The 57,671-nt window shown below is 45.4% G+C and carries 25 protein-coding genes (1 of these 25 cut by a window edge); 19 read left to right on the forward strand and 6 right to left on the reverse strand.

Annotated elements, in window-relative coordinates; genetic code table 11:
* Nucleotides 1-411 precede the first annotated feature (411 nt).
* A complete protein-coding gene (locus tag H7T88_RS00805) occupies nucleotides 412-1,374 on the forward strand; it encodes a helix-turn-helix transcriptional regulator (protein WP_221786471.1) in 963 nt (320 codons plus the stop codon).
* A gap of 107 nt (nucleotides 1,375-1,481) precedes the next feature.
* Nucleotides 1,482-2,108, forward strand: coding sequence for a type 1 glutamine amidotransferase family protein (locus H7T88_RS00810; RefSeq protein ID WP_221786472.1), 627 nt, complete (start codon nucleotides 1,482-1,484; stop codon nucleotides 2,106-2,108).
* Nucleotides 2,109-2,288: 180 nt separating this feature from the next.
* Here H7T88_RS00810 and H7T88_RS00815 read toward each other — a convergent pair whose 3' ends face one another.
* Nucleotides 2,289-5,930, reverse strand: a complete 3,642-nt coding sequence (locus tag H7T88_RS00815) for an S-layer homology domain-containing protein (RefSeq protein WP_221786473.1) — start codon at nucleotides 5,928-5,930, stop codon at nucleotides 2,289-2,291.
* Nucleotides 5,931-6,398: 468 nt separating this feature from the next.
* Here H7T88_RS00815 and H7T88_RS00820 point away from each other — a divergent pair, with 468 nt between their 5' ends.
* Complete coding sequence (locus H7T88_RS00820) at nucleotides 6,399-14,378, forward strand: immunoglobulin-like domain-containing protein (RefSeq protein WP_221786474.1); 7,980 nt, start codon at nucleotides 6,399-6,401, stop codon at nucleotides 14,376-14,378.
* Between the two features lie 156 nt (nucleotides 14,379-14,534).
* On the opposite strand, the gene H7T88_RS00825 is transcribed toward H7T88_RS00820, so the two are convergent.
* Nucleotides 14,535-15,065, reverse strand: a complete 531-nt coding sequence (locus H7T88_RS00825) for a hypothetical protein (protein WP_221786475.1) — start codon at nucleotides 15,063-15,065, stop codon at nucleotides 14,535-14,537.
* A gap of 206 nt (nucleotides 15,066-15,271) precedes the next feature.
* Here H7T88_RS00825 and H7T88_RS00830 point away from each other — a divergent pair, with 206 nt between their 5' ends.
* Nucleotides 15,272-15,940 carry a Type 1 glutamine amidotransferase-like domain-containing protein gene (locus tag H7T88_RS00830; RefSeq protein WP_221786476.1) on the forward strand — a complete coding sequence of 223 codons (669 nt, stop codon included), beginning with the start codon at nucleotides 15,272-15,274 and terminating at the stop codon, nucleotides 15,938-15,940.
* Between the two features lie 27 nt (nucleotides 15,941-15,967).
* Here H7T88_RS00830 and H7T88_RS00835 read toward each other — a convergent pair whose 3' ends face one another.
* Nucleotides 15,968-16,906 (reverse strand): FAD:protein FMN transferase, encoded by a 939-nt coding sequence (locus tag H7T88_RS00835; RefSeq protein WP_221786477.1) that lies wholly within the window; start codon nucleotides 16,904-16,906, stop codon nucleotides 15,968-15,970.
* Between the two features lie 12 nt (nucleotides 16,907-16,918).
* Nucleotides 16,919-17,848 carry a LysR family transcriptional regulator gene (locus H7T88_RS00840; protein ID WP_221786478.1) on the reverse strand — a complete coding sequence of 310 codons (930 nt, stop codon included), beginning with the start codon at nucleotides 17,846-17,848 and terminating at the stop codon, nucleotides 16,919-16,921.
* 181 nt (nucleotides 17,849-18,029) lie between these two features.
* Here H7T88_RS00840 and crdA point away from each other — a divergent pair, with 181 nt between their 5' ends.
* From crdA to H7T88_RS00865, 5 genes are all read left to right on the forward strand, one after another.
* Complete coding sequence (crdA, locus tag H7T88_RS00845) at nucleotides 18,030-18,644, forward strand: NADH:(hydroxy)cinnamate reductase subunit CrdA (RefSeq protein ID WP_221786479.1); 615 nt, start codon at nucleotides 18,030-18,032, stop codon at nucleotides 18,642-18,644.
* A 13-nt stretch (nucleotides 18,645-18,657) separates the two neighbouring features.
* The gene (gene crdB / locus H7T88_RS00850; RefSeq protein WP_221786480.1) at nucleotides 18,658-21,108 is read left to right on the forward strand and encodes an NADH:(hydroxy)cinnamate reductase subunit CrdB; all 2,451 of its coding nucleotides are present in this window, start codon (nucleotides 18,658-18,660) and stop codon (nucleotides 21,106-21,108) included.
* A gap of 170 nt (nucleotides 21,109-21,278) precedes the next feature.
* Nucleotides 21,279-22,796 carry a spore germination protein gene (locus H7T88_RS00855; RefSeq protein WP_221786481.1) on the forward strand — a complete coding sequence of 506 codons (1,518 nt, stop codon included), beginning with the start codon at nucleotides 21,279-21,281 and terminating at the stop codon, nucleotides 22,794-22,796.
* Entirely contained in the window at nucleotides 22,793-23,971 is a 1,179-nt protein-coding gene (locus H7T88_RS00860) for a Ger(x)C family spore germination protein (protein WP_221786482.1), read from the forward strand. Before H7T88_RS00855 ends, H7T88_RS00860 begins: the two co-directional genes overlap by 4 nt.
* 16 nt (nucleotides 23,972-23,987) lie before the next feature.
* Complete coding sequence (locus H7T88_RS00865) at nucleotides 23,988-25,085, forward strand: GerAB/ArcD/ProY family transporter (RefSeq protein ID WP_221786483.1); 1,098 nt, start codon at nucleotides 23,988-23,990, stop codon at nucleotides 25,083-25,085.
* 94 nt (nucleotides 25,086-25,179) lie between these two features.
* Here H7T88_RS00865 and H7T88_RS00870 read toward each other — a convergent pair whose 3' ends face one another.
* Both H7T88_RS00870 and H7T88_RS00875 read right to left on the reverse strand, forming a co-directional pair.
* On the reverse strand, nucleotides 25,180-26,445 hold the full coding sequence (locus H7T88_RS00870) for an MFS transporter (protein ID WP_154886693.1): 1,266 nt from the start codon (nucleotides 26,443-26,445) through the stop codon (nucleotides 25,180-25,182).
* Complete coding sequence (locus H7T88_RS00875; RefSeq protein ID WP_221786484.1) at nucleotides 26,445-27,095, reverse strand: TetR/AcrR family transcriptional regulator; 651 nt, start codon at nucleotides 27,093-27,095, stop codon at nucleotides 26,445-26,447. Before H7T88_RS00875 ends, H7T88_RS00870 begins: the two co-directional genes overlap by 1 nt.
* A gap of 247 nt (nucleotides 27,096-27,342) precedes the next feature.
* Here H7T88_RS00875 and fabD point away from each other — a divergent pair, with 247 nt between their 5' ends.
* From fabD to H7T88_RS00925, 10 genes are all read left to right on the forward strand, one after another.
* Nucleotides 27,343-28,551, forward strand: coding sequence for an ACP S-malonyltransferase (fabD, locus tag H7T88_RS00880; RefSeq protein ID WP_221786485.1), 1,209 nt, complete (start codon nucleotides 27,343-27,345; stop codon nucleotides 28,549-28,551).
* On the forward strand, nucleotides 28,544-31,132 hold the full coding sequence (locus H7T88_RS00885) for an AMP-binding protein (protein WP_221786486.1): 2,589 nt from the start codon (nucleotides 28,544-28,546) through the stop codon (nucleotides 31,130-31,132). The genes fabD and H7T88_RS00885 overlap by 8 nt, the downstream gene beginning before the upstream one ends.
* Before the next feature lie 14 nt (nucleotides 31,133-31,146).
* The gene (locus tag H7T88_RS00890; protein ID WP_221786487.1) at nucleotides 31,147-42,678 is read left to right on the forward strand and encodes a non-ribosomal peptide synthetase; all 11,532 of its coding nucleotides are present in this window, start codon (nucleotides 31,147-31,149) and stop codon (nucleotides 42,676-42,678) included.
* Between the two features lie 22 nt (nucleotides 42,679-42,700).
* Nucleotides 42,701-49,681, forward strand: a complete 6,981-nt coding sequence (locus H7T88_RS00895) for a non-ribosomal peptide synthetase (RefSeq protein ID WP_221786488.1) — start codon at nucleotides 42,701-42,703, stop codon at nucleotides 49,679-49,681.
* A gap of 88 nt (nucleotides 49,682-49,769) precedes the next feature.
* Nucleotides 49,770-51,029 (forward strand): macrolide family glycosyltransferase, encoded by a 1,260-nt coding sequence (locus H7T88_RS00900; RefSeq protein WP_221786489.1) that lies wholly within the window; start codon nucleotides 49,770-49,772, stop codon nucleotides 51,027-51,029.
* Nucleotides 51,030-51,062: 33 nt separating this feature from the next.
* Nucleotides 51,063-52,307, forward strand: a complete 1,245-nt coding sequence (locus H7T88_RS00905) for a macrolide family glycosyltransferase (RefSeq protein WP_221786490.1) — start codon at nucleotides 51,063-51,065, stop codon at nucleotides 52,305-52,307.
* A gap of 165 nt (nucleotides 52,308-52,472) precedes the next feature.
* Entirely contained in the window at nucleotides 52,473-54,827 is a 2,355-nt protein-coding gene (locus H7T88_RS00910) for an S-layer homology domain-containing protein (RefSeq protein ID WP_221786491.1), read from the forward strand.
* A gap of 338 nt (nucleotides 54,828-55,165) precedes the next feature.
* Nucleotides 55,166-55,975, forward strand: a complete 810-nt coding sequence (locus H7T88_RS00915; RefSeq protein ID WP_154983068.1) for an alpha/beta hydrolase — start codon at nucleotides 55,166-55,168, stop codon at nucleotides 55,973-55,975.
* A 48-nt stretch (nucleotides 55,976-56,023) separates the two neighbouring features.
* Entirely contained in the window at nucleotides 56,024-56,542 is a 519-nt protein-coding gene (locus tag H7T88_RS00920; RefSeq protein WP_154983069.1) for a MarR family winged helix-turn-helix transcriptional regulator, read from the forward strand.
* Between the two features lie 174 nt (nucleotides 56,543-56,716).
* Nucleotides 56,717-57,671 carry the 5' portion of an FAD-binding oxidoreductase gene (locus H7T88_RS00925; protein WP_221786492.1) on the forward strand. The gene runs 401 nt beyond the window's last position, so 955 of the gene's 1,356 nt are visible here — the first part of the coding sequence; the start codon lies at nucleotides 56,717-56,719; its stop codon lies beyond the right edge, outside the window.

The following is a 57,671-nucleotide window of genomic DNA, read 5'->3' on the forward strand; positions in this document are numbered from 1 at the left end:
GCCGTTGCCACATCTTATATGTAAAATAAACAGCGAAATAAAAGCAACCCTATGGACTCTCGCAGTTATGCGCCCCTAAACTGTATAACAAGGTAATCGGTAAGGGATAGCGCGTGGTTTTCGGAACCTGCTGGCCGGATAACACGCTTATTTTACGGGGGTAGTCTAGCGTTGACTGAACGTAGGACAGTGCGGAGACAATTGCTCCACTGGGAGCGATGAGGTCAGAGGCTGTGATCCCCTCAGGTTTCATAAGAGAGTTATAGAAAACGGCAGAGATGCCGTTTTTTTGTTGGAATCAATTGTCTCTGGTGTCACAGAAGGAAAATTGGTTTCTCTGTGGCTGATAACGAATGTAGGCAATTGACACATGTAGAATTCCTAATATGATGATATGGGGGAGGGGATGTTATGCCAAAAAAAGATAATATGTTAGCCATCCTATGGATGTTGAATTCGGGAGAGAAATGGACTGCAAAGCAAATATCTGAAAAGTTAGAAGTGAATATAAGAACCGTTTATCGGTACATTGATGCACTGTGTTCTAGTGGAGTGCCGATCATATCCGACGCAGGTCATCATGGTGGATATAGTCTGCTGAATCATTTTATCAGAGCGCCTCTGCTATTTGATATGGAAGAAAAAAAGACACTTCTTCATGCTGCTGTTTTTGCAAAAGAAGCCGGATATCCATTGAGTGAGACATTAGAGAATGCGACAGCCAAGTTGAAAATGTATTCGAATGAGCAACAGGAGAGCACACTAAATCATCAATTAACTGGATTTGAAGTGATAAACCGTATGGTCAGCCCTTCGAGTCAGCTCGTATTAGCGGATTTAGAGCATGCTGTAGAACAGGGAATATCTGTAGAGATAGATTACCGTACAAACCATGAAGAGAAGCCAAAGAACAGGATGATAGATCCCTATGGGATCGTTTACTGGAACAATAAATGGTATACAGTTGCATTTTGCCACCGAAGAAATGAAATACGAAGTTTCCGGGTAGATCGGATTTTAATGATCAAGCGTACTCAACTAATCTTTACACGTCCTGAGGCTTTTTCTAGCCGTGACTTTTTTATGAAAAACCTGTTACCTGATCTTGTGGGGAAGGAAGGGTTAATTTCTTTAAGGATCGAAGGCAGGCCGGAAGCGTTAGACGAACTAAGCATGCATTGGTTTTTCGGTCATCATCTGCAAGAGCGAACATCTAATCAAGCCATCTTTTTATTTGAGGAAAAATCCATTCATAATTCTGTCCCTTATTTTCTTCTATCCTATGGTAAATCCATTCGAATCATCGAACCCCAGAGTGTGAAAGACAGACTTGTGGCTATTGCAGCAGAGTTAATGGAATATTATCAACAATAATAGCTTCACTGACAGCGGATGTCAGTGAAGCTATTTTATAATGAGATAGTCAGTGATTATTGATGGATTGTAGTCCTTGATAGATAAGAAAAGGGGAGAAATTCAAAATGAAAAACACATTATATCTTTATGTTTTTGACAGCATGTCCGATTGGGAGATAGGTTATTTAACTGCTGAGCTAAACTCAGGAAGATACTTTAGAAAGGGACTGGCTCCAGTACAAATCGTTACTGTTGGGCTCGAAAAGACTCAAGTAATTACAATGGGTGGGTTGAAAATAACACCTGATATTACAGTGGATGAGTGCAACATTACAAGCGTAGATGCATTGATTTTACCTGGGGGAAACACATGGACAGAGGATATTCACAGGCCCATATTAAAATTTGCCGAGATGTGTTTACAGGAAGGGATCGTAGTTGGAGCGATTTGCGGAGCTTCCATAGGACTTGCTCAAGCAGGCATGTTAGATTCCCGCTCGCATACAAGCAATGATCTGGCGTATCTTAAAATGATTTGTCCGTCTTACACAGGCGAAGAATATTACAAATTGGACGTTGCTGTTACGGATGGAAAACTGATCACCGCTTCCGGAGTAGCTCCACTTGAATTTTCTGTTCATGTTTTAGGAGCGCTAGATGTATTTTCTCCAGAAACATTAGATGCATGGTATCGTCTTAATAAAACTCATGAACCTCAATATTTCTACGCGTTAATGAATTCAATCCAATGACCGCTCCGTTCAAGAGAAACGCCATCACTTCAATGTGATGGCGTTTTTTGATGGAATGCTCCGTAAGTCTGTCTTCTTATCGGAAGTGAAAGAAAAGACGTTTTCTAAAATGGTCCTCTACAACGGAGGACTTTAGGTATGTTGCTTAGCCAGAAGGAGCGTATCATCCTGTACACGCTTTCAATTATGCGAGTGTTCGATGAACCTTACAAAGAGAGTAGCTGCTTCGGAGCGGGTAGCAGTGGCTTTAGGAGCAAAGAGATTGTCCGAATTGCCTAATACAATACCGTTGCTCCGCATCACCTTAACGGCCTCCAATGCCCATGAGCTGATCTCACTCTCGTCCGTGAAGGACTTAGACTGGCTTTCAGGTATTTGATAGCCCTTGTACTGCATGTAGTTGTAAAGGATCACTAACATCTGCTCGCGAGTCATCGGAGAATTAGGGTCAAACAGATTGGCGTTTAAACCGTTGACTATGCCTTTTTCTGCCGCCCACTCGACTGCCGCCGTGTACCATTGTCCGTCCGTCACGTCGCTATAGCGGGAACTCGCAGAGTCGGTTTGTTTTACGTTCTCCAGATTGGCTAGTATCTGCACGAACATTGCACGTGTCATTCCGGTGCTAGGTGAGAACGATGTAGAAGTCGTGCCGTTGAAAAGGTTGTATGTGTAAGCGGAATTTACGTAACTGTAGAACCAGTCATCCATGCTGGTATCCCTAAAAGGATTACCTGATTGCACGAGGAAGCCCAGTGAGGTGGCATCATTGAATGCAAGCACCGTAGCCTCACGAATGTTTAGCGACAAGCCGTTGTTTAAATCGACTCTTGCTCCGTCCGGACCTATCACTATCGTGCCGTCGCCACGTATTTTCGAGCCTTCATGGACATGCATTTGATTGTCATTTGGCAGGTTCACGTTGGCTACTTTGCCACCCACAGTGACCGTACCGTCGTTCTCGATTGTCGATCCACCAGAAATGGTCACTGTGCCTTTGCTGCTGGGTAGCGTCACTTGGGCGATCTTGTCCGCCGGAATAGTCACCTTACCGTTAGAGTCTATCGTTGTACCCTCTGGTACCGTGATCTCGATCTCGCCTTTGGTTGAAATCTTGCCGCCACCGGGCAGGGTGGTAATTCCATTTTTGTCCGTGACAGCGGGTTTATCCTTCGGTGTAGTCAGGGTGTAGTTCGAATTTGATGTTCCGTTATCTGTCCCGGTGCCCGTACTGTCGGAGTTGCTTGTGTTACCAATGTTGCTTGTATTACCGGTGTTGCCCGTACTGCCAGTATTACCGGAAGTTCCACCAGAACTAGGCACGGTAGGAGTTGTCGCCGCTGTTGGCATGGCCGTCACACTGATCTCTGCTCCATCGCCCTTCGCGTTCAACGCGATGATCTTGAAGCTGTAGCTTTGGCCGTTTGTCAGGTTATTGAAGGTATATTTGGTCTCCGCCGCATCCAATGTGACTGGCGGTACGTTGCCATACCATACCTTATAGCCTAATATCGCGCTACCACCGTTGTCAGCAGGAGCAGACCAGCTCAAGGTGACCCGTCCGTCACCTACTGTCGCCTTGAGTCCACTCGGCGCACCGGGCGCGGCCGGTTTTCTTTGTGCGAACATCCAATCAAAGACATCTGTGTAGTCATTGTTCCAGGCCGGCAAGTTAGAGGATTGTGCCGTGGGAGCTATACTCCAAGTTCCCATCGTTATCTCGTTGTAGAGAACCGCCGCTTCAACTTCATGCGCTATATAATCAGCGAGAACAGGTGTGTTGGCAGGATTAGGTCTCAGATTAGGCTGATCAAATTGATTGTAAGGCCACGTAAGTACCTCATTACTCTCAAAGCGTGAAGCCCTTGCGTTAATCATTTTCGGCATATTGGTATTGATGAAATTATTGAGGTTAGTCTGGTAGCCACCAACATTATGAGCATTCAAAAACATCCAATAGGCCAAGTTATTGTGTGCGTCATTGGAGTTAGCGTTCGGTGAACCGCTTACCGGGGCCATCGGTGCGGCAGCAGCGAAGAAGCCGGGATAGCTGTTCACTAAGTTGTTCGTATACTGCCCGCCCCAGGAGAAGCCTGCTGCATAAATACGGTTAGGATCTACTTCGCCGCTAGCGATCAAGGCGTCAATGACCTTTTTAACATTCTGTGTGGAGGGAACAGAAACGCCATTATAGGAAATATTCAGGATGTGGCTGGCGTATTTTTCGGGATTCTGTGCCATTTTTTTCATTAGAGCGACGGAGCCGTTGGCAGATTTCATGGCCGCTTTTTGGTCTGCCGCAGCGTTTGTGCCGCCGCGTGACATGCCGTGGGTGTACACATATAGCGGCAATCCTTTCATCACGTTACCGTCTTCATCCTTATGAAGGTAGAGCGAGCGATTGACCGAATTATCCGTGAAGGTTGTGAACTTATCAAGGATGGCATTCACAACTTTTTCTTGCTCAAAAACCACGTTGTGAAGTGCATTCCCCTCTGTCAGCACGATCTCACCCTTTGGGCTGAGGGTGTAAACCTGCTTTGTTGAGTTACTGCTGCCGTCCAGTGTTGTATTACCGCCGCTTTCTGAATAAAACTCAGACTCAACGACGATGTAACGCCCGCTCGCCAGTCCGTCCTGATAATCTGGTGAATTGCTAACCGGCCCCACATAGCCCCGTACCTTCGGTTCATCATTAGCATATACCCTTGTGATCTTGCGTGGTCCTTCTAAGGTAACCGCTTCACCATTCAGGGTGGTGTTCCTAACCGATAAGGCGAACAAGTCCGGATTAAGCGCGGAGCCTAACGCCGCCTTTCCCTCGCCTAAATCAATGATAACAGCCGTTGTGTACTCGCCACTGGCAAAGTTGTCATTCCATACGATAAAGGGAAGTACCCCTGCGTCCGGATCGTTCTTGAATGTCACATGAATGGTATGGTTAGCCTCAATATTCGAAAAGGTATAAGAGCCAGAAGATAGAGTCACAATCTCGCCATCTACCGTTACCGTATCCACAACTTTACCGGAATCGGGGGTAAACGTTATTTCTTTGTTAGAGCCCCGATCTACTCTCAGCACATCGCCGGGTGGGTTCGACATAATTGAGCCGCCCGGTCCGGCAGTGGCGGTAATGGATAATCTGGTGTCTAATTCATTAGCTGGGATGAGCTGCAGGCTGTCTATAAACGAATCAGAGCTGGTATAAGCCGCGTCGGGCACTCCAAAAGAGGAAACGACTTCATAGCGGTCACCGCCGTTTTCCGTTGAGTTATTGATGTAGACCTCAAAGGTAAGCTTTCCCTCCTGTAAGGTCAAGTTTCTTTTGGGTATTCTCATCTCCACGATATATCCAGTTTCCGTAATCTGGGTCCATGCAGCTCTGCCAGGAGCGGCCTGCCCCGAAAACACACCCGTCGCGCTGACACGCCATTGATTAGAGCCACTGGTTCCAGTACCAACATAAAACTCCAGGCTGTCGTACCGGTGATCTCCGCCAGCTCCCTGATATAGATTACTGTCATTCACAACTACGCGGGCATACAGGTAGTCGTGATCCCAGAGGATTCTGGCTGTGCCCGTGGCATGGGGTCTTGGGTCGGTGGGCACCGTGCTTTTGTTGATGTGATGTTCCATGGTTTGGCTCCAGAGTGGGTCGTTTGACCCGAGTTCGGGAGTGCCAAAAATGGCGGCCTTTGTTTCATTTGTTACTGCTGAGCTTTCAATGTTGTCACTGTCGGCAGCGTAGCTCGTAGGCATTAGCGAGGCCACCATTACCAAGCAACAAAGGAACGCGAGCATTTTTCTAAATCGTTTTGGCATAGATGCAATCCTCCTTATTTTTTGATCCGGTGCGCTCATGGTTTACTCGCATCCGTATTTGGAAGCGTTATCAAGTTTACAAGCGCCCAACTATATATATTATGTTTATCTAGAGTTAAATCCTTTATTTTCAATGTAGAGTATATATTGGAATAAAAACGATTGATTCGAGGAATAGGGACAATGCTTCAATCCACATCAAATTTCAAATTGAAATAAAAAAGTCCACGTTATTAACATGATAGTACATTGAATTGAAATATCGGAACACGTAATATGAAAAAATGTAAGCGTATTCATTTTGGGGTGGTTCTCTAGTTTCTTGAGTGAAGGGGTCTTGGTTTGAAAGCGAGCTATGGTTTTGTGTGCTTCTGAATATTCAATGAGGGGAAGAATGCTATGCGAAAGCGAATGACAAACATCACTTTGGTTTTACTGTTGACCTTCAGTAGCTGTTTTAGTTTTGGTATGTCATTTAACAATCAGGCTTCAGCTGACCCAATTACACCAACGATGTTGGCGCATTATCCATTGCTCGAGGATGTATTGGATACATCAGGTAATGGCAAGCATGGAGCGGCTGTAGGCAATATCACGTATGCCGATGGTCTTACTCTGCCTGGAGGGACCGATAGTACTACGAACTACGTGCAACTTCCTACGGGTTTGTTTGATCATCAAGAAAATTTAACGATTTCTGTATGGATCAAGAGTAACACTGGACGTGGTAACTATGCAGCATTATTTTACGGTACGCCAGCGGCTGAAAATAAGTTGCCAACGAATTACTGGCTGTTTAATCCATCCAATCCAAGTGGTGATTTTAAGTCGGTAGTTACAGATTCCAACAATGTTGACCAGCCTTGGACGACGGAGGTAGGCGTATCAGGCCCTTCTACTTCACAGTATGAAGGTCAATGGGTTCACTATACAACGGTCATCACAGAAGACTCTATTACAGGTTACATTAACGGAGTAAGTATAGGCACCGTCTCCAAAGAGAAAACAACAGCAAGCTTTGGTACGGATTTGCAAGCTTACATCGGTCGCTCCAATTATTTAGGGGATGCTACTTTTGCGGGTAGCTTTCAAGATTTGAGAATTTACGGAGAGGCATTAAGTAGTGATGATATCGCTGGAGTATATCAACAATCACTCGATGAAAAGCAAGTTCAACAAAGCAAAAAAGAGCTGACGTTAGGTGACCTATCTGCCGTTACCGAATCTCTTGAACTTCCTTCTGTCAATAAATATGGCGCATCGATAGTATGGACTTCCAGTGATGAAAGTGCAATTAGCCCAACGGGGAAAGTGTTTTTACTAGAAATGGAGCAACAAGTGACGTTAACGGCAACCATTTCTTTAGGTGGGAGCCAAGCAACGAAGGAGTTTATCGTCACCTTGTTACCTAAGGACGCCTCTATTGAACAAGTTACTGTTAAAGGTGTATCGCTCAATGAATCTGCACTTCGTTTATCAGTAGGGGACAGCGAGACACTCGTGGCTACAATTTCACCTGCAAATGCAACCAATAAAAAAGTTACCTGGACATCGAGTGATTCCAGTGTAGCGAATGTCGATTCGGCGGGTAACGTTACAGCGGTTAGTGAAGGGACAGCCACCATTACGGTACAAACGAAAGATGGAGATTTTACAGCTGTATCCGCTATTAACGTTCAAGCCAAGTCGCAAAATGATGATCTGATTCTTCATTACAACATGAAAACCACTGCAGAAGTAGATGGTCAACTCGTACTGAAGGATGTCGCCAACAAACAAGTTACATTTGATGGAATATTTAAAAATGTAAATAATGGACAATTCATTTCTAACCGTGAGGTTGGTTTTATTTCCTTCAATGGCGGAAGCTCTACATCGAATAGTGGATATGTTGAGGTTCCTAAGGGCTCAAATGGAAGGGATCTATTGCAAGGTCTGAATGAGATTACCGTATCTTCCATCGTGAACTGGACGAATGATGGTACGAATCGCTGGATCTTCGGTTTGGGTACGGTGTTAACTCCAGAAACGAACAAATATTTATTCGTAACCCCACGTCACGGTAGCGGATCAGGCAATATGATGGCTACAGGTATATCCAAAAATGGTTGGCCGAACGAAGCATTAGTCACAGGCAGCGCAAACTCCAATCTGATCTCTGGACAGTGGAAGCATGTAACGGTGTCCTTCTCCGAAGCCAGCAACACGATCACATTATTTGTGGATGGAGTCAAGGTTGCTTCAGGTAATGCGAAGGGACTCAAGCTGTCAGACATCATTAATCCAGATTCTACGTTCTCTGGTTTTATCGGAAAGTCCATCTTCGCGAACGATCCATATCTTCAAGGAAGCGTAGCTGATTTCCGAGTATATAAGCACGCTTTGACGGAGCAAGAAGTGGGGGACTTATATCAACAAGAAGCAGTAACTCATATCTCTCAAATACGTCAGCTTACTGTTGATGATGCGGCGAATCAACTTCGCATCGATCGTTACTTGGACGAAGCAGATCAGAGTGCGGATAAGATTACGAAAAACGTTACTTTACCGACAAGCGGTAAAAACGGGGTGAGTATCACCTGGAGTTCCAGTCAGCCGACAGTTATTTCTAACAGTGGCGCTGTACAACGTCCAAATGCTCAGTCAAGCGATGTTCAAGCAGAGCTAACGGCTACATTAACGTATCAAGGCGTATCTACATCGGCTGTATTCCCTGTTACGATCTTGAAGCAATTTGATGACCAGCAAAAGGTTGATCTGGATGCTGAACAATTAGAGATCTACAATGCAGACAATGTTAAAGGAAATTTGCGTCTTGTGACTAAGGGTGAACAAGGCTCCACCATTACGTGGACGTCTAGCAGACCTACCGTTGTTAAAGGCACGGCTGAAGCGGCGGGTAATGCTACACAGCTAGGGTGGGTAAGCCGCCAAGCTACGGAGGTACCCGTTAAGTTAACAGCCACAATTACAAGTGGCTCAGCTTCCAAAGAGCGTACGTTTGATCTTACCGTTAAAAAAGCAGCTGCGCCAGTACAGCTTGATGCGTACTTCTTTGCGTACTTTACAGGTGAATATGAGGGTGGTGAAGAAATTTCCTTCGCTACGGCCGAAGATCCATTGTACTGGAAAGCGCTCAACAATGGTAAGTCGATCCTTCAATCGAATATGGGTGAAAAGGGACTTCGTGATCCATTCGTTATTCGTTCAGCAGAAGGTGATAAATTCTATATGCTGGCAACCGATTTGAAAATGGGTGAAAGTACGAATTTCGACCAGGCTCAAATTACGGGCAGTCATTACATGATGATCTGGGAGTCGGAGGATCTCGTCAACTGGAGCGAGCAACGAATGGTCAAGGTTGCTCCCAAAACAGGAGGAAATACGTGGGCGCCAGAAGCGATCTATGATCCTGCAACTGGAGAGTATATCGTATTTTGGGCATCATCGATGAAAAATACAGAGACATACGGTGATTATAACGGGAGACCGGCAGGTCAGTACAATGTGATGTATTATGCAACAACACGAGATTTCTATAACTTTTCAGAGCCAAAGGTCATGATTGATGAGTCACTTCCAACCATTGATACGACGTTTATTGAGCATAATGATATGTTGTATCGATTTACCAAATCAGAAGTCAATACCAAAGTGTATGTGGAGAAAGCACCAAATTTCTACTATGACAAGGACGGTATTGCAGCCAATGGCCTTCAATACGACGCTGTTCCGGGTACACGTGATAACAAACTTGGCTTGATTGGAAAAAATGGAAACAACGAAGGACAAACCATATTTAAGGATATTCATCAAGACAAGTGGTATCTGTTCCTGGATTCATGGCCTTATCATGTACGATATACAACAGATCTGGATAGTAGCACGCAATATATGAACAATGTATTAAGCAGTGATCAATATGCACTTCCTCCAGGACCAAGGCACGGAACAGTGATCCCAATCTCACGTGCGGAGTATAATGCTTTGCAAGAGAAATATGCTTTGAAGGGACCCGCACCATCAACAGACCCGGTTGTACATTACTCATTCGATGCAAATACAGTGAATGGTACAACGTTGAACGACATTTCGGGGAACGGCCATCACGCAACACTGGTAGGTGGAGCAACGATAAATGAAGAGGATCACATCGGTAAAAAGGGCGCTTCGCTAGAGCTTAATGGGTCTACAGGATATGTGAAACTGCCAGATAACCTGATCCAATCTTTGAATCTGGAGAAGGCTACGTTCTCTACATGGGTTCAAATGGACAAAAATCAAGCGAATCAGAGAATATTTGATTTTGCTTCCGAAACAGGCAGACAGGTAAACCGCAACACCATGTACCTGAGTACACAAGGTGATACAGGTAGTCTGGAGTTCGCTGTCGTAACACCTTTTACAGAGAAATTTAGCAATGACAGCACGAAACTCGGGTCAGATTACAAATATGCATTGCGAAATGCTGGACTATTACCAACGAAGACTTGGCAACATGTTGCCGTTACTATGGATGAATTCGAAGCAGTACTTTATGTGAATGGGAAAGAGGTTAAACGCAGCTCGACATTTAATGTTGAGCCCAGAATGTTACTGGAAACAACGATGAATTATATTGGTAAATCAAGGAATAGTTCTGATCGTCTGTTTGACGGTAAATTGGATGATTTCCGCATTTATAATCGTGCTTTATCCGTTCAGGAGATTGCAGCATTAGCGGACGAAGACGTTACTCCTCCAGTAGAGCAGCCATCCGGGGCTGAGCTCATTCTGCACTACGATATGAATGATATCGATCGTGCGACTGCGACGGTTATTGATCAAACAGGTAACTTCAACGGGAAATGGATGAATCCGTCTAAGGCAGAATGGATTCGTACAGATGATGCTGGTGTGCTGAGCTTTAATGGAGGAAGAACGGACTCCTATGTAGAGCTACCACCAGGAATTCTCGATGGATTAACGGATATCACCGTTTCATCGATTGTGAACTGGAGCGGTAAAAACGCTGCGGAATGGTTGTACGCACTAGGAAGACCAAATAATAATACGCACTATACGTATTTCACACCACGTTATAATGCTAACGGTCTAGCGCGTTTAGGCATCGCGACGAATGCCTGGAATAATGAGTCTTCAACTTCTACCACGGGCTTAAAGAATAATGAATGGAAAGTAGTGACGACGGTTGTTTCAGGCAAGGATGGTACACTAACCATTTATATTGACGGTGTTGCTGTTGCAACAGGCTCAACGAATGGAATGACGCTAGAACAAATAAAAAATACTTCTGGCAGCAGTGGAACCATCGGTAAGTCATTTTATACAGCTGATCCATACTTCGGCGGGTTGATTGCAGACTTTCAAATCTATGATGGTGCTATGACGGCTACAGATATTACAACTCTTAAGGCGCGAGCGGATCAGAAGATTGCTTCAATGAAGGGCATGCTTGTATCGGGTGCGACAGAGAAATTAACGATCGATGAACTGCTTGCTTCGAATACATCCAAAGATTCGATTACAAGCAATGTAACCTTGCCAACTTCAGGTGCTTATGGCACAACAATAAGCTGGACAACGAATAAGAGCAATGTGATCTCAACTACAGGTGCCGTGACTAGACCAGATAACGCAACTGGCGATCAAGTTGTAACGTTAACAGCAATATTTACAGATGGTACAGAGACAACGAACAAAACTTTTACGTTGATAGTTAAAGCATTGCCGAGCGATGCCAATGCTGTAGATGAAGCAAAAGCAGCACTAGTTGTGCATAACATTCAGGATGTAAGAGGTCATCTCTCCTTACCGGCATCTGGATTATATGGATCAACGATTACTTGGGCTTCCGCTCAACCAAATGTCGTGTCGATGACTGGGGAAGTGCAACGTCCTGCACATAGTCGTGGAGATGTAGACGTGAAGCTTACAGCTACGATTAAATTAAACTCAGCATCCGCTACGAAGGAGTTTATTGCGAAGGTCAAGGAACGGCCTGCTGATGAAAAATATGCAGGATACTTCTTCACCTATTTCACTGGGGAAGGTACTTCAACAGGTGAGCAAGTTTATTTTGCACTAAGTAACGGTAATGATCCGTTAAGCTGGCGAGAATTGAATGAGGGTAAACCTGTACTGACCTCTACCTTAGGAGAGAAGGGAGTACGTGACCCATTCATTATTCGTTCGCCTGAAGGCGACAAGTTCTACATGATCGCCACCGATCTGAAAATCAACGGTAATGGTAACTGGGGCAGAGCACAGACATGGGGCAGTCGTTCCATTATGGTGTGGGAATCGAATGATCTCGTCAACTGGACAGATCAACGCATGGTAGAGGTTGCACCGGAAGAAGCGGGTAATACCTGGGCACCAGAAATCATGTACGACAAGACTACAGGCGAATATATCGTATTTTGGGCATCCAGAATGTTTAACGATGCATCCCATACAGGTAACGCTTATCAAAAAATGATGTATAGCAAGACACGAGATTTCTATACGTTTACTGAACCGAAAGTATATTTGGATTATGGATATTCCATTATTGACACCACGATGATTGAGCATGATGGAAAAGTGTATCGTTTTACGAAGGATGAACGAGACAACGGAGTTACTGCTCCATTTGGCAAGATGATTTTCCAGGAGATGGGTGACTCGATCTTAGATCCAGCCTTCAAAATGATTAATCAAGGTGTGGGTAACATGAAATGGGTCGAGGGCCCAACAATCTTCCAATCGAATACAGAAGAAAAGTGGTATTTATTCGTAGATGAGTTTGGTGGGAGAGGTTATATTCCATTCGAGACAACCAATCTTGCATCAGGTGTCTGGACATTATCTTCGAACTACAACTTACCCGCTAGTCCGCGTCACGGAACGGTCATTCCGATTACACAAAGTGAGTATGATGCACTCAGTGGGAATAGGGTACCGGTTAGCGGAATTAGCTTGGACAAAACGACATTGTCCATCGTAGAAGGTCAATCAGGACAATTAACAGCTACGATCACACCGGCAAATGCAACGAAAAAGGCAGTAAAATGGAGCTCAAGTAATCCAGCTGTAGCGACTGTAAGTGCGACAGGTCGAGTAACAGCGGTGGCACCAGGAACAGCAAGCATTACAGTAACTACAGTAGATGGTGGTATATCATCCAGCGCTACAGTAACGGTGACACCACATGCACCAAGCAGTGGTAATGGAGATGGTGGCGGTAGTGGTAGTGTCGGTAACATCCCTGCACCTACAGTACCACCAGCTTCTACAGGTGGAAGTGAACCGGTGGTGATGGGCAACGGTCAGATAAACATTAAGCCAGTTGTTAATGAGAACGGTGCTTCTATAGTGAAGCTAAGTCCTGATACAGTGAAGCGTGCACTTGATCAAACGACAGGTGGTAAGCTACAGGTACAACTTGAAGGAGATCAAAGCTTGAACGAGTTAAGCGTTGAGTTAGCGGTAGATCCCCGCTTAACAAGTGCAACTTCTAAGGTAGATCACATCGAGATTAACACAGGATCAGCAGTCGTAACGTTGGCTACCGAACGGCTTGTAGCAGAAACAAGCGCAGGGAAAACGTTAGGATTGTCGATCAAGAAAATAGCGGCTAATCAACTGCCGGTTGGCACACAAGCTAGGATGAATGGTGAGGTTGTATATGATATCAAACTAACGATAGATGGTACGAAGCTTACGGCGTTTGATGGTAGAGATGATCTTGTGATTGCATTGCCATATACGCTGAAGGCTTCTGAGAATCCAAACAACATCATCGTCTACGACGTGAAGGACAACGGAGAGCTAAGAGTCATGATGAATGGTAAATACAATGCAGGAACAGGTCAAGTAGAGTTCAAACCAACGGATCTAAGTAAGTATACGGTAGCGTATGTTGCAACGAGCTTTCAGGATGTGACCCAAGGCTGGACGAAAGATGCGATCTCGGCATTGGGAGCAAGAGGAGTCGTAAAGGGTGTGGGCGATGGCGAGTTTAATCCGAAAGGTCAGGTGACAAGAGCAGAATTCATCACGATGCTGATGAATGTGTTGGAGTTATCGGATGAGAGCGAGGCGGCAAGCTTCAGCGATGTGAAACAAGGAGAATGGTACCATGGAAATATCGCAATCGCGCAGAAGCTGGGGATTGTGAACGGGAAACCAGATGGTAGTTTCGGAGTTCATGAGAAGATTACGCGTGAAGATATAGCCGTTATGGTATACAAGGCGATCCAATTGAAGCAACTAAAATTACCAGATCGTGAAGCTAGATCTTTCAAGGATAAAGCAAACATTGCAAACTATGCGAAGCAAGCTGTAGAGACAATACAAGGAGCAGGCATCATAAACGGTGTAGGTAACGATGAGTTTGCACCGAAGAAAACGGCTAACCGTGACGAAGCAGCCGTGATGATCTATAATTTATGGAATTTGATGTAAGCTTGTTAAATATAGGGTATCTACGTGGAGTCAAGACGAAGCGGTTAACCTACTAGGCTCCCAAATAAAAGGAACGCCATCACAATACGTGATGGCGTTTTTGATATAAAAATGGGAACTTAGAGTAGTGTACAAGTATCAACGAGTTTTCATCCCTTATTCGGAGGTACGCGCTTTTTGCCTTGTTTCAATTAAAGTGAATACTTCATCCATGTCGAGAGAAAACATATTGCTTTCATTTGTTACTGGCTGGAAGTAGAATTCAAGTTTTTCTTTGCTGAACTGGTTCTCCAGTTCTGTCCACTGTTCCGTAGATAATAAGAGATATGCTAACGTGTCGTTGCCTAAAGACTCCATAAACCATCGAATCTGATATCGGGGAGCAATCATTTCCTGCATCGCCCGAATCGCGCTGTCTCGATCAGTCCGATCATCGGCGAACGGAATTGTATGCTTTCGATCGTTCGAACTTAACACAATATCAACGCCTCTCGGCTTGTCGATGTCGATGATCTCACACTTGATCTGATCGGATTCCGGCAGTTGACCGTTGAAGTATTGGATGATGTCCCCCTCGTCTTCTCTCCAATCAATCCAGATTAATGGCTCGTGCTCAAAAAATTGTTCAACGACGTCTTCATCAGAAGAATGTTGCAAGACATGGATAATTGGTTGCAGCGTACTCATGATCATCCCATCCCTTATTCGAAGTTTATATATACTCTATATTATCTTATAGGGTGGGCAGGTCTGAATAGGGCAACGGACATACTTCTTTTCGGAGATAGGACCATTTCTCATCATTTAATTCGATGCTATGCTAGTATGGAGTTATGTTTTTAGTTTTCTTAAGTATAGAGATAGGTCAATTATACATATGGAGGTAATACAGTTTGAGTACTCACTATTATTTCAGTTGGTTTAATGATGTTTTTCCAGAGAAACTGGTCGAACGATTGCAAGAGGATATCACAGATAGAAAATCGCTTGTGATGATCAGCGCTAAGCCGTCTGATTATGAAGGAGAGCAAGTGAACTTTGAGGATATTACGGAATGGACCTGGTTAACTCAGGCTAACCTGATTTTTGATGAATATCACTTCATTGATTATCGTATGCAGAAAGAAGAGGCTCATCAGTTGATTCGGAACGCGTCTGTCATTTTTATGTGTGGAGGATATCCTGTTCAGCAGCATGAGTTTTTGGCGGAATATGAACTATCCGATATGATTAAGAACAGTAATGCCATTATCATCGGTGCTAGTGCAGGTGCATTAAATATGGCTGCAAAATGGATATCTTCGAGTTACGATACCCCTAAGGCTGAAACAACGACGATTTATGAGGGTTTGAGCTTTGATCATTTTGCGTATGAATCTCATTCTAGGCGCGACTATGGCGTGTTTGTTAAAGGATACCTGTTTCCACTATCTGAACAGATGAATGTGTATGCGGCAGAGCAGGAGAGTGCTATTCGTGTAAAGGATGGTAAGCTTGATATCTTAGGCCCTGTATATTTAATTTCCGGATCTAAGATCCAGAAATTGATTGAAACACTCTGAGAATCGCCTGAACAATCTCTTCATTCATTAACTGGATAGTGGCTGGATTCTTCCCCGTAGACTTTTGGTGTAGGCCATGTTTCCATCGGTCGTGATGACGGCGGCTTCGATATGTTTCATTTGATTCACTTTATGAATAATGGAGGCCGCATCTAACCCGAATAATTCTGTCGTATAGATGTCACAGTCGAGTGATCTATCCGCAATAATGGTCAAAGAAGCGACATTACTTACGATGGGATAACCTGTTTTGCTACTAAAGATATGATGGTACTGCTGTCCTTTCTTTTGTAAAACACGCTCGTATATGCCTGAGGTAACGACGGATTGCTCCCTGATACTGACGAGTGCTGCTGCATTGCCTCTGGGTAAAAAGGGATTCTGTATTCCCACATTCCAGTGACTCGAACCCGAAGGGGAGTCCCCATGAACAAGCACATTTCCGCCCATATCGACCATAGCTGAGATTACTCCGTTTTTCTTGAAGAAGGCCATCACCTGATCGGCAAAATAACCTTTAGCGATGGCTCCCAGGTCGATCTCCATCCCCTTTTTTAATAAATGTACGGTCTGGTGCTCATCATTGAGCTGTATATGTTCAGGCTTTAAGAGCGCCAGTACCTTCTTAATCTCTGCATCCTCTGGCACCTGTGCCTCGCGGAAACCGATTCTCCACAATTTGATCAACGGGCCAATCGCAATATTTAAAAAAGAATCTTCCTCCAGGCTATGTTCTTTGCCTATCTTGATGAGATCATACAGCTCCCTGTCGACTTGAAGCGGTTGGGAGGCGGCTTCTTGCTTCAACATCGCGAGCTGTGAGTGATCACTGTTGGCGCTAAACACTTTCTCGTAACGGAACAGCATATTCTCTGCTTCCTGCGCGAGCTCTTCTGCATCCTCCCCCTCGATAAATAGAGAAATCTTAGTTCCCATGAGAGGGATCATTTTCGTAAAAGTATTCATGCGGATCTCCTCCTACACTGCACATTGTTGTCCATGATTCAGAAATGTATGGATAAGGTCATGATCCACATTAGACAGCTTTCTTTCGCTATGATGTGCTATAAAATAGTCCAGACTCATCTTATCAATCGGGATCGGATAGATGTTGTATTCCGAAGCAGACTCGTCAATTCGGACACTTTCGGGAATGATCGTCAGGCCCATATTTTGTTTGGCAAGCTTCAACACTGTGTGAATTTCGTAGCTTTCCATCACGATGCTTGGTTGTATTTTGTGCACACTAAGTAATTGATCGATCTGTTTACGGACGGCAGAGCCTTTGGACGTTAAAACGAGCTGTTGACTCAGAATGGTAGCAATATCAAACGTACCCTCCGGGATGACGGCAACATTTCTTTGATACAGTTCACAGCCGCGCGGGATAACTGCCCGGTAGCTATGCTTGCCCCAACTAAATGCGTTTAGATTTGGAGAAATACTACTCGAATTTTGTCCAATCCAGAAGTCCAATTCAACATTTTGCAGCCGTTTTTCATTTTTTTCAGGCAGATCCTCTACTAGATTAATCTTATAAGCAGGATGAAGCTTTAAAAATGCAGGTAAAAAAAGGGGTATCAAATAAGAACCCAGGCTAGGCAGAATTCCGATTCGTAACACTTTGTTGCCGATATCTGATGCATATGAGATTTCTTTCATGAGCTTGGCATAGCTATGTTCGAGAGAAGTTAAATACTGATAATAGATTTTTCCCTGCTCGGTTAATCGATACGGAAGTTTGTTGCGAGTGATCAGCTCACAATCCAACTGGCTTTCGACTTTTTTGATGACCTTGGTCAGATAGGGCTGAGAAATATACAGTGATTGGGCGGCTTTGCTAAAGTTACTGTATTTCAAAAGGCTGTCGATGTAACACAAGATATCCTGTGATTCTAATTTAGACATGTCCCTCACCCTTTGTGAAAAAAATAACAAACTTTGAATTTGAGCTGATTATAACAAATTGGTTATCAAACTGCAATGAATAACTATTAGATCAATCTTCCATTCCTATGTTAGAGTTATGCCGAAAGATCGAGTCTGACTTTGACGAACATTATTTTCGAATGACAGAAAGGGGATTACCATGAATTATTTAGCTATCGTGGGTACCAATTCGGATGAATCAACGAACCGTACTCTGCTTCAATTTATGCAAAAGCATTTTGCAGATGAGGCTCAGATTGACTTGTTTGAAATTAAGGATCTACCTGCTTTTATTGAAAAAGATGAAATAGAAGATGCTGAAGTTGACATTCCTGTGAAGGTGCAAGATTTACTGGATCAGATTTCCAAAGCTAAGGGCATTATTATTGCTACTCCGGAGTACGACCATGCGATCCCTGCTGTGTTGAAAAGTGCGCTGGAATGGGTCAGTTATACCACTCAAACCTTAAAGGACAAACCTGTTCTGATCGTAGGTGCTTCCCACGGCTCGCTGGGTTCTTCCAGAGCGCAAGCGCATCTCAGACAAATTCTGGATTCACCTGAGCTTGGCGCGAGATTAATGCCTAGCAGCGAGTTTCTTTTGGGAAAATCGCAGAGTGCATTTGATCATAGTGGCAGCCTGATCAGTGCAGAGAAAGTAGCGGAGCTTGAAGAGATTTTCAGGGAGTTTGTTTTGTTTACGGAGATCACGACGGAACTGTTGTCCAAAAGAACGTTGAAGCAAAAAACGAAAAAATTTTCCTGGCAAGAGTAGGAGGCTGACTACAATGAAAATCATAGCAATCGTAGGCACTAATGCAAAGAAATCGTATAATCGCAAGCTGCTTCAGTTCATGCAAAAACAATTTGAGTCCAGAGCAGCCATTGAGATTCTCGATATTACCGATGTGCCGATGTTTAATCAATCCGATAACCAGACGAACAGTGCCATTATACAATCGTTTAATGAGAAAATTATCGCAAGTGATGGCGTCATCATTGCAACTCCAGAATATAATCATTCCATCCCTTCATCCCTTAAGAGCCTGCTCGAATGGCTTAGCTTTGAAATCCATCCGCTGGCTGGGAAGCCGGTTATGATCATTGGTGCGTCACAGGGAACGCAAGGTTCATCTCGTGCCCAGTTGCATCTTCGTCAAATTCTGGATGCACCGGGTGTTGAAGCTAATGTGATGCCAGGGTATGAGTTTTTGCTGGGGAGTGCACATAAAGCGTTTGACGAAGCAGGCAACCTGAATCATGAAGGAACGATTGATTTCTTGGAAGTATGTTTCCTGCGTTTCCTTCGTTTTGCCAAAATTTCTAATCAGTTGAATGAGGAAGAAGAGTTTACTTATAAACCGGGTGTGTATGAGGTCAATGCCATTGGTCACAGTGGGAATTTGCCGATGAAAGTGTCTTTTAGTGCAAACCGAATCGAGAGTATCGATATTGATGCAAAGGGGGAAACCGAGGGCATCGCCGATGTTGTTTTTGTAAGAATTCCGAATAAAATTATTGAAGGACAGACACTCAATGTGGATGCGCTCTCCGGTGCTTCTGAAACGAGCAATGCGGTCATCAACGGTGTTGCCAAAGCAGTTAAGCTTGCCGGCGTGAATCCGGATATTCTCAAAAGACGTGCAAAACCTGCCAGCAGCCAGATGAAAGATGATGAGGAATATACTTGTGACGTGGTCGTTGTAGGGGGAGGCGGCGCGGGTTTAAGTGCTGCTGCAACAGCTTTACAACACGGCGCAAGTGCGATTGTTCTGGAGAAATATCCAGCCGTAGGGGGCAACACGATCCGTTCGGGTGGTCCTGTTAATGCAGCTGATCCTCTATGGCAACAACAGTTTAATGAAAATCCAGGTGAAAGACAGACTATTGAGAATTTGTTAAGTACGGATGAGAACCTAATCCATCCCGAATATAGAGATGATTTCCAAGCTCTTAAAGAAGAGTTTACAGCATATCAGGAAAAGTTCGGAACACAAAAGGCGTATTTATTCGACTCTCCGCTACTTCACAGAATGCAAACGTATTTCGGGGGCAAACGAACGGATTTGAATGGCAATACGATCTATGGACAGTATGATTTGGTCAAAGTACTTACAGATCGTGCCCTGGAAAGTGTGCAATGGCTTGAAGATATCGGGGTCGAATATGATAAGAGCATCGTATTTGCTCCAGTGGGTGCCCTGTGGCGACGTGGTCATAAACCTGTCAAAAGTTATGGTTCTGCCTTTATCATCGCACTTAGCAAGTATGTAGAAGAAAATGGCGGTCAAATTATTACAGATAGTCCGGTTAAACAGCTAATCATCGAAGATGGAAAAATAGCAGGTGTTATTGCAACTGGAGTCAACGGACAGAAAATCACCGTTCATGCGAAAGCCGTTGTGCTTGCTAGTGGTGGTTTTGGTGCAAATACACAGATGCTCAAGGAATATAACACGTACTGGAGCCACATCGATGATGATATCAAAACGACGAATTCCTACGCGATGACAGGGGATGGAATATCGCTTGGCAAGAGTGCAGGCGCGGCATTAACAGGCATGGGTTTCACACAAATGATGCCTGTAGCCGATCCAGAGACTGGCGAACTGTTCAGTGGACTGCAAGTACCACCTGAGAACTTTGTCATTGTTAACAAAAAAGGTGAGCGTTTCGTTAATGAATTTTCTGGACGGGATGTCTTGACTAAAGCGGCCATCGAACAGGGAAGTTTATTTTATCTAATCGCTGACGACGAGATTAAGAAAACCGCAGCGAATACCAGCCAGGAGAAGATAGATCGGCAGGTTGAAGCGGGGACTCTGTTTAAAGCGGATACGATTGAAGAACTGGCAGTAAAAGTGGGCATGGACCCTCAGGTACTCAGAACGACAATTGATAAGTATAACTCTTATGTGGAAGCGGGCTTTGATCCCGAATTCCATAAGGATACGTTTAGTTTAAAAGTAGAAAAAGCGCCATTTTACGCTACGCCTAGAAAGCCTGCGGTTCACCATACGATGGGTGGCATCAAGATTGATACCCAAACCCGTGTATTGAATGAGAACGGCCAGCCGATTGCCCATCTATATGCTGCTGGAGAAGTGGCAGGGGGTATTCACGCAGGTAACCGTTTGGGCGGTAATGCCTTGACAGACATCTTTACGTTTGGACGAATTGCGGGTAAAACGGCTGTTGAAGAAATGAATCTTGTGGGCAATTTGAAAATAGAACGCTAGAGGTATAAATCCATCCGTAAACCACTTCCTTTTGAAGTGGTTTATTTGCTGTTTTTTCACGCTAAAAGAATAAAAAATCCGATTGGGGAAAATATATCCTTACATTGAATTTTGCTACTAGGCTGTACATTGAACGAATAAACTATTTTTCCTATTTAAGGAGCGTTCAGATGGTCGACGTTTTGGATTACCGAACGATGCCCTTCAGCACCGAACTTTCGGAGAATGTGGACATTGTTCAAACGATATACAACCATTCCACAGATATCAAAACCAGAACATTTCCGCTTGCGGGCAACAGAGAAGCGTTTATGTTGTTTATAGACGGCATGGTCAATGAATCGTTGCTGGATTTGCATGTATTGGCCCCGCTCTTGCAAGCGCGCGCAGACAATACACGTATTGATTTCGCATACATATGTTCCATAGTTAGCACAAGCCAGCTCGCCGTCGTGACAAGCTTTGAGGATCTGTTAAACCATATCGCTAACGGTTGTGTCGCACTGCTTGTAGATCAACTGCCGTTTGGTATTGCTATCGGGATTGCTGGTTGGCAGCAAAGGGGCATTGAGGAGCCAGCAGCAGAATCGATTATCCGCGGGCCAAGAGAAGGTTTTACAGAGACACTCAGTGTAAACACTTCGATGCTACGCCGCAAAATTAAAGACCCTTCTCTAAAATTAGATCCGTTTCAGGTTGGGCGATATACAAAAACGTCGGTACTTGTTGTTCATATTGACGGCATTGCTAGCCATGCATTAGTTGAAGAGGTTCACAGCCGCATCAAGAGAATTGATATTGACGGTGTGCTGGAAAGTGGTTATATCGAGGGATTGATCGAGGATCACCCCTATTCTCCGTTCCCGCAGATTCAGGTTACAGAGCGACCGGATGTAGTCAGCGCTTCTCTCCTTGAAGGGAAAATCGGCATCATGGTGGATGGCACACCATTCTGTCTCATTGCCCCGACGACTTTCTTTGCGATGTTACAATCACCGGAAGACTATTACCAACGTTATGTCATAAGCAGTTTCATTCGCTGGCTGCGATTTTTGTTCCTGATTATTTCGCTGGTGCTGCCTTCTCTTTACGTAGCCATTTTGACATTTCACCAGGAAATGGTGCCCACCTCATTGTTGCTTAGTATCGCGAAGTCACGGGAAGAGATTCCGTTTCCTGCGTTGATTGAAGCGTTGCTCATGGAGGTTTCCTTCGAGGCACTGCGAGAAGCTGGCGTACGTTTGCCCAAACAGGTCGGCTCCGCCGTCAGTATCGTTGGCGCGCTTGTTATTGGACAGGCAGCGACCTCAGCTGGTCTTGTTTCTTCCCCAATGGTTATGGTGGTTGCCATTACCGGTATCGCATCTTTTTTGCTGCCACAATATAGCGCGGGTATCGCTATTCGTCTGTTACGTTTTCCGATTATGTTTCTGTCAGGAATGTTTGGACTGCTCGGTCTGATGCTTGGCGTCATCGCCATCATTATTCATCTATGTTCCTTACGCTCGCTCGGTGTTCCCTATCTTCAGCCCCTTGCGCCAATGAAGTGGAGTGAAATGCTCGACAGCTTCATGGTGTCGCCAATATGGGCTAATCTCAAGAGACCAAGTTTGACAGGGCGAAAAAATGCAATTCGGCAACCCTCCAATAACCGTCCGGATCAAGAGGATGAAGGAGCCTCGCCATGAAGCCGTCGATGCGTTATTTTTGTCTAACGTTGGTTGTTCTATTATTCTTTCCGCTGCTGGCTGGATGTTGGGATCGTAAGGAGATCAATGATCTTGCGCTTGTAACGGGTGTAGCCATTGATAAGGCAAGTGACAACTCGATTGAAGTCAGTGTCCAGATATTTATCCCACAAGGTTCAACACAGAGCAGTCAGTCTGGAGGAGAAGCAACGGGTGGAAGTGGCACAACGTTTGTGCAATCCGCTCAAGGTGTCAATATAGCAGATGCTCTAGCCCAATTGCAGATGAAGTTTTCGCGCAAAATTTTCTGGGGGCATTCCGAAGTCTATTTATTTGGTGCAGAAAAGGTAGAGCAGGGCTTAAAGGATGATTTAGACTTCCTCATGCGGGATTCCGAGCCGCGCGAGCGCGCTTTTACTTTTGTCACCAAGGGAAAGGCCAGAGAAGTATTAGAAAAACATTCGATTCTGGAACGAAATACGTCTGAAGTTTTGCGTGAGATGGCCGTCAACAAAACGAGCATCAACTCGTCGATGGCACATTTAATGGAGATGCTGGAGGATGAGAGTAGAGCGGCTTTACTCCCTTGGGTCGAGATATTACAAGCTTCGGGACAAGATGACCCATCCAAAGGCATTGGTTACATTAACGGAACAGCGATCATGCACAACCATAAGTTGGTAGGTGTAGCGGATAACCGAATCACTCGTGGTATCTTGTGGGCTGTAGATGAGATGAATAATGCGATCATTACAATTCGCCCCGAGCATTCGAAGGGAACCATATCGGTGCAACTGTTGAGAAATCGATCCAAGATTATACCGATGTACAAAAATGGAGAGTGGTCTATCAGAATTGATGTGAATTGCAAAAATCAGTTAATTCAGAACACAACAGAGACTAACATTGATCAGAGCATTGATAGCTTGGAGAATATTGAAAAACAGTTGGAGGAAAATATTGAAGAACGTATTCACTTGGCGATCCATGAAGCTAAAACCAAATATAAAGCGGATATTTTTAATTTTGCTGGTGCATTTCACCGTAAATATCCCGTTTTGTGGAAAAAACATGAGAAGGAATGGGACACTATTTTTTCAGAACTCAAAATTACAGTAAATGCACAAGCGGATATTTTGCGTCCAGGCATGTTCAATACCCAACAGAAACAATAGGGAGAGGAGTGTCTTCATGTACAAGGAAAAAATCAGTGGTAATCAGGTTTTTTGGCTGATTTCCACGATGCAGATTGGTATGACCATCCTGCTTACGATTAATCCGTCCATTGCTGTTGCCAAGCAGGATGCCTGGATTTCCATATTACTCTCCAGTATGTTTTCCGTAGGACTTGCCTATGTGCTGACACGTATAAGCATTATGTATCCCAATGAGTCTCTTATCAGCTATGCACCTAAAATTATGGGCAAGTTTCTAGGGCATGTGATTATTTTGATCTATGTATTATATTGGTTTACGGTGCTAGGGATTATCTTGCGACAGTACGGCGATTTTATGATTGGCACCATCCTTCAATTGACGCCAGTCATCATCCCTATTATCGGCATGCTTATTGTTGCGGCTTATGTAACGTATGCGGGTATCGAGGTCTTGGCCAGATGCAGCGAGGTACTGGGCCCTCTCATCTTGCTTGGTATTATGGTGCCCTTGCTCCTCAATATTTCCCAAATCCAACTTGATAACCTGCAACCGATTATTATGGACAATACGTTTTCCGTGTTGCTTAAGGGAGCATTGCCAACAGCCTCATTCCTAGGCGATAATATATTGCTCATGATGATTCTCCCCTTTGTGGCTGATCCACGAAAAGGGGTGAGGGGTGCTCTTTTAGGTTCTGTTGTAGCTGGTCTCTTCACGTTACTTTCAGCGATGCAATGTATTGCTATCTTTGGTTATTCTACGGCATCCAGACAGACCTATCCGTTTCTTAATCTGGTACGTTTTATTTCCTTTGGTTTCCTGCAAAATCTCGATGCGATCGTCGTTGCGATCTGGATCATGGGGATTTTTATTAAGGTGTCTTTATATCTGTTTGCAGCATCTTACGGGACTGCCCAGTGGCTAGGGGTTAAACGTTGGCGGAGCTTCATCTTTATCGCATCTCCAATTGCCATCATACTATCTATGCTGCCACGGAACTTTGTGGATAGCTCTATTCTTTTTCCGAAGCTTGTAGCCGTACCGTTTAACCTGCCCGTTGTTTTTATTCTACTTCCTCTGTTGTTGTGGATTGTGGCAATGATTCGTAACAGGCAGAACAAGGGGGTGTGAGAGGATATAAATGGAGTTCCCCCTGAAATAATCATCGTGATGATGCTGTAGTGTATCCGATGGATCGCAGGGGGATTTGGTTTGGAAAATATGATTATGGTGTAGCCTGTTCAGCAGTTGCAGGTGCCGTGGTTTTGCGAACAAGTCCCGGAAGTGATCTCAAATAGAAGAAACTAACGGCGACTGTGCATATAGCGAGTGTCAGATGAAGCCATGTCACATTGATCCACACAGGGAAAGCCAAGCTGATCGTTCCGAGTGCCAGAGAATGGCCCAGCATCATAACGGGTTCAATGAGTGAATTCACACGTCCCATATTCTGAGGCGGAACAAGTTCCGGAAGCCAGCTACCAAGTGCAATGTTGATAGGAGCAATGGCGATCCCTGCCAGCAGAATAATAACGAAATAAAGCTCCACACGAGGTACGAGGCCCAATCCTGCCAGGAACAGGCTTGCTAGAAATAGACAAGTGATCAGAATGGGAGTTCTTGTGTAACGCCGAATCAGAATGGGACCCAAAATACTGCCGATTAAGAAACCAATCCCCATAAAGACAGTGACAAGGGATGAATGGACAACATACTGATCCGGGCTAAGTTTGTACTTCATTGAAAAGATTGGAAGGACGGAAAAAACTCCGTTAACTATACCAAAAAACATGAATCCACTAATTAAAATCAGCAGAAGCCGGTTATGTATAATATATTGAAGCCCCTGCCAGAAGTCTTTGATGACAAGAGAAAATCGCAGATCACGTACACGGTTTTTTCCGTTCGGCATGCGTGCCTGTTCGGGAAATTTGGCCCAGGCGAGAAGGAAACCAGATAACAGGAAGCTGCACAAATCCACGATAATAGCTCCCTCGATACCAATGAAATGGTATGCCGTTGCTCCCAGACTCAGTCCAAAAAGCATAAATACACCTGAGATGATCTGAATAAGTCCAGATGCGTGAACGTACTGATCTGGACCGATGCTACCTTGGAGAAGTCCCATTTCGGCCGGTCCAAAAAACTTGGAAATGGAACTACGCAGAAAAAGAATCAGAAAGCACATAAACAACACGTCATAGTGAACAAAAAGTAGCAATAACAAGGTTAACAAAGCTCTGATCCAGTCACTGTATGTAGCAATATGTTTACGATCAAAACGGTCTGCGACGACTCCAACAATCCAGAAAACGGCTAAGGTTGGAAGGGAATACATAAGCTCTGCCATACTGGCCAAAGACGGCTGGTTACTGAAACGATCCACCATATAATAAGCGAACGCCATATTTCCAACGACATTTCCCAGCTGCGAAGTGAAGGTTGCCAGAAAGAGTTTCAAGAAAGTTGGATTACGGAAAAGTTCCTGCATTAGTTTTCCTCCGAATGGTCAGGTTCGTGAATCATTACGGGGTGTAACAGTGTTTTCAGATACGAGAGCAACGCCTCAAACTGCATGCTTGTTTTAGCCTTTTCGGTACCTACCGTGATGGAGTGTGTCATGATTCCTTCCTGATACGATGCAGCGAGTCTGGAAATGTCCATCACGTCCATGTCAGTCGAGAATTCTCCTCGCTCTAAGCCGATCCGAATTAAGGTTGCGAACTGTGCAACACCCGAATTGTAGCGCTCAATCAGTAAGTTCCGGCGCTCTTCATCGCGTGAGCCAATCAGAGAGTATTCATAGAAAGCAGATTGTAGTCCCGCATTTGGGAAACGAAGCAGATCCTCTAATTGCTGCGTATAGAGATCCTGGATAATTTTCCAGATGGATGACGAAGAGTGAATCAATGTTTCGATGTGTTCTTTGTACCGCATATCTTGCCAATGAAGCAGTGCCTCGAAGATTTCTTCTTTGCTTTGATAATATAGATAGATCCAGCCTCTGCTCATACCGGCCTCTTCGACGATATCTTTTAGCGTTGTTGCCCCATAACCCTTGTATTCAAATGCACGTTTCGCTGCTTCAAGAATTTGCAAAGTCCTTAGTTCCTTCTGATCGTCGGATAACTTTGGAGACATCGGATCAATTCCTCCTTTTCTTAAAAATGAATCACGATTTATTATAATATAAATGACATGTGGTTCATTTTGCAATGGGTAAAAAAAATAAATTGATCTGTTTAAGGCAGTGTTGATATAATGTGTTTAAATGTAAATAAATTGTATTATAATCCTTAAATTTCAATTATGATTAGATGATTAAAGCATGTAACAACCTAAATTGAACATCGAATATTGTCGAATATCTGGTTCTGAGGGGGATGTTATGCATACGGCACTGCTGTTTCCAGGTCAGGGATCGCAATATATAGGCATGGGACAAGAGCTGTTTTCCAGTTCCATAGTAGCCAAAAGAACGTTTGAAGAGGCCTCAGAGATCTTGGGATACAGCGTATCGAACCTTTGTTTTCAAGGAAGTTTGGCAGAGCTAACCCGGACCGATTACGCACAGCCGTGTATTTTGACGGTTAGCATCGCTGCCTTTCGTGTGTTAATGGAGAGAATGGAACGTGAGCCAGTCTATCTGGCAGGGCACAGTCTTGGAGAAATTACGGCGCTTACTGCTTCGGGAGCATTACATTTTGCAGATGCCATTCGCCTTGTCCGTTATAGAGGCATGTTGATGCGAGATGCCCAGAAGAATAAAGCTGGCTCCATGATGGCTATCTATGGGCTTGCTTCTCAAGTCATTGAGAAGGAATGCCTAGAGCCTGAATATCGAGGCTTGGTGGTCATTTCCAATCTGAACTCCAGTCGCCAAACTGTCGTTTCCGGTCAAGTGAATGCGCTTACAAAGATAAAAGAACGCTTTATTGACTTAGGAGGTCATGTTACATCGCTCCAGGTGGGCGGTGCCTTCCATAGCCCATTCATGAAGAATGCGGCCATGCAATTGTATGATGAACTTGGTCGTATCCCTTTTCATTCCATGCGCTATTCCGTGCTTTCCAATGTTACAGCACTTCCTTATCCTTCAGTGACTTGCATCCCCTCTTTTTTGTCGGAACAAATGGTAGAAAGAGTCCGCTGGCAGGGGTGTGTGCAATTCCTAATGGAGAGGCAGGTTAACAACCTGATCGAGGTTGGACCAGGCAGCGTGTTAAGTAATATGTTGCGGAGAGAGAAGCTTGATGCATGTATGATCCAGTCTATAGACACAAAGGAGAATCTGCAGAAGCTGATAAATGAGAGGACGCCTAAGGGGACCGGAGCAATCTCCTATGCCCGTTATTTAAAGGCGGCACTTTGCACCAAAAACTACAATATTCACGGGGAAACTTCGGATTATCTGGAAGAGGTCGCGGGGCCGTTTCGGGAACTGGAGCAGCTTGCTAGGGCAGGCGATGTTGCAGGCGGTAATGCTAAAGCACTCGAAGCGTTACATCACATTTTGGATTGTAAGATGACTCCTGCTTTACAACGGGGAGATATTCTCAGTCATATAGCTGAAGAAGGAGTGGTTCGGCATGTTTAGCACACTCAATGAGGCCCTGAATCATCACACTGTTCTGGAAGAGCGAGGGATCACCTTTGTTGAAGGGGAATCCCAGAGCGAATTTTGCAACTTTGCGGAGCTTTATCGGTCCTCAATGTCTGCTCTGCATCTTCTAAGGAAGAACGGAGTAAATGAAGGATCTGAAGTAATTTTGCAGTTGGATAACACCCGTGAATTCCTCGTTATTTTCTGGGCATGTCTGCTGGGTGGGTTCATCCCTGTTCCATTGACGGTGAGTAAAAATGAAGAATCGCTGGCCAAAACGTTACGTGTAACCGGTGTTCTGAACCGTCCCTTTATTGTAGCGGAATCGCGGCATGTGGAAGAACTTCATGAGCATCTGTCCCGCATTCCAGATCGAAATTGTGCTCTACTGAATATCCAGGATCTGATAAACCAGAACCTGGAACATCAAGAGCAACCTATTTCTGTCCACCCTGACGATGTTGCCTTTATTCAGTTTTCTTCGGGTACAACGGGAGAACCCAAAGGTGTGAAACTGACACATCGCAAACTTCTCGCGAACATTTATGATCTGGAAGAACGTTTGGGAGCCACCTCAGAAGATGCTTTTCTAAATTGGATGCCACTGACTCACGACCTCGGCATGATTATGTTCCATTTGCTCCCGCTGGTGGCCGGGTTGAATCAGTATCAGATGCCAACATGGCTTTTTATAAGACGACCTGTTCTCTGGCTGCAATCCGCCAGCCACTTCAAGGCAACAATGCTCGCTTCGCCTAATTTCGGAATCAAGTATTTCTTAAACGCGTATCACAAAGCTGCGAACCAGCGCTCTTTTGATTGGAATTTGACTCCAATTAAAGCGATCGTGAACGGTGCAGAACCTATCGATGTGGACGCATGTCGACAATTTTTAGATGAGATGGCCGTTTTTGGACTTGACGGGAAATCGATGAAAATGGGATATGGCATGGCTGAAGCTTGTGTGGCGGTATGTATTCAGGAGCAGAGCGAAGCGTTCACAACGTATTATGTCCGTAGAGATACGCTCAGTATCGGGGACCAGGCCGTTTTTCTATCAAGTGAGGATGAAGCAGGGCTGGCACTCTCTGGAACGGGAACCCCGTTACGAAGTAGTCAGGTAAGAATTTGTGATGATTCTGGTCGTACGCTCTCCAAGGGGTATATCGGATATATTCAGATCAAGGGTGCAAATATTACAGACGGATACTATAACAACGAAGAAGCGACCAACAAACTTTTTACGCCGGACGAGTGGGCTCATACAGGTGATCTGGGCTTTCTAATCCATAATCATCTGGTGTTTACGGGGAGAACCAAGGACATCATCATCATTAACGGCTCCAACTATTATCCCTATGATATTGAACGCATTGCAGAGGAATGTACGGATCTGAAAATCAAACGAATGATTGCTTGTGGAGTGTATAACGAAGCTACAGGCACGGAAGAGGTTGTATTGTTTGTCTTGTACAGAGACAAGCTGGAAGAATTCGGACGTCACGCGGATCAGATTCGCAGACACATAAACCATGTGATGGGTATTCATGTAAGTGTTATTCTACCGATTTCCAAGATACATCAAACGACCAGCGGCAAGTTACAGCGTTACAAATATATTGAAAAATACAAAGAAGGAGCATTTCAGAAAGTCGCAGACGAACTAAGCAAATGGCAGGAAATGCGGGAACAGGAAGCGCTGGTGCATAGGCCTGAAGATGCGACACAGCAAGCGCTGTTTGAAATATGGAGCAAGCTGCTTGGCAAGAAATATTTCGGAGTCCATGACAGCTTTTTCGAGATAGGTGGAACTTCGATTCTTGTTATTCAGATGCTTGAGGAAGTAGACCTTCTATATCCGGATGTCATCACACTAACTGATATTTTTGCCTACCCTTCTGTGGAACAGCTTGCACAGCTAATTTCCAGTTCAGATGGATTGTCAAAAAAGGAGATACAGCTCCAAGCAGTTCAGTTGGAAGCGCCGTACTTCGAAGCGGAGTGGAGCGGAGCAGAGAATCAGTACCGTATGGTGATGTCCTCGTCGCAACGAGATCGATTCCAAACATTTTGTCACGAGTTGCAAGTTGCAGACGAAGCGGTATGGCTTGCCCTTTTTTCGAACGCTATTTATGAAATATCGACCGGACCTAAAGTGACTGTGCATACTATGATGGACGGCAAGGGCTGGATTGTACCTTTTCACGTGGATTTTGCGCAAGTTGAAAGTATAGAAGATTTGCTCGTCCTGGCTGGTGCGAAGAAAAAAGTGGGCGAAGCAGAAGTATACCACACGAGAGATATTGAAAGACATGTGACTCGCATTGAACCTGGATATGTCCGCTGCCTGTTCGCACAAAAAGGGTGGTTGCATACAGAAGATGCCCTTCATAACGTATTTGACATGATCATGGAGTGGGAGGACTTAAAAGATACATCAGAGCTCTTTTTCCGCTACAACCCTTCCAGAATGAACGGGGTTCTTATGAAAGAGTTGTTCCAGACAGTCGCGGACTCCATTGAGTCTCTACTGAGTGTTGATAGGTTACCAACATTTCGGTATCACAGTAAGTGAGAAGGGGAGAGTCGATGAAAAAAAGTTTGTTGCCTCGCCGTACGAAAGAAGATCATATTCCAGCTGCAGTTATTGAGGAGCAGTCAGGTAAGGATATCGCGGTGATCGGCATGTCGCTCAAAGTCCCTGGTGCGGATTCACTGGATCAATTCTGGAGCAATCTGTGTCGCGGTGAAGATTGGATTCGTGAAGCTCCAAAGGTCAGAATGTCAGAGGGGGGAATAAAGGCACCACGACGTGGTTATTTGACCGAGATTGACACGTTTGATGATTTTTTCTTTCGTATCCCGCCTAAAGAGGCAACGTTAATGGACCCGTATCAAAGGTTGTTTCTTGAAATAGCATGGAGTGCGATTGAGGATGCAGGCTATGGCGGGGATCGCATAAAAGGAAGTCGGACTGGTGTTTATGTCGGATCAGGACATGAAAACGAGTATAAACAAATGATCTCTTCTTACAATACAGATCTGTTGTCGGCAGCGGCAGTAGGTAACATGTCCTCCGCTATAGCGAGCAGAATCAGTTATTTGCTTGATCTTAAAGGTCCAAGTTTGGTCATTGATACGGCCTGCTCTTCATCGTTAATGGCTGTTCATCTAGCTTGTCAGGCACTGCTCTCCAGGGAATGTGACATGGCTATCGCTGGAGGCATTCAATTAATTCTAGATCCTACAGCCGAACAGCCCCAGATCGGAATTGAATCCCCTTCGTCTAAAGTCAGGGCGTTCGATGAAGAAGCTGACGGGACGGTAAGAGGAGAGGGCATGGGCGCTATTCTGCTTAAACCTTTGTCCAGGGCCATTGCGGACAATGATCTTATATACGCCGTAATTAAAGCAAGTGTCTCCAATCAAGATGGCAAATCCATAGGCATTACGTCACCTAACCGGTCGGCTCAAGAACAGCTTCTTATTCGTGCTTGGGAGCGTGCAGGTATTCACCCGTCTTCCTTGTCCTATATCGAAACGCACGGTACAGGAACACCCATAGGCGACCCGATTGAGGTTCGTGCTATCCATAATGCGTTCCGTCTGTATACCGATAAAGTCCAGTTCTGTGCGATCGGCTCACTTAAGCCCAATATCGGACATTTGTATCATGCCGCTGGCATTGTTAGTTTTATTAAATCAGCGTTGGCGCTTCATCATGAACAGCTTCCGCCTTCGCTCTATTTTGAAAAGCCCAACCCGCAAATCGAATTTGCGAATTCTCCTGTATATGTCAATGCTCACTTATCGGATTGGAGGAGAGGTTCGGATGTACGCCGATGCGGAGTAAGCTCTTTCGGTATGAGTGGCACCAATTGTCACGTTGTACTGGAAGAGGCAAGCGAAAGAAAGGTTGTTCTTTCGCCGAATACAGAGAACGGACCTTCCTTGTTCACTTTATCTGCCAGAACGCTAACCTCTTTGCGGTCTCTGATCGATAAATATCGTCTTTTTCTTCTTACATCTGACCCACAATCTTTTACAAACATTTGTTATACCTCGAATATTGGTAGAGGCGTGTATGAGTACAAACTTGCAGTAATAGTACATCACCATCAAGAGTTACGGGACAAGCTGGCATTTTTGCAGTACGAGACTTTCGCCGGGCAATACGGTGAATTGGCGGAGGGAATCTGGTTCGGTGGACCTGAACAGGATGGCTCTTCAACTTCCTCCGACTTGAACTTGAACGTTGCGAAGCCAAGTCTGGTAAATGTTCATGTCTTGAATCAGATCGCTACCCAGTATGTTTGTGGTCAACCCGTCGATTGGAAAGGTCTCCATGCTGGAAGCAACAAGCGTGTAGTTTCAGTTCCGACATATGCATTCGATCGACATCGGCACTGGATTGTTCCTGTGATGGTGGAAGAGAGCAGTGGGGGAGTACCCCACAAACCGGAGGATAAAAAGGAGAATTCAACGATGGAACATCGGGTTGTCCAGAGCGCAAATATTCATTTTTTCACAAGCGCGGTACAGGAAATGATATCGAATATTTCAGGGTACTCCCCAGAAGACATCGGGATAAATCGAAACTTCATGGAGCTTGGCATGGATTCTATTTTGCTGGTCAATGTCAAACATGCAATCAAAAATGAATTTGGCGTAGATATTCCGATGCATCTGTTTTTTGAAGAGATGTCTACCGTCGCTGAAGTAGGGAAATATATTGCCAGTCAATCTCAGCAATTGCCAGAGTCTCCGATTCTAAACGGGCAAACAGAGGATAAGGGAGTGCCTAAGGATGCCGTACTTTTGCAAAATGTATATGTACATCCGTATGCAGCGTCATCAGAGGAAGAGCGCGAATCGAGTAATCTATCCGTAGCAGGTTCAGGTCTGGAGGGCATTGTACAGAAGCAACTGGACTTGATGACTCTCCAACTTTCCATGCTACAGGCAGGTTCTGCAGGATCGGAAGCTTCTGCAATTCGTTTGTCGGCGGCGACAGCGGTACAGGCGAATAAATCGGTGGAAAAAGACTATTTTAACAATTCGACGGATAGCCAGAGCGTGCCCTCTAATCTTACAAAAGAACGTGTACAGACCAATCGGCCCTACGTCCCGTTCCAGAAGCTTGAAACGCATTCGAAGACAGGATTGAGCCCTGTGCAAGAGCATTTTATAGACGAATTTATTTCCAGATATACTGCCAAAACAGTTCGATCACAGCTTCATACACAAGCATTCCGTAAATTGGTGGCCAATAATCGCAATGTGGCAGGTTATCGCCCCTACTGGAAGGATATCGTCTATCAGATCGTTGTTGATCAGGCCGAAGGATCTGGCATTACGGATATCGATGGGAATCGCTATATTGACTTGACGATGGGCTTCGGTGTGAACCTGTTCGGCCATCAGGTGTCTTTTATTAACGAAGCAATGCAAGAGGCTATGCAAAAAGGAATGTGTGTTGGCCCGATCAATGCAGCGGCTGGTCAGGTTGCGTCTGCCTTGCATCAATTGACTGGCGTAGAACGTGCTGCGTTTTTTAATTCCGGGACAGAAGCGATCATGGTTGCCATGCGTTTGGCTCGAGCGGCTACAAACCGAAGAAAAATAGTGATCTTTTCAGGTTCTTATCACGGTACTTTCGATGGTGTTTTGGCTATGAGTGCAGGACTTGGAGGCAGTAGCACACCAATCGCTCCAGGGATTTTGCAAGGTATGGTGGATGATCTGATTGTCCTGAATTACGATCATCCCGAATCACTGCGGATCATCGAACAGCGTGCTGGAGAGCTGGCAGCAATACTTGTAGAACCGGTACAAAGCCGTAGGCCAGACATTCAGCCAACCGCTTTTCTCAAAAAGCTACGTTCGTTGACCGCCACAGAGGGCATCGCTTTGATTTTTGATGAAGTCATCACCGGATTCCGGATTCATCCTGGAGGTGCGCAGGCATGGTTCGGCATTGAAGCCGATATGGTGGTCTATGGCAAGGTGGTCGGTGGAGGTTTGCCGATTGGCATCGTCGCTGGAAAAGAACGATATTTGGACGGCATAGACGGAGGGATGTGGTCTTTTGGGGATTCCTCGTTCCCTCCGCATGAAGAACGGAGAACATTTGTAGCCGGAACGTTCTGCCAGCATCCGTTGGCTATGAATGCTGCTCTGGCAGTCCTGCAGCGGTTGCAGGAGGAAGGTCCGGCCCTTCAGGAGCAATTGAACAGGAAAACGGCGGCTTTGGCAGACAGATTGAATCATTATTTTGCAGAAGAACTGGTGCCGCTTGAGATTGTGCATTTTGGTTCCTTGTTCCGTTTTGTGCAAAAGTCTGATCTGGAGCTTCTGTACTACTTGTTAATCGAGAAAGGAATTTATATTTGGGAAGGCCGAAACTGCTTTTTATCCACAGCTCATTCGGAAGCGGATATCGATCGTATTGTAGATGCCGTGCAATCAAGCGTAGAGGAATTGCGAAGTGCCGGATTCCTGCCTCCGAGTTCACCGACCTCGCCGGGAGGCGGGAGAAAGCAAGCCGGCAAAGCATTGACCGTAGAAGTGGGGAGACAAGCCGAGCCCCATCCGCTTACATCGGAACAGACGCAACTCTGGTTTGCATCTCTGGCCAATGACCATATGAGCGATGCTTACGTGGAATCTGTTGTACTTCGTTTGGAAGGAGCAGTGGATAGCGAAAGGTTACGGGAAGCCGTTCGTTATGTGGTCCAAAGACACGGGATGTTGCGAACCCATTTTTCTAACGATGAAGGGTTGTATTACACGGAGCTGTTTGAGAATGTAGCTTCGAAAATTATGTTTGAAGAAGCGGAAGATATAGAAGAGTCAAAGGGTTTGCCCAGATCCATTCAACAAAAATGGACCCATGGATTTGATCTGTCCAACAGTCCTTTGATCCGCTTTTGTCTGTTACATCATGGACAGCATCAGTATAGACTCATCATGCAAGTGCATCATTTAGTAGCAGATGGCCGGTCCATTGTTCAGATTTTGAAAGAGATTGCCGGATACTACACGATGCAAAATCGGTTGCATTCTCCTGACCCTGTATTGTTTTCTGCATTTGCACAGTGGCAACATAATCTGCCGCTGGAGGAGAAGCAACATGCTAGGGCGTTTTGGACTAAACGACTCTCCGCTCCGAAGCCGGAGTTGGTTGTATCTGCTAGACTCGCTTCGGAGTCTGTCTCACTCTATCCGGGAATGCGTCTGTACAGGAACTTAAATACTGAATTCACGGCAGAGTTGAGGGCATTTGGCAAAAAAAAGGGTGTCTCCTTATTTATGCTTATGCTTGCGGCATACAACATGCTGTTATCTCGAATTTCAGGTCACCATCAGATCACGGTTGGTATTCCCGTGGCTGGTCAGCTCCAGATGGGGCTGCCACAATTGGTGGGTCAATGTGTCAACTTACTGCCCTTTTCAAGCCAGTTGCCAGCTAAGGTAGAACTATCCGAATACGCGACACAAGTAAGGAGCGAAATGCTTGAGCTACTGGAGCACCAACGTTGCTCTTACGTAGATATCGTTACAGCGCTAGTCACGGAAGGAGGATCTGTTTATCCTCCAGTCATCAATACCATTTTTAATTTTGACAAAACGCCTGAATTTCACTTCGAAGACCTGAGAGTACAGCTTGAGTCGTTTCCGCCATCGTCCTTCAAATACCCGATCAGCATGAATGTTCTTGAGGTGGATCAAGAATTGGTGCTGGAATTAGATGTGGGGGATGGAGTATGTGGACGGGAAGAGGCCGAAGGCTGGCTTGAAACATACACCTTATTACTGGATACGCTTGAGTCCAAAGTATGGAAGGAAGGAGAGGCAGAACCAAAGTCTCGGTGTAGTAAAATACATACTTTGTTATCGACACCATCGTTTGTTTCATCCGAGAAGCTTGCTGCTTCCCTTAATCCGTACAGAAATGATCTCACTGCCGAGCAAGCTCGGAAAAACGTAAACGATAGAGCTGCAGGGTATACCCCTCCGGTTACGGAAATGCAGATCAGGATTCATCGGATATGGCTTGAAATGATGAAGCTGGAAAAAGCCAGCATTCATGATCATTTCCTGGAAGTGGGTGGTAATTCACTTGCAGCGACAGTCATTACGGTTCGACTTCAGGAAGAGTTAGGGATCAACGTTCCGCTAAGTCTGTTGTTCCGCCATCCAACGATCGCGGAGTTAGCACAGGTGTTGGACGATGTTTCCACGGCTGAATCCCTTCGGATTCCGAAGGCGCGTTCAGCCGATTGCTACCCACAGTCCGCTTCTCAGCGTTCGATCTTTGCTGTAGAGAAACTGGGTAGAGCAGGTACGGCCTACAACGTCACCGGACTGATCACTGTGGAGGGCTCGCTTGACCTACAGCGCTTGAAAGTGGCGGTCAACTCGCTGGTGAAAAGGCATGAATGTTTGCGAACCATTTTTGATCTGGATGAAGACGAGCCGGTACAGCGTGTGGTCAGTGAGTCATTCATGGAAATTCCCATGCATTTGCTGGGCAGTGATACGACGGAAGAGATGATCCTGCGCACGATTCGGCCGTTTGACCTCGAACAAGCACCGCTGATGCGGATGGAGTACTGGACTGAGCACAAGGAATCTGGACGGCAGTATTTGCTAATGGATATGCACCATCTGATCGCAGATGGACTTTCAGCGAATCTGCTGCTGGAAGAGTTAATCCAGTTGTATGACGGTCAAAGTTTGCCGACAGTCACGTTGCACATGAAGGACTTCACCCAATGGCAGTTGGGCCGCTTCGGCGCAGGAGATATGAGGGAAAGCAAGAAATACTGGGCTCAGCAGTTCAAGTACGGAATGCCGCGGCTGGATTGGGGAATTCATCATCAGCGGCCTGCTATACGCAGTTATGAAGGAGAAAGATACGGGTTCAAGCTACCTGACGAAATCCTGGCACGTATCAAGGCATATGCCGCGGCTGAGAAAGTCACGTTATACAGCTATTTTCTAGCTGCATATAAGGTGATGTTGTCTAAATATTCTGTTCAGGAGCACATCATGGTTGGCACAACCGCATCGGGACGGTTGTATTCGGATATCGAACGAACTCCCGGTATGTTCGTCAACACCATTCCGTTGCGAAGCGATCTCTCCGGCAACCAGTGGTTCTCCAAGCTGGTCCATGAAGTGCAGGTAAATGCGTTGCATGCATTGGAGCATCAGGAATATCCGCTGGAACAATGGATTGCTCTCGGGAACGAGGAGCGGGATTCGGGTCGGAATCCTTTGTTTGATGCGGTCTATGTTTACCAACATCAGGCTCTTTCTATCGATCCGCAAATAAGTGGTGGCGTCAAGTTCACGGCTTCCGAGTACAAAAACAGAATGGCCAAGTTTGACCTGACACTGGAAGTTGTAGAGAAACAAAATGAACTGCATCTCGATCTTGAATATTGCACGGCAGTATTTCACCCTGAAGCTATAGAAGCAATGGCTGGACACTTCATTGCCATTTTGGAAGCTGTGTCCCATCAACCTGACGTTTCCATCTCGGAAATCAGCATGCTCCATGCTTCGGAAACCAAGCAGCTGCTATATGAATTTAATGAAACGGATAACCACCAGGTCCTGGATCAGCCCATCTTCGTTTTATTTGAAGAACAAGTTCAACGTACACCAGATGCAATAGCAGTATCTTGTGCAGGCGTGCAATTCACCTACCTTGAGCTTAACATGAGAGCCAATCAATATGCTCAGGTGTTGAAGGAGCAGGGAGTGCTGAGGGAGATGGCCGTTGGCCTGGTTATGAGGCGATCTCCCGATCTGCTGGCAGCCATTCTCGGTATATGGAAAGCAGGTGCCTGTTATGTGCCGATCGATCCATCGTACCCGAAAGAACGTATCCGTTATATATTAGACGACTGTAAGGCACAGTGGGTCATTGCTGATGCAGCCTATGAGGAATTGTGCAATTTTTCGGGTTCAGTAATATTGACGGAGCAAGTGCACGGAAACGTACCTTTAACACCAGTGAACCTCGAACAGATTGCCGGGCCTGACGACCTGGCCTACATCATCTATACATCAGGTTCTACGGGCAAGCCCAAGGGCGTTATGGTAGAACATCGAGGTTTGACCAACTACATTCGTTGGGCAGATCAGACCTATGTACGAGGGGAAAAGATTTGTTTTTCGTTGTATTCATCCATTTCATTTGACTTGACGGTAACATCGATGTTTACACCCCTATTGTCAGGGAACCAAATTATTATTTATTCGGAAGATGTGGACTTTGCGCTTGAACGGATTTGTGAAGATGGTGAAGCAGATCTCATTAAATTAACGCCTTCCCATCTAAAACTCCTGTCTCTTTATAACACAAAAGGATCAAGCTTGAAGCGTTTTATCGTAGGTGGTGAAGCATTTGAGAGCTCTGCGGCAGCGGATATTATCTCTATGTTCGGTCCGCATGTTGAAATTTACAACGAGTATGGCCCTACTGAGACGGTCGTTGGCTGTATGATCCATCAATACGACCCTGCTGAACCATATAGCGAGGTGCCTATTGGCTGGCCGATTGACAATATGCGGTTATATGTTTCCGATGAACAAGGGAATTTGCAGGCGAAACATCTTCCCGGAGAACTGTGCATTGCCGGTGTTGCCGTAGCCAGAGGATATGTTAACCAGCCTGAGCTGACCGAGGAGAAGTTTGTATCGGACAGATTCCATGAACCGGGCAAAGTTTACCGTACCGGAGATCTGGTGCGTTGGTTGCCAGCAGGTGGAATGGAGTATCTAGGCAGAATCGATGAACAAGTTAAAATTCGGGGTCACCGCATTGAAATGGGAGAGATTCGCAATTTGCTTCTCGCATATTCATCTATTCGAGAAGCGGCAGTGATTGTCAAAGAGACGGAAAGTAGCGGAAAGCGTTTGTGCGCGTTCTATGTCTCGACAGAAATTTTGGAGATTGCGGAGCTGGAAAGGTACCTCTCGACGTATCTGCCTCCATATATGTTGCCGTCCGAATATATTCGTTTGGATCGACTCCCGCTTTCTGCCAATGGAAAGGTGGATATCAAGAAGCTGCCTGTTACGTTGGCAGAACCGACTCCGTTCGAGCATCCATCCCTGGTTGAAATCCCTGGTGAGGCGGAGTTGTTGCAGGCATGGCGTGAAATACTCAGAGCGCCTGATGCCAGCAGAGATGATCACTTTATGCGACTTGGCGGGGATTCGATCAAGGCGATACAGATTGCGGCTCGTATGAAAAAGTGTGGATATCGGGTTGAATCGGCTGAAATTTTACGTTTGAAAACGGTGAGCAACATCGCCCCAATGCTTATAGCGTTGGAAGAGACATCCCCCCGTAAAATTTCAGGGCCTGTAGAGGGTGATGTACCTCTGTCGCCTATTCAACAATGGTTTTTCAAGCAAAATTTTACCGAAATGAATTATTGGAATAACAGTGTGACGCTGATTAGTGTTACAAGGTTTAATGAACTGTTTGTCAGAGAATCACTCAGATTACTCACGGTTCATCATGATGCACTGCGAATGACATTTAAGCGAAATGGCAACCACATTCAGCAATCTTGTCAACATTCAGCCCGGCAGGCTTTTGCATTCCAAGTAGCCGAGTCAATAGAGGAGACGAATAGCGAGCAATTCAAGGCTGTCAAGGAACGAATGATGGAAGAAATGCACCGGGCAATAGATCTGGAGCATGGACCATTAGTACAGGCGGGCCTCATCCAGGGGTCAGATCGGGACGAACTAATCTTTACGATTCACCATTTAGTCATCGACGCCATATCCTGGCGCATTTTACTGGATGATTTTTATGATATCTACATTGCTCTCGAACAGAATATCCAGCCAGTTCTGCCTTCTATATCCGATACTTATAAGGATTACGCACAGAGAATGCATACGTATGCTGCTACTGGTGAATGGAAACATGAAGCGCAATATTGGAAGAATGAAATGGCGCGACCAGTTTCGTCGCTCATTGGGGACGGGATACACACGAAGGGTCAGGTTCGAGATAGTGAAGTGGCAAGTCTTTATTTTACACAAAAAGTCACTACGACCCTCGTACAATCGGCGACCGAGCGATACGAGGCGGATACCGCGTCTTTGTTGCTTGCTGCCTTAGGTACTGCAATGGAGGCAATGGGTGTTCGAGATGGTCTATGGGTCAACATGGAGGGACACGGCCGGGAAAGTTTCGGTGAAGCTGTAGATTATTCACGAACAGTCGGCTGGTTTACATCGCATTACCCGATTTATCTGGATACTTCAGTAGCCCAAATGCCACACCTTTATGTTGCACAGCTTCATCGTGAGTTGCAACGTATCCCTCACAGGGGTGCTGGATATAACGTAATGAAGTACATGCTGCCTGAAGCAGTGACCAGATCATTCCATGGATTTGAGATTGAGCCACAGATTTGCTTCAACTACCTTGGTGAAATGGATGATCGTCGTTATCAAAATCTGTTTCGGCTTTCGCAGCTTCCGATGCACGGAACAGAGAGTCCAGATGCGGACCGCCCGTTTGCAATCACTTGCAATGTGCTCTTATCGGACGGGCGGATGCTGGTGGAGTTTGATTACAATAAACATCAGTTCCAAGCAGAAACCATCCAGAGAATGTTGCAAGGTTTCCTTAATGGTTTGCAAGACATGATGTATGCCGGTGAGGGAGAGATAGTTACAGAAGAGGAACACGATGGATTTCAGCTGGTACCTTCTGCAGAAAGGGAGGTCCTTGAGCAGGTAGCGCCTTTTCCAATGCTCAAAGCTTATCCGCTGTCACCTATGCAGGAAAGTATGTTGTTCCATTACCTTCGGTTTCCGGATTCCTCGGCTTACGAAGAGCAATGTGTCATTCATTTGCAAGGTGACCTTAACCCAGAACGGCTTAGAGACTGCTTTCAGCAGGTGGTTAATCAACATGACATTCTTCGTACATTTTTTGCCTTGCGTGGGCTCGAACGGCCGCTTCAGGCAGTGGCAAAGTCATGGAATCTTCCCTTTGAGTTTATGGATTGGACGGCGGAACATGGCGGATGTGAGCCCGAGAAGCTTCAACAATATCTTCAACAAAATCGTGAACGGCGCTTTAATCTATTTGGTGAGGTCCCTCTGAGAGTAACACTTATTCGATCAGACGATAACGCGTATAGTCTGGTTTGGAGCTTTCATCATATTTTGCTTGATGGGTGGAGTGTAGGCCTTCTTCTTAGTAGCATCTTCGATCTATATGCCGATCTGTCTGATATACAATCACTTGTCTCAGTGTCGCACTATGGGGAATACATCGGGTGGCTTGAAGGGCGAGATCCTTCTGTGGCTGAATCGTACTGGGCGACGTATTTAACGGAATACCGAAGTAAAAATGTGCTACCACGGTTACATGGATCAAGTGGTGAGTATGTACGGGAGGAACTTACCCGTAACTTGCCAGAAACGCTCCAGGAAGCACTTAAGCAATTATCCGCCGAATACGGTTTGACGCTAAATATTTTGTTTCAGGCTGCTTGGGCGACGGTATTGCAGAATCTCAACGAAACTGAAGATATGATCTTTGGCGCAGTTGTATCGGGCAGGAGTGTCGAGGTGCAAGATATCGAGAACATGATGGGGCTATTCATTAATACGATTCCTGTTCGGGTAAAGTCAGCATCGGGTACCTTTTTGGAACTCGCATCACAACTTCAGTGGGAACAGATGGAGAAAGAATCCTATTCCCATATTCCACTATCTTCGATCCAAAAGTCTGGCGGCGGGGCAGTTCTGGATCATATCCTTGTATTTGAAAATTATCCGCTGGAACTGCAGCTTCCTTCCGGACTGGAAATGGTAGATTACGATTTACATGAGTATACAAGCTATGATTTTAACCTGATCATTGAGCCGCATGAGAACTTCCTCATTCGATTTGTTTACAATAGTGCCGCACATAGAGTAGAAGAGCTGGAAGATTGGATGAATTGTCTGTTCATTGTTCTCAGTCAAATCAGTGAGAATCCGAATGTGTTGTTGAAAGATCTTTTCCCGGATGAAATTGTAACGAGTTCAGATGAAGGAGAAAGTCTAATTAAATTCCATTTCTAGACAACCAGGGGGATGAAGTGACATGGATCGAACGTCGCAAAAAGAGGCTGTTTCCGCACAGGAACTAAGATTGCAAAAGAAGCACTGGGTAAAAAAAATGCTGGCACTCAAAACGGAGGAAACGTTGTTCACGTCATCCTTTACACCTCAGCATGAGAAGTCCGCTGTTCAATCCTACCCGTTTGAGTTGGCACAGAATGTAAGCGAACGGTTGCGCACCATGAGCGGGGAATCCAAAGAAGCTCTGTTTTTGATTTTACTGACAGCTTTAAAGACTCTTCTTCACAAGCATACCAGCAGTGATTCGCTTACCGTTGCTTACCCGGTGAACAGAATACAAGACACAAGCGAACGTTCGCCGGAGCCAAACTGGATTCCACTCATCGACCATTCCCCGAAAGGCTGTACTTTCCGGGAATGGCTAAATGAACTTAAATCGACATATATCGAGACAGTCAAACACAGTGATTATTCGATGGACCGCCTTGTAGACGATATGAAGGTTGTCCATGACCGGGATTACGCTTTTCTTCAACATATTCGTTTTTCCATTCAGGGGATGTACAACGTAACAGATGTAGAGAGTGAGACGCTGGGCATGCGGCTTCATATGTATTGGAGTCAGGACAAGCTGTGCGGTGTGTTAGCCGGCAATACCCGCTTCTTTAACACCGCTGATTTGAAGCGTTTTGCGAAACAGTACGGGGTTATCATTGAACAATTAATAGAGAACCCGGATCGTCCGGTGGAGGCCAGTGGGGTGCTTGCTGGACTAGAACGCGACCGATTGTTGAACGAATATGCAACAGGGCCGCGCCGGACCTATGGTTCCAGTGTAATGGGTTTGTTTGCGGAGCAAGTCCAGCAGACACCAGAGGCTACAGCCATCGTGACATCGGATGCTTCGATACGTTATGCAGAGCTGGAGGAAAAAGTAAACCACTGGGCTACTGCATTGATTAAAGACGGAACAAAGCAAGGGGATATCGTAGGACTTTACCTTGACCGAAGCCTGGAGACGGCCATTGCAATCTTAGCCGTGTGGAGGGCGGGGGCATGTATTTTGCCAATAGATGTGCAGACGCCCGCAGAGCGAGTTCGATTCATACTGAAAGATGCCGGGGTAAATCGCCTGCTCACACAGGCCCGTTATGTTAGTCTATCTTTGTTCCAAGACGTGGAACGATTACTTTCGTGTGGAGACCTGGATGCAGCAAGTAATGATGGTGAGATCCTTGCTCCCATCACTGCTGAACTGCCCGCTTATATTATATATACTTCGGGAACAACCGGGAATCCAAAAGGAGTAGTCGTATCTCATGGAGGACTGGTCAATTCAATCGCATGGAGAAAAGAAGAGTACGCATTGGGAGTAGAGGACAACACGATCCAGCTCTTTTCCTATTCATTTGATGGCTTCATGACGGGATTCTTGACCCCGCTTGTGTCGGGAGCAAGTCTTTTTATGGCTACCGAAATTCAGGTTAAAGATCCACTACGTCTGAAGCAATTGCTTATCGTATATCAGATCACTCATTTTATATGTGTGCCTTCGTTGTACCGCCTGCTTTTGCAACAGATTAAACCGGAAGACAAACTGTGTGTGCACCTTATTACGCTTGCAGGGGAGAGTGTCTCTCCTGCACTGGTTCAGGAAAGCAGAGAACGGCTTCCGGATGTGAAGATATACAACGAGTATGGTCCTACTGAATCCAGTATCGTCGCTCTCTGTAAAAGAGATGTGGAACAGGGAGAGAAGGTGACGATTGGTCGTCCGATATCGAACATGCGTGCATATATTCTCGATCATTGGAACGAGCCTGTTTCGTCGGGAATCGTTGGGGAACTTTGTTTGTCGGGTCCGGGTCTGGCTCGCGGTTATCTTAACCAGCCTGAGCTTACTGATCAAGCTTTTGTACCCAATCCGTTTATTGCGGGTGAGCGACTATATCGGACTGGAGATCTGGCCAAATGGACGGAAGAGGGGGAGATCTGTTGTCTCGGGCGCAAGGATGCTCAGGTGAAGTTAAGAGGATATCGGATTGAGCTTCCCGAGATTGAACAGTGTCTTCAGAGCTACCCAGGTGTTCAAGCGGCAGCGGTTGTATGTGAGGAAGAAGAAGGCATTCCTGTCCGATTGATTGCTTATCTTCAAACCGACGACATCAAGGCTGTTGAATTACGTGATTACATGGCAAGAGAGTTGCCTTTCTTTATGCTTCCGGCGCGCTATTATCGACTTCATCAGCTTCCGCTGTCCGAAAACGGAAAGTTGGACAAGAAGGTGATCTCTTCCATGGATTGTATCAACCTGGATGTTGAATTCCGAGAGCCGGAAAATGAAACGGAACAGAAGTTATGTGAGATATTTGCTGATGTTCTTGGATTGAAGAGGGTATCCGCAGATGAGAATTTTTTTACTGCAGGAGGACATTCCCTTAAAGCGACGATGCTGATGTCCAGAATTCAGAAAGAATTCCGTGTGGAGATCAGTGTAGATCATATTTTCGAAAAGCAGACCGTCAAGGCGTTAGCGGAAGTGATTACTTTAAAAGAAATCAGTGCTTGTCCGGCAATTTCGCCTGCAAATCCGGGGGTGCATTATCCTTTATCTTTTACGCAAGAGCAGATGTACACGCTGTTCTGTAATGATCCGCATTCAACCGCTTATAACATGCCAGAGGCTCTTGTTATCGAAGGGGATTTCGACGATCAGCGACTTCGGTATGCGCTTGAGGAACTGACGAAGAGACACGAAATTCTTCGAACGACTTTTTATGCAATCAATGGTGATCCTGTTCAGGAAGTACACGATGAGAACGTCGTCTCACTTGAGTATTCTGAGCAGGCTTCAACTGATCTTGAAGAAACGATAAGACAATTTATCCGTCCATTTGATCTGGCAAGACTGCCGTTATTTCGAGCAGGAATAACGAAGATGGGGCCGAGAAAACATCTGCTTCTGATTGATCTTCATCATATCGTAGCTGACGGAGCCTCCATTGGCATATTCATCTCAGAACTGGCGAGCATCTACAATGGAGATTCATTACCTGAGATCACACTTCACTACAAGGATTTCTCGGTATGGCAACATAAACAGAAAGAGGATCGTGCATTTCAGGCTCAGGGGCAGTATTGGACAGATCAGTTCAAAAACGGAGTTCCCGTGTTGAGTCTGCCATATGATCACCCTAGACCGAAGCTTAAAGGTTTGGAGGGTAGCAGAATTAACTTTACCGTTGATGCAGCTCGCACGTCGTCTCTGAAGAGGCTCGCTGCCGCAAATGGCGTTACGTTATTCATGTTGCTCCTGACAATGTACCAGACCATGCTCTCCAAGCTGTCCGGACAGAAGGAACTGGTCGTTGGTTCGCCAGTCTCTGGCAGAACACAGGCCGATCTGGAACACACGATGGGCATGTTTGTAAATGTGGTTCCCATCCGCGCCGAGGTGTTACCTCAATTGCGTTTCACTGAGCTCCTGACTCAGGTAAAACATACGGCGCTGGGTGCGTTTGAGCATCAGGCGATACAATATCAGGATTTGGCACGGAACTTGGGATACACGCCAGATCCCAGCCGTAATCCGATGTTCGACACGATGTTTGTCCTTCAAAATACGGCTGAGAATCGTTTTGATTTTAGAGGACTGCATTTCTCACATGTTGGCTTCGAGCAAACTGTGTCCAAATTTGATCTTACTTTAGCCGGGTTTGAGGGCGGGGATGGTGTGTTGTATTTCGACTTGGAGTACTGCACCCGTCTTTTCCAAAGGGACAGCGTACTGCGTTATGTGGACTATTTTATGCATATTATGCAGACCGTTATAGAACATCCGCAGATACTGGTATCGCAGATGACGCTGCTACCCCAAGAGCTTTTGCATGAACAATGGAAGGAACTTAACAGTAAGAATCGATATGATGCAACTGACCTGACTCTACTGGAGCAGTTTGCCCAGCACGCCAAACGATCTCCCCACAAGGAAGCTTTGTTGTTTGGGGATTCATATATGACTTACGAACAGCTGGACACACAGTCAGAACTATGGGCTAAATGGCTTCGCTCAAGGGGCCTGGGCCTGGAAGATGTCGTAGCGGTCAGAATGGAGCGTTCCTTTGAACTTGTCATTGCGTTTCTGGCGGTACTTAAGGCAGGAGCGGTATATCTGCCAATCGATCCGGAATTTCCGGCGAATCGCACATCATACATGCTTCAGGACAGCGGAGCAGTGCTAATGATTACGGATCAGGCAGATACACAGCATACCGCATATCATATGCCTGTTTATCTGCCTCAGGATATGCAATTTACCGATGTGAACACAAACAACGCATTGCACAGACCACAAAGAAACAATCTGGCTTATATTATCTATACTTCAGGGACTACAGGCAGACCTAAAGGTGTGGCGCTAGAACATGCAGGACTAGCTAATCTTTCGACACTCTTTATCTCTACGCTCGGAATACAGTCCGAAGATCGCATTCTTCAATTTGCTTCTTGCTCTTTTGATGCTTCAATATGGGAGTTTGCCATGGCATTTTCTACCGGAGGAACACTGTGTTTAGTATCAGCAGAGACCATTGCTGATCCGGTTCACTTCGAGCGGTACGTGGAAAAGGCGAATGTTACAGTTATGACGCTTCCGCCTCCTTACATGGCACGTTTGCAACCTGAGCATTTACCTGGTCTTCGCCTCATGATCACAGCTGGTTCAGAGCCGTCATCGGCCATGCTGTCGACATGGAGTCAGCATATGCGCTGTGTGAATGCTTATGGACCAACCGAAGCATCTGTATGTGCAGCGATATGGGAATATCAACAAGAGGCCGATATGTTATCTGTGCCTATTGGATACTCCATCCCTCATAGCAGACTGTGCGTTGTAGATGCGGAACTGAACCCACTGCCTGTCGGGGTGTCTGGAGAACTATGCATCGCAGGTACTGGACTTGCCCGGAGTTATTTGAATCTGCCGGAAATAACTGCGAGACAGTTCATCTCCTCAGACCTGCCAGGGTTTGAACGGATGTATCGCACGGGAGATCTAGCCAAACTGCTACCAGATGGCAGGATGATATACCAAGGCAGAATGGACAATCAGCTTAAGATCAGAGGATACCGTGTAGAACCAAGTGAGATTGAGGCACGACTGCTACAAATAACCGGTGTTCGTGAAGCGGTTGTATTGCCTAGGCTGTGGGAAAATGAAAACTCACTAGTAGCCTATTACACGGGTGACCATGCACCAGCATCGCGCGAACTGAAGATCGAGCTTACGACTGTTCTTCCTCATTATATGCTTCCATCATTCTTGGTGAAGCTGGACGGGCTCCCTGTGACGTCAAATGGCAAGGTAGATCATGGTGCACTTCAACGTTTGGAACTGTTGCAAGAGGCAGGGGAGCTATCCCGTATGCCTGAGAATGAACTGGAGGCAACGATCGTTCGTGTGTTTGAACAAGTCTTGAATGTTCATGGAATCGGAACCGATGACTTGTTCCACGAACTGGGTGGCGATTCTATCTCGGCAATGAAAGCCAGCTTTTTGTTGAAAGAGCAGGGGGTGGCTCTGGATGTGAGAGACTTGTTAGTTCATCAATCTCCTGTTGCTCTAGGGAAACGGTTACTTCAAACTACATCTGAAGATGATCAGCAGCTTCAATCGGAAGGTTTACCAGAACGAATATCAGGTGGAGCGAAGACATTCGGTTCACATCAGAAGCAATTGCAACAGGTTTTGGGTGATAAGGAACGGAAACAACTGATGGCTGCACGTGCAAGCATTGCAGACCAACAAGAGGTATACAGAAGACAATTGGCCGCAGAGGTAGAATTGGCCATATTGCCTCTTACCGCTTCCCAGTCCACACATCTCGGACGCGCAGAAAACGTTGGTGTTGTTATGCATTTCCCTGCCGACAAGACATATGAGGATATCCATCAAGCCATTCATGGATTGGTGCAGGAGCAGGAAATGATGAGGTGTTTGTACAATGGCACTATGGCCAAAAGTTGGAGCTTGCGGGAGCATCCTGCCGGATTTAAAGTGCCACACGTCAAACTTGAGACAACCTGCTCCGAAGCAGTAATGGAACAATTGGTTTCGGAATTGTACTATGACAGATTTGAAGAGGATGGACCAGACCGTTTGTTGTACCGAATGGTAGTCATTGAGAACAGCAGAACCGGAGCGAAAGTTTTGGTGTACTCTTCTCATCATGCTTTATCCGACGGGTTAAGTTGCAGTTTAATTGCTGAGGTATTAACAGGGGCGGCATCCACGTTGCACGGGGGAAAACATCCTGTCCGATATCGTGATTACCTTCGACGGATCGAGGAGGGGCCGATCGGAATCAGCTTTATGGAACTGGAGCGTCGCTTCGAACTGGGAACGTATCGTCAGCTTCTTCTAGGCATGAGTAACAAGCTCGCGGAGTTCCCGGCCCAGAAGAGCACATCGATCACGTTGGAATGGGAACTTTCAGAAGGAAACCCGGAGGAAGGCTGGCTGAAGGTGCTCGGTTTGCTAGCGGTTTTTGGACGGGAATATCTTGAACTACAGCATTTGCCTGTACAATTGGTCAGCAGTGGAAGACGATATGGGGAGCATACCTATTATCATCTTGTCGGTAATTTTACGGACTATATTCCATTGGTGCTGGATACCCATTCCCCAGCGGAGCAACTCTTGCAGCAAATTCAAGCATTGAATCAAACGACTTCCGCTCACCAGATCCGGTTCACTGATATGGAAGATCAAAGCACAGGCAAGGGGATTCTGCTCAATTATTTTGGAGCTATACAAGCGGAACCAGAAGATAACGTCATACCTGATGGGGGACCTTCTTTTGCAGAAGCGGCTGATCATTATGGGATCTATTTCTACGTCAGACATGTCGGTTGCAACATGCAAGTGCATATCGCTCTTCCATTCGAGACGAGTGCCGAAGAACTGGAGAAGAAACTGACAGCAGGAATGATTACGGTGCAGTAGCTCAAATCACTAAAACTTTCTTGAAATCTCCGGGCATGTTGCGATGTTCGGAGATTTCAGACTTGATGTACGAAAGGGCGGTGCAGCAATGGGCACAACCGTTGTGTTCAGTTTTCCGTATTTTGGTCATGTTAATCCTACAGTGAGGTTGGTTCAAGAACTGGCCAACCGAGGGGAACAGGTCTATTACTATACAACAGATGCGTATATGAAATATGTACAAATGGAAGGCGTGATATGTCGAAGTTACGGGGATGTGCTTCCACTGTTGGACGAAGAGATCCCTATTCTTACGACAGACCCATTGAAAGTGTTGGACCAGCTTGTTCCGCATAAACTGAATAAACATCAGAAGATGGTCCGTTTACTCCTTGAACAGGTGATGGAGGATGATCCAGACTACATTATTCGGGACTGCGAATCTTATTGGGGGAAAATGATTGGCACTATGCTTGATATTCCGGTGATTTGTTATATCACTACCATTGCTTTGAATGAAACGATGATGGATCTTCATCATGACTATTTTGTTGCCAATGTATTCGGAAATACGACAGGACGTATGGCGTGGCTTCCCGAGTCCGGCAGTTTCAGCGAATATTTGAATGAATATACAAGGCAACTCTCTCTTCCATATTCTGTAGAATATAGGGCGATCGATGCCTTTTCCGGGGCGGACGACCTTAATCTTGTTTTTACTTCACGGGTTTTCCAGCCATTTATAGAGTCGTTTGGTTCGGATTATCTGTTTCTGGGTCCGATGATTCGTGAGGAGGAACAAGAGGGCGGAGACCTGCCGCATGTTGAACCGGATCTGCCAGTAATCTACATATCGATGGGAACCGTATATAACGACTGTCTGCTTTTTTATCGAAAATGTATCGAAGCATTCCAGGAACATCGGTGGAACGTAATCATGTCTGTAGGACAGCGAATCTCTCTTGAAGAATTGGGAGAGTTTCCCGAGCATTTTACTGTTCGATCCCATGTTCCTCAGCGAAGACTGCTCAAATATGTGGATGTGTTCATTACACATGGAGGTCATAACAGTACCAATGAAGCACTCTACCACGGAGTGCCTATGCTGGTGTTCCCGCAAGCAGCGGATCAGTTTGCTGTGTCCAGCCGGATTGAGGCATTGGGGGCAGGAAGCATTGGCGATAGCCAACACTGCACACCTTCAGATATTTCGTTTATGACGGAACGTATCCTCCATGATAAGGCTTATGCTGAGTCCTGCAAGAGGGTCGGGGAAGAGATCCGTAATGAAGGCGGAGTGAAGCTGGGCGTTGACGGTATTTTTGCGTATCTTAACGAAGGAGTTCTGATAGGTAATACAAATGAGTAATACGTGTGAATCGTATGAAGAAGGGAGTCTGCTATGGCAACGGTAATGATATTTAGCCTTCCATTTTTCAGCCATGTTAAACCAACACTACCCCTTGTTGCAGAGTTGCTGGCACGTGGAGAGACCGTGATTTATTATTCGGATGAACAATATAGAGGGTTGCTTGCCGATTATGATGTGGATTTTCGAAGCTATGGGAATATGAGAGAGTTGTTTGTGGACGACAATGATCCGGGCCTATTTTTGAGTAATCCGCAGACGATGCTGGAGCATCTAGTTCCTGGAGTGATCCAGAAAAGCAGGGCCGTTCTTCATGCGATTTTGGCAGAAGTTATGGCTGAGCAACCGGACTACATTGTCAGGGACAGTGACGCTCATTGGGGCAAACTGATTGCAGAACTGCTTGAGGTGCCAGTGGCCTGTTATGTCCTAACGTTTGCGATCAATCAGGCGCTTTTGGAGAAAGACCATCATTTTCTCATACACAAGGTATTCAGAATCCAAGAAGGCTACGCATTTGCAGACACGACGGCCAGCGAACTAAACCGTTTGGCGGGAGAACTGGCTGAAAGGCATCATATTCAAGATTTTGGCCTGGTAGATGCGTTTAGTGGGAATGAAGAATTAAATCTAGTATATACGTCAAAAGTATTCCAGCCACATTCGGATGTGTTTGATGACCGTTTTGTGTTTATAGGTCCACAGTTCCCTAATGTTAGCTCTGAAATGCTTCAATCCATGAGGATAAGAACAAAACAGGAGCATGAGCTTCCCCTGATTTACATTTCGTTTGGCTCCATCTATACAGATCGCCCGGATTTCTACCTGAAATGTATTGAAGCTTTCAGATACAGCGAAGCTCAAATCATTATGTCAGTAGGGAAAAGGATTGATATCGCATCCTTGGGAGACATTCCCGAAAATATGACGGTATCTGCATTTGTTCCTCAGTTGGAGATTTTAAGCAAGGCAGATATTTTTATCTCTCATGCCGGTTATAACAGTGTGTCCGAAGCCCTTGCATTTGGCGTGCCAATGATTCTGTTCCCTCAAGGGGCTGATCAATTTGCAATTGCATCGAGATTGGAAGAATTGGGAGTCGGTGTGTATGGCCGTGATATGAACATGCCTGCTTCAGATCTAAAGGACATGACGTTTGAAACGATGAGAAGTGAGAAGATGAGAGCTGAAGCGGTGAGATTGGGGAGCAGTTTTTTTGAAACGGGAGGTATGGTGGAGGGCGTGAGTAGAATTTTGGAATTCGTCGAACAAACATAAGATGCAGGCTTATCATCCAACAAACGTTGTTAAGCTAGAATTAATATAGAGTTAAGTTGATTAAGAGACTTGCATCACATACACTCGTTTTGTGCGCATGTTTTCGACATTTAATGGTAATTAAGTGGAGGATGCTCATCAATTCAGGGCGAGGGGAATTCATACATGAGATCGTTTTCCAGAAGAGTACAGAAGGTGTTCATCTGCCTGTTAGTTTTGGCCTTGAGCATGGGAGGAGGTTGGTTTACGTCAGGAATTCAGAAAGTCAGTGCAGCAACAGCAGGTGACTGGGTGTATTCCGTAAATGGGAATGGAACCGTGACGATCACAGGGTATATGGGGAGTGCTGTGGACGTTGATATTCCTGGCACACTTGATTCGCAAGTAGTGACCCATATTGGAAATCAGGTTTTTATGGGAAAGAATTTAACCAGTGTGACCATTCCAGACAGCGTAATCAGCATAGGGAAAGAAGCCTTTAGACAAAACAGTCTAAGGAGTGTGATCATCCCATATCGTGTGACTTCAATTGGTGATTATGCATTTTTCAAAAACCAATTAACGAGTGTAACAATTCCGGAAGGCATAACTAGTATTGGGCCAAGTACTTTTAGGGATAACTTTTTAACCAGCGTGATTATTCCCGAGAGTGTCACAAGTTTGGGTTCTTTGGCATTTGGTTACAATCGTCTTGAGAGTGTTACCATTCCAAGTAATGTAACCAGCATTGGACAATATGCCTTTATGACAAATGAATTAGAGAATGTAGTTTTTGCGGGAAGGTCCATTGGAATTGAATCAGACTGGTTTCTCAATAATGACCCGGTCATTCTAATTTCCGGTTACGAGAATGCAGAAAACTTTGTAGCTACTTATAACAACAATAATGCTAACAATAACGACCCGACCAAGCTTAAACTGACTTATGGCAAGATGATCTCCGTTGGATATAATCCAGATGGGGCTACCTGGTCTAATGCTCAAACCATAGAATTAAGTGAAAAGTCACTCATTGAGGCAGAAAAAAGTTACAAATGGACACTGACACCAGATCAACCGGATGCCACGGGTTGGGAAACCTTTGAGGGGACCTTGCAAATCGCAGTGCCTGCTGAGGAAGGTACCTGGTATTTACATGTCAAGGCCATTGAAAGCAATCAAAATACATTATTTTTTCATTCAAACGCATTTCACATTGAACGGACATCACCTACTATTCAACTTCAAGTTAGTTCCACCGCTCCAACGAACCAGCCGGTTACCGTTACAGCAACAGTTTATGATGGCGAAAGCGGTGTTGCGCTGCTGAAATGGGCAGAGGGTGATCGCGAGGCATCCTATTTCAATTCAGGAGGCACTGTGTTCAGTGGTACTAACTTTGATGTTACTGAAAACGGAACATATACCGTATATGCACAAGACGTTGCTGGAAATAAGAGCGTTGAGACAGTGACAGTGAATAATATCTCCACAGTGGGGCCGACAATTCAAACGTCCATTGATCCGTCTGGACCTACAAAAGGAAATGTTACAGTTGTAGCCAGCGTACAGCCACAGAATGGGATTATAGTGCTGAAGTATGCTACAGGCAAACAGGACAAAGAGTACTTTGCAAGCGCAGGTACAGCGTTGTTCCTTGTAGGTGGAAAAGCTGAATTTGTTGTTACCGAGAATGGATGGGTAAGCATCTATGCGAAGGATCAAGCCGGCAATGAGACGGTGAAGCAATTAGAAATCACTTCAATTGATCGCACGGAACCGACCCAACCAACAGTGCCAACACAACCATCAAGTGGTCAGTCACCAACAACGTCAACACCTTCTTCGCAACCAACGTCATCAACATCTACACCAGCACCACCAGCACCACCAACGACAGTTCCACCAACGTCTACACCAACACCAAAAGCTTTTTATAATGAAAAAGTGAACATAAACGTCGTGAAAGAGTTGGTAGAAAAAGCAAATAACGCATCCGCCATAGCATTTAAGGATATCGTGGCTGGTGCCTCTGAGGCGAAAGTTGTTGAACTCGGAACAAAGCTGGGAATGATCAAGGGTTATGCAGATGGATCATTCCGTGCGAATGGTGTGGTAACGAGATCAGAATTTGCCACCATGTTAGTACAGGCATTAGGTTTAAAATCCGAAACGAATTCCAGCTTTAAGGATACTCAAAATCATTGGGGCGGAGAGGCCATTGCGATATTAAAAGCAAGTGGTATCGTACAAGGATATCAGGATGGAACGTTCAAACCCAATCAGTCGATTTCCCGAGCGGAGATTGTGGCGATGTTATCGAAAGTAATCAACACTGAATGGGTGAAAAGTTCCAAGTTCGAGGATGTATCCGGGAATTGGGCCGAGGCCGAGATTAACACTTTATCTGAGATGGGTATTGTTAAGGGCACTACGGAAGGTCTATTTAAACCCAATGCCAATGCTACAAGATCGGAATCGCTGCTTATGATTTTGCGCATGTTAAATGCGAGTCTTGGATTTACACTGGATATAGAGTAGTAATAGAACCAGAACAAATACAGAGCAGTAATACAAACAGTAATACAAGCAGTAATACAGATAGAGAAGACAGGTACTGTTAAACAGTGCCTGTCCTTTTTTTACTGTTGTTACGTTCATCAGAAATTATAAGCGGAAAAGAAGAAGAACGAGGCTTTTTTGACCGTTTAGGAGCACAAAGTGTGACATGCCTTAAGAAGATGCACTTCCGTAAAAATTTAATTGTAAACGCTTTAAAAATTCATGGACAAACGCTTCATAAGGGTGATATATTGTTTCTGTAAGAAACAATATTATTTATAACGAATATAAAAATGAATAAAAGGATGGGATACACGATGAACAGCATCGAAACAACACTTAAATCCTTTGACGGAACACAGCTTTATTTCAGCAAAAATTTAGTTGAAAATGCGAAGGCCGCCATAGTCATTGTACATGGATTGGCAGAGCATGCCAGCCGCTATGATTATTTGACAGAAAAATTGAACGGCCGTGGATTCAACGTATATCGTTTTGACCATCGGGGTCATGCAAGATCGGAAGGACAACGAACATTTTATAGTGATTTTCATCATCTGATTGATGATGTCAACTCTGTAGTGGAGGTTGCACTGGAGGAGAGCGGCGATACGCCACTGTATATTATTGGACATAGTATGGGCGGTTTTGCTTCTTCATCATTTGGTACGAAATATCCGGGAAAAGTGAAAGGTATCGTATTATCAGGAGCGCTTACTCGATTTAATACGAAAGTGGCTGGAGAACTGCCGATGGCTCTGCCAGCAGGCACGTATTTCCCGAATGAACTTGGAAGCGGAGTATGCAGTGTTCCTGAGGTTGTATCCGCTTACGCTAATGACCCGCTGGTAGAAAAGCAGATTTCTGTAGATTTGTTTAACAGTCTGGGGTATGGAGTAGAATGGCTGAAAGAACATGCGAAGCAATTCGTTGATCCGGTGCTTGTGTTACATGGTGCGAATGATGGGCTGGTTAGCGAAAAGGATTCCCGTGACTTTTACGGAGATATCGCTTCGGCAGATAAAACACTGAAAATCTATGCACATCTCATGCATGAAATATTTAATGAGACAGCACGGGATGAAGTGATTGAAGAAGCGATCTCATGGATTGAAAAACGAATCTGATTTCAGTAGAGTAATAGAGAGAGAATTCGAAGACGAAAGGGATTACGCATGAAATTAGATTGGATGGGTGACCATCGGGAGCTTGTCGAGAAGATCATCAAATACGGCAATGCTTACTCGAACACCTACAAGCTGCAACGAAGCTACGGAACAGATATGACATTCTCTGCAGCCCAGATTCAGACACTTGAATACATTCTGGAAGCAGAGGATCAGGAAGAGAAGATGTCCGAGATGGCTGCTCGTTTGGGCGTTAGCCGCAGTACCTTTTCTAAAAATGTGAAGAATTTGACTGAAAAAGGACTACTTGAAAAATATCATCTGAGTGGTAACCGCAAAGATATTTACGTCAAACCGTCAGCCAAAGGTCGAGAGGTATACACGAAGTACACCGCATTTGTTCGTGAGCTTTGTTTTGATGACATATTTAAGCTCGCAGATCAGATTACGGAAGCCGACAAAAAAAGCTTTAGTCGTATCATGGATCTGTTCGCTGATGTGCTTGTCTGGTATGGTGAAAAAGAACAAGAGCCGCGGAAACTCATCAAAATCGAACCGGATAGTTGATGAAAATTACGAAATGAAAATTAATTCCCTTACAGCGGTCTATACGCTTTAAGGGAATTTTTTTGCGTATAGGACATTCTACAGCCCATTCCCTCCGCGAATGTCGTTCATAGAGTATAAGATGCCTAATGCAGAAATGCTGTATAACGATGCTAAACGCAGGGAGTGGGATATGTGAAAACCAACAGTAAAACAAAACTAACCGGACGTGTCATTTTTAAAGGGGATCCAGGGTATGAGGCAGCACGTAAAAACTGGGACCCGCATACCGACAGGTATCCTAAAGTCTTCGTTTTTGCTCAAAAAACGAAAGATGTCTCCAATGCCATCAAATGGGCTCGTGAGAACAACGTACCGATTCGTCCGCGAAGTGGAAGACATGCGCTTGAGGTTAATCTGTCACAGGTGAACGGCGGGATTGTCATTGATGTCAGTGATCTGAACACCATCAAGCTGAACAAAACAACAGGAACAGCCGTTGTGGGAGCGGGAAACCGAGTTGGCAGAATTGCACATACACTCGCACGTCAGGGATTCATTGCTCCATTCGGGGATAGCCCAACCGTTGGTATAGGTGGTATTACGCTTGGGGGAGGGATCGGGCCTCTTCAACGAACGATCGGTCTGATCAGTGATAATCTGCTGGAATTCGAGATGGTGGATGCAAACGGGAAAATCATTCGTGCGAACAAAAAATGTAACGCTGATCTGTTCTGGGCATCGCAAGGTGGTGGCGGAGGAAACTTTGGAGTCTATACCCGTTACAAATTCAAAGTACGCCGGGCACCAGCCAGAGCGACAGTATATCGGATCACCTGGCCTTGGGCTCAGTTCGAGAAGGTACTCAAAGTGTGGCAAAAGTGGGCGCCTTCCGTTGACACCCGGCTCGGGAGTGAGCTGTCTATCGGCCCCAAAAAAGGCGGCAATGTCAGTATGGAAGGTTTGTTTCTGGGTTCTAAATCCGAGGCATTGCGTTTGTTAAAGCCGATGACCAGCACGGGCACACCATCCCAGACGATCATACGTTCAGTACCTTATACAGAGGCGGTTACTTTTCTTCTACCTCCAGATCCTGTGCTTACTCAGAGATACAGCAATCAATTTTCTTCCGGATTTGGACGAAAGCCGT

Origin of the sequence: Paenibacillus cucumis (ex Kampfer et al. 2016) (genome assembly GCF_019748695.1) — a bacterium.
Classification (GTDB): Bacteria; Bacillota; Bacilli; order Paenibacillales; family Paenibacillaceae; genus Paenibacillus; species Paenibacillus polysaccharolyticus.

Excerpts from the sequence above, each read along its gene's own strand:
- H7T88_RS00905 (WP_221786490.1), top strand. The coding sequence starts at position 51,063 with ATGGCAACGGTAATGATATTTAGCCTTCCATTTTTCAGCCATGTTAAA.
- H7T88_RS00890 (WP_221786487.1), top strand. The coding sequence starts at position 31,147 with ATGAAAAAAAGTTTGTTGCCTCGCCGTACGAAAGAAGATCATATTCCA.
- H7T88_RS00875 (WP_221786484.1), bottom strand. The coding sequence starts at position 27,095 with ATGTCTCCAAAGTTATCCGACGATCAGAAGGAACTAAGGACTTTGCAA.
- H7T88_RS00855 (WP_221786481.1), top strand. The coding sequence starts at position 21,279 with ATGGTCGACGTTTTGGATTACCGAACGATGCCCTTCAGCACCGAACTT.
- fabD (WP_221786485.1), top strand. The coding sequence starts at position 27,343 with ATGCATACGGCACTGCTGTTTCCAGGTCAGGGATCGCAATATATAGGC.
- H7T88_RS00895 (WP_221786488.1), top strand. The coding sequence starts at position 42,701 with ATGGATCGAACGTCGCAAAAAGAGGCTGTTTCCGCACAGGAACTAAGA.
- H7T88_RS00860 (WP_221786482.1), top strand. The coding sequence starts at position 22,793 with ATGAAGCCGTCGATGCGTTATTTTTGTCTAACGTTGGTTGTTCTATTA.
- H7T88_RS00825 (WP_221786475.1), bottom strand. The coding sequence starts at position 15,065 with ATGAGTACGCTGCAACCAATTATCCATGTCTTGCAACATTCTTCTGAT.
- H7T88_RS00840 (WP_221786478.1), bottom strand. The coding sequence starts at position 17,848 with ATGTCTAAATTAGAATCACAGGATATCTTGTGTTACATCGACAGCCTT.
- H7T88_RS00910 (WP_221786491.1), top strand. The coding sequence starts at position 52,473 with ATGAGATCGTTTTCCAGAAGAGTACAGAAGGTGTTCATCTGCCTGTTA.
- H7T88_RS00920 (WP_154983069.1), top strand. The coding sequence starts at position 56,024 with ATGAAATTAGATTGGATGGGTGACCATCGGGAGCTTGTCGAGAAGATC.
- H7T88_RS00900 (WP_221786489.1), top strand. The coding sequence starts at position 49,770 with ATGGGCACAACCGTTGTGTTCAGTTTTCCGTATTTTGGTCATGTTAAT.
- crdA (WP_221786479.1), top strand. The coding sequence starts at position 18,030 with ATGAATTATTTAGCTATCGTGGGTACCAATTCGGATGAATCAACGAAC.
- H7T88_RS00915 (WP_154983068.1), top strand. The coding sequence starts at position 55,166 with ATGAACAGCATCGAAACAACACTTAAATCCTTTGACGGAACACAGCTT.
- H7T88_RS00810 (WP_221786472.1), top strand. The coding sequence starts at position 1,482 with ATGAAAAACACATTATATCTTTATGTTTTTGACAGCATGTCCGATTGG.
- H7T88_RS00885 (WP_221786486.1), top strand. The coding sequence starts at position 28,544 with ATGTTTAGCACACTCAATGAGGCCCTGAATCATCACACTGTTCTGGAA.
- crdB (WP_221786480.1), top strand. The coding sequence starts at position 18,658 with ATGAAAATCATAGCAATCGTAGGCACTAATGCAAAGAAATCGTATAAT.
- H7T88_RS00805 (WP_221786471.1), top strand. The coding sequence starts at position 412 with ATGCCAAAAAAAGATAATATGTTAGCCATCCTATGGATGTTGAATTCG.
- H7T88_RS00835 (WP_221786477.1), bottom strand. The coding sequence starts at position 16,906 with ATGAATACTTTTACGAAAATGATCCCTCTCATGGGAACTAAGATTTCT.
- H7T88_RS00870 (WP_154886693.1), bottom strand. The coding sequence starts at position 26,445 with ATGCAGGAACTTTTCCGTAATCCAACTTTCTTGAAACTCTTTCTGGCA.
- H7T88_RS00865 (WP_221786483.1), top strand. The coding sequence starts at position 23,988 with ATGTACAAGGAAAAAATCAGTGGTAATCAGGTTTTTTGGCTGATTTCC.
- H7T88_RS00820 (WP_221786474.1), top strand. The coding sequence starts at position 6,399 with ATGTCATTTAACAATCAGGCTTCAGCTGACCCAATTACACCAACGATG.
- H7T88_RS00815 (WP_221786473.1), bottom strand. The coding sequence starts at position 5,930 with ATGCCAAAACGATTTAGAAAAATGCTCGCGTTCCTTTGTTGCTTGGTA.